The organism is Nonomuraea sp. NPDC052116 (assembly GCF_040680035.1).
Lineage (GTDB): Bacteria > Actinomycetota > Actinomycetes > Streptosporangiales > Streptosporangiaceae > Nonomuraea > Nonomuraea angiospora_A.
On the sequence record NZ_JBFAWA010000062.1, the window covers coordinates 1 to 45,267 of the forward strand.

The 45,267-nt window shown below is 70.2% G+C and carries 31 protein-coding genes; 11 read left to right on the top strand and 20 right to left on the bottom strand.

Annotation, left to right across the window (positions count from 1 at the left end):
- Nucleotides 1-369 precede the first annotated feature (369 nt).
- Genes AB0L65_RS59530 through AB0L65_RS59540 form a run of 3 tightly spaced genes read left to right on the top strand, consistent with a single transcriptional unit; the run spans nt 370 to nt 4,190 of the window.
- Nucleotides 370-1,221, top strand: coding sequence for an NAD(P)-dependent oxidoreductase (locus tag AB0L65_RS59530; protein ID WP_364265917.1), 852 nt, complete (start codon nt 370-372; stop codon nt 1,219-1,221).
- A complete protein-coding gene (locus AB0L65_RS59535) occupies nt 1,218-2,480 on the top strand; it encodes an enolase C-terminal domain-like protein (RefSeq protein WP_364265919.1) in 1,263 nt (420 codons plus the stop codon). Before AB0L65_RS59530 ends, AB0L65_RS59535 begins: the two co-directional genes overlap by 4 nt.
- Before the next feature lie 48 nt (nt 2,481-2,528).
- Nucleotides 2,529-4,190, top strand: a complete 1,662-nt coding sequence (locus tag AB0L65_RS59540; protein ID WP_364265921.1) for a substrate-binding domain-containing protein — start codon at nt 2,529-2,531, stop codon at nt 4,188-4,190.
- 129 nt (nt 4,191-4,319) lie between these two features.
- On the opposite strand, the gene AB0L65_RS59545 is transcribed toward AB0L65_RS59540, so the two are convergent.
- The 5 genes from AB0L65_RS59545 to AB0L65_RS59565 form a co-directional block, all read right to left on the bottom strand.
- On the bottom strand, nt 4,320-8,243 hold the full coding sequence (locus tag AB0L65_RS59545; protein WP_364265923.1) for a glycosyl hydrolase family 28-related protein: 3,924 nt from the start codon (nt 8,241-8,243) through the stop codon (nt 4,320-4,322).
- A 102-nt stretch (nt 8,244-8,345) separates the two neighbouring features.
- A complete protein-coding gene (locus AB0L65_RS59550) occupies nt 8,346-9,182 on the bottom strand; it encodes an NAD(P)-dependent oxidoreductase (RefSeq protein WP_364265925.1) in 837 nt (278 codons plus the stop codon).
- Nucleotides 9,182-10,051 carry a carbohydrate ABC transporter permease gene (locus tag AB0L65_RS59555; protein ID WP_364265927.1) on the bottom strand — a complete coding sequence of 290 codons (870 nt, stop codon included), beginning with the start codon at nt 10,049-10,051 and terminating at the stop codon, nt 9,182-9,184. Before AB0L65_RS59555 ends, AB0L65_RS59550 begins: the two co-directional genes overlap by 1 nt.
- Nucleotides 10,048-11,037, bottom strand: coding sequence for a sugar ABC transporter permease (locus AB0L65_RS59560; protein WP_364265929.1), 990 nt, complete (start codon nt 11,035-11,037; stop codon nt 10,048-10,050). Before AB0L65_RS59560 ends, AB0L65_RS59555 begins: the two co-directional genes overlap by 4 nt.
- On the bottom strand, nt 11,034-12,383 hold the full coding sequence (locus AB0L65_RS59565; protein WP_364265931.1) for an extracellular solute-binding protein: 1,350 nt from the start codon (nt 12,381-12,383) through the stop codon (nt 11,034-11,036). The genes AB0L65_RS59560 and AB0L65_RS59565 overlap by 4 nt, the downstream gene beginning before the upstream one ends.
- Nucleotides 12,384-12,571: 188 nt before the next feature.
- Between AB0L65_RS59565 and AB0L65_RS59570 the strand changes: the two genes are divergently transcribed.
- The 3 genes from AB0L65_RS59570 to AB0L65_RS59580 all read left to right on the top strand — a co-directional run bounded on the left by AB0L65_RS59570 (nt 12,572) and on the right by AB0L65_RS59580 (nt 19,003).
- The gene (locus AB0L65_RS59570; RefSeq protein WP_364265933.1) at nt 12,572-13,366 is read left to right on the top strand and encodes an IclR family transcriptional regulator; all 795 of its coding nucleotides are present in this window, start codon (nt 12,572-12,574) and stop codon (nt 13,364-13,366) included.
- A 314-nt stretch (nt 13,367-13,680) separates the two neighbouring features.
- A complete protein-coding gene (locus tag AB0L65_RS59575; protein ID WP_364265935.1) occupies nt 13,681-16,839 on the top strand; it encodes a glycoside hydrolase family 38 C-terminal domain-containing protein in 3,159 nt (1,052 codons plus the stop codon).
- Complete coding sequence (locus AB0L65_RS59580) at nt 16,832-19,003, top strand: ROK family protein (RefSeq protein ID WP_364265937.1); 2,172 nt, start codon at nt 16,832-16,834, stop codon at nt 19,001-19,003. The genes AB0L65_RS59575 and AB0L65_RS59580 overlap by 8 nt, the downstream gene beginning before the upstream one ends.
- Before the next feature lie 51 nt (nt 19,004-19,054).
- On the opposite strand, the gene AB0L65_RS59585 is transcribed toward AB0L65_RS59580, so the two are convergent.
- Nucleotides 19,055-20,257 (bottom strand): ROK family transcriptional regulator, encoded by a 1,203-nt coding sequence (locus tag AB0L65_RS59585; RefSeq protein ID WP_364265939.1) that lies wholly within the window; start codon nt 20,255-20,257, stop codon nt 19,055-19,057.
- Nucleotides 20,254-22,239 carry a DUF2264 domain-containing protein gene (locus AB0L65_RS59590; protein ID WP_364265941.1) on the bottom strand — a complete coding sequence of 662 codons (1,986 nt, stop codon included), beginning with the start codon at nt 22,237-22,239 and terminating at the stop codon, nt 20,254-20,256. The genes AB0L65_RS59585 and AB0L65_RS59590 overlap by 4 nt, the downstream gene beginning before the upstream one ends.
- Nucleotides 22,240-22,868: 629 nt before the next feature.
- Between AB0L65_RS59590 and AB0L65_RS59595 the strand changes: the two genes are divergently transcribed.
- On the top strand, nt 22,869-23,285 hold the full coding sequence (locus tag AB0L65_RS59595; RefSeq protein ID WP_364265943.1) for a hypothetical protein: 417 nt from the start codon (nt 22,869-22,871) through the stop codon (nt 23,283-23,285).
- 219 nt (nt 23,286-23,504) lie between these two features.
- Here the strand turns inward: AB0L65_RS59595 and AB0L65_RS59600 are convergent, their stop codons facing one another.
- Nucleotides 23,505-24,233 (bottom strand): alpha/beta hydrolase, encoded by a 729-nt coding sequence (locus AB0L65_RS59600; protein ID WP_364265945.1) that lies wholly within the window; start codon nt 24,231-24,233, stop codon nt 23,505-23,507.
- Nucleotides 24,234-24,560: 327 nt separating this feature from the next.
- Between AB0L65_RS59600 and AB0L65_RS59605 the strand changes: the two genes are divergently transcribed.
- A complete protein-coding gene (locus tag AB0L65_RS59605) occupies nt 24,561-25,955 on the top strand; it encodes an NAD(P)/FAD-dependent oxidoreductase (protein WP_364265947.1) in 1,395 nt (464 codons plus the stop codon).
- A gap of 116 nt (nt 25,956-26,071) precedes the next feature.
- Nucleotides 26,072-27,670: a Na+/H+ antiporter gene (locus tag AB0L65_RS59610; RefSeq protein ID WP_364265949.1), complete on the top strand. Its 1,599-nt coding sequence runs from the start codon at nt 26,072-26,074 to the stop codon at nt 27,668-27,670.
- Nucleotides 27,671-27,679: 9 nt separating this feature from the next.
- Here AB0L65_RS59610 and AB0L65_RS59615 read toward each other — a convergent pair whose 3' ends face one another.
- The 6 genes from AB0L65_RS59615 to AB0L65_RS59640 all read right to left on the bottom strand — a co-directional run bounded on the left by AB0L65_RS59615 (nt 27,680) and on the right by AB0L65_RS59640 (nt 35,847).
- Nucleotides 27,680-28,708 carry a cytochrome P450 gene (locus AB0L65_RS59615; protein WP_364265951.1) on the bottom strand — a complete coding sequence of 343 codons (1,029 nt, stop codon included), beginning with the start codon at nt 28,706-28,708 and terminating at the stop codon, nt 27,680-27,682.
- A gap of 402 nt (nt 28,709-29,110) precedes the next feature.
- Nucleotides 29,111-31,864 (bottom strand): AAA family ATPase, encoded by a 2,754-nt coding sequence (locus AB0L65_RS59620; protein WP_364265953.1) that lies wholly within the window; start codon nt 31,862-31,864, stop codon nt 29,111-29,113.
- 180 nt (nt 31,865-32,044) lie between these two features.
- Entirely contained in the window at nt 32,045-32,728 is a 684-nt protein-coding gene (locus AB0L65_RS59625; RefSeq protein ID WP_364265955.1) for a DUF169 domain-containing protein, read from the bottom strand.
- 13 nt (nt 32,729-32,741) lie between these two features.
- Entirely contained in the window at nt 32,742-34,325 is a 1,584-nt protein-coding gene (locus AB0L65_RS59630) for a hypothetical protein (protein ID WP_364265957.1), read from the bottom strand.
- Nucleotides 34,325-34,942 carry a hypothetical protein gene (locus AB0L65_RS59635; protein ID WP_364265959.1) on the bottom strand — a complete coding sequence of 206 codons (618 nt, stop codon included), beginning with the start codon at nt 34,940-34,942 and terminating at the stop codon, nt 34,325-34,327. The genes AB0L65_RS59630 and AB0L65_RS59635 overlap by 1 nt, the downstream gene beginning before the upstream one ends.
- A complete protein-coding gene (locus AB0L65_RS59640; RefSeq protein ID WP_364265961.1) occupies nt 34,942-35,847 on the bottom strand; it encodes an alpha/beta hydrolase in 906 nt (301 codons plus the stop codon). The genes AB0L65_RS59635 and AB0L65_RS59640 overlap by 1 nt, the downstream gene beginning before the upstream one ends.
- Before the next feature lie 309 nt (nt 35,848-36,156).
- Here AB0L65_RS59640 and AB0L65_RS59645 point away from each other — a divergent pair, with 309 nt between their 5' ends.
- Complete coding sequence (locus tag AB0L65_RS59645; RefSeq protein ID WP_364265963.1) at nt 36,157-36,876, top strand: SDR family oxidoreductase; 720 nt, start codon at nt 36,157-36,159, stop codon at nt 36,874-36,876.
- 76 nt (nt 36,877-36,952) lie between these two features.
- Here the strand turns inward: AB0L65_RS59645 and AB0L65_RS59650 are convergent, their stop codons facing one another.
- The 6 genes from AB0L65_RS59650 to AB0L65_RS59675 form a co-directional block, all read right to left on the bottom strand.
- A complete protein-coding gene (locus AB0L65_RS59650; protein WP_364265965.1) occupies nt 36,953-37,846 on the bottom strand; it encodes an alpha/beta hydrolase in 894 nt (297 codons plus the stop codon).
- Nucleotides 37,847-37,885: 39 nt separating this feature from the next.
- Nucleotides 37,886-39,094 carry an alpha/beta hydrolase gene (locus AB0L65_RS59655; RefSeq protein WP_364265967.1) on the bottom strand — a complete coding sequence of 403 codons (1,209 nt, stop codon included), beginning with the start codon at nt 39,092-39,094 and terminating at the stop codon, nt 37,886-37,888.
- A gap of 95 nt (nt 39,095-39,189) precedes the next feature.
- Complete coding sequence (locus tag AB0L65_RS59660; protein WP_364265969.1) at nt 39,190-40,029, bottom strand: MBL fold metallo-hydrolase; 840 nt, start codon at nt 40,027-40,029, stop codon at nt 39,190-39,192.
- An 86-nt stretch (nt 40,030-40,115) separates the two neighbouring features.
- A complete protein-coding gene (locus AB0L65_RS59665) occupies nt 40,116-41,117 on the bottom strand; it encodes a zinc-dependent alcohol dehydrogenase family protein (protein ID WP_364265971.1) in 1,002 nt (333 codons plus the stop codon).
- 207 nt (nt 41,118-41,324) lie between these two features.
- Entirely contained in the window at nt 41,325-42,251 is a 927-nt protein-coding gene (locus AB0L65_RS59670) for an MBL fold metallo-hydrolase (RefSeq protein ID WP_364265977.1), read from the bottom strand.
- 137 nt (nt 42,252-42,388) lie between these two features.
- The gene (locus tag AB0L65_RS59675; protein ID WP_364265973.1) at nt 42,389-42,997 is read right to left on the bottom strand and encodes a TetR/AcrR family transcriptional regulator; all 609 of its coding nucleotides are present in this window, start codon (nt 42,995-42,997) and stop codon (nt 42,389-42,391) included.
- Nucleotides 42,998-43,288: 291 nt separating this feature from the next.
- Between AB0L65_RS59675 and AB0L65_RS59680 the strand changes: the two genes are divergently transcribed.
- Nucleotides 43,289-44,980, top strand: a complete 1,692-nt coding sequence (locus AB0L65_RS59680; protein WP_364265975.1) for an MDR family MFS transporter — start codon at nt 43,289-43,291, stop codon at nt 44,978-44,980.
- The last annotated feature ends 287 nt before the right edge of the window (nt 44,981-45,267 follow it).

Below are 45,267 nucleotides of genomic sequence, written 5' to 3' on the forward strand. Positions count from 1 at the left end.
ACCTGCTGATAGTCGCCGGGAGGGATGTCCATCGCCGCCGCGCTGGTGAGCACCAGCGACGCCGCGACGAGCAGCCTCGACCACGCAGACATGGGGGGTTCCTTTCCTGACCGAGGGACGTCAGGGAGTGGAGGCACCTGATCACATTGCGCTTGACGTTTTGTGCAGACTTATCCCGAGGTAATACGCCTGCCAAGACGCGCTACATTCAGTCAATGAACGGTGACTAGCGACGAAAACCCGCAAGATCTTGACTGACATGCGCAAATTCACTGCGCGTGAAACTTACAGTCGCTATACCCATCTTGACACCGGCGCCACTCCCGGGCATGCTGCGGTTCACAAATCGATTTGCAAGGTGGGGAGTACATGACCGACTTTCCGCGGCGGGTGCTGGTGACGGGAGCGGCAGGAAGCGTTGGCCTGGCCACCCTCGATCTCCTCGCGGGCCATCAGGTGGCGGCGACCGGGCTGGACCTGCGCGACCCCGGCGGCCTGCCCGCCGATCGCATGGTGGTGGGCGGCGCGGGCGATCCGGAGGTGGTCAGGCGGGCGCTGGACGGCGTGGACGCCGTGATCCACCTCGCCGCGCTCCCGGCGCCCGTGCTCGGCACGCCGGAGGAGGTGTTCTGCGGCAACACCAGGGCCACGTTCGTGGTGCTGGAGGAGGCCGGCCGGGCGGGCGTGCGGCGCGCCGCCATCGCCAGCAGCATGTCGGCCCTGGGACTGGCCTGGGCGGACAGAGTGCTTCACCCGGCCTACGTGCCCGTCGACGAGCAGATCCCGCTGCAGATCGAGGACCCGTACGGGCTGTCCAAGCAGGCCGACGAGCTCACGGCGGCGATGATGAACCGCAGGCACGGCATGACCACCGTCGCGCTGCGTTTCCCCCGGCTGGGCGGTCCGGAGGACAAGCTCCAGCACACCGCCGAGGAGTGGGCCGTCGACCGGGCGGCGGGCGCCAGGGAGCTGTGGAGCTACCTGGACGTACGGGACGCCGCGTGGGCCGCCTGGCTGGCGGTCACGCGGCCGATCGAGGGCCACCACGTGGTGACCGTCGCCGCGCCCAACACGCTCATGTCCGATCCGACCGAGGAGCTGCTCGACGTGTTCCACCCCGACACCGAGCGGCGGGCGCCGATGCCCGACCGCACCGTGCCGATCGACCTGCGCGCCGCCGAGCGGGTGCTCGGCTTCGCCGCGAGGTACGTGCTGCCATGACGAGCCCGATGCAGGAGACCCAGGCGCCCTGGCCCGCCCGCGACCGGCTCCGCATCACGCGGGTCCGCCCGATCGTCACCGCGCCCGAGGGGCCGCCGCTGGTCGTGGTGAAGGTCGAGACCAGCGAGCCCGGCCTGTACGGCCTGGGCTGCGCCACCTTCACCCAGCGCTGCCACGCCGTGGCCGCCGCCGTCGAGCAGCACGTGGCGCCCATGCTCGTGGGCCGCCACCCGGCCGACATCGAGGACATCACCCGGATGATCCACCTGTCGTCGTACTGGCGCGACGGGCCGGTCCTGAACAACGCGCTGTCCGGCGTGGACATGGCGCTGTGGGATATCGCCGGCAAGCGCGCGGGCATGCCGGTGTACGAGCTGCTCGGCGGCAGGGTCCGCGCCGCGGCCGACACCTACCTGCACGCGGGCGGGGCCACCGTCGAGGAGACCCTCGAGCACGCCCGGACGATCCTGGCCGCGGGCTACCGCAACGTCCGGCTCCAGACCGGGGCGCCCGGCCTGGGACACTACGGCGCCCCCGGCACGCCGGGCGGCTACCCCGGACAGCCGTACCCGGACGGCTGGGACGTCCAGCGGTACCTGCGTGACACCCCCAAGCTGTTCGAGCGCGCCCGGGAGGAGCTCGGGGAGGAGCCGGGCCTCATGCACGACGTGCACTCCAGGCTCACTCCCAAGCAGGCGATCGGGCTGGCGCGGGCGCTGGAGCCGTACCGGCTGTTCTTCCTGGAGGACCCCATCGCGCCGGAGTTCTACGACCGCCTTCCGGAGGTGCGGCAGGCGGCGCCGATGCCGATCGCGGCGGGCGAGCAGCTCGGCTCCGTCACCGCCGCGGCCCGGGTGATCAAGCTGGGCGGGGTGGACCTGCTCCGCCTGCACGTCTCCTCGATCGGCGGCCTCACCCCGGCGCGCAAGCTGGTGGCGATGTGCGAGCTGACGGGCGTCGGCACGGCGTGGCACGCGCCCGCGGACGTCTCGCCGGTCGGCGCGGCGGCCAACCTCGCGCTCGACGTGACCACGGCGGCCTTCCAGATCCAGGAGGGCCACGTCTACCCCGACGCGGTCCTGGAGACGTTCCCCGGCACGATCAACCCGAGCCAGGGCTTCCTCTACCCGCATGACGCCCCCGGCTGGGGCGTCGACCTGGACGAGAAACAGGCGGCCAAGCACCCGCCGGTCACCCACCAGCACGAGCGGTGGGCCGCCCGGGTGCGCAGGCCCGACGGGGGGCTGGAGGCGCCCTGACGTAAAGATTCAGCGACTGAAAGGATTATGCCGATGTAATATCTCCGCATGCCGACCCAGCAGCCCCCTGCCAGGCGCGAACGCAAGAAGGCCGAGACCCGGCGCGCCATCGCCGACGCGGCCCTGCGCCTATTCGCCCTGCGTGGGTTCGACGCGGTGACGGTCAACGAGGTCGCCGAGGCGGCGGACGTGTCGGCCAAGACCGTGTTCAACTACTTCCCCGTCAAGGAGCAGCTCTTCTTCGAGCACGAGCCGCTGCTGGCGGGCGACCCGGCCGAGATCGTGCGGCAGCGCACGCCGGGCGGGCGGGTGCCGGTCGCGCTGGGCCGGCTCCTGCGTGCCGATCCGGCCGGCGACCTGGCGCTCTTCGGGCGGATCTATCGTGGGAGCGAGACCCTGCGCGCCTACGGCCGGGAGCTGTTCGCGGCGCGCGAGCACGCGCTGGCCGAGGCGTTCGCGGAGAAGACGGGCGGCCTCAGGCCGCGGATCCTGGCGGCCTCCGCGCTCGGGCCCCTGCGGCAGGTGTGGGAGTCGATCCTGCTGGAGGCCGCCGAGCGGGTGCCCCCCGGCGAGGCCGTCGCGCGGGGTGTGCGCACGCTGGAGGAGGCGTACGCCGTGCTGGGCGGCGCGTTCGAGAGCTTCCTGCACTGTCAGCCTCCGGTGCCGCACCACGCTCCCCCGGCCCTCGAGGAACAGCCGCGCGCGCACCGCGGCGAGCGGCCGAGCATCAGACGGGTGGCCGACCTCGCGGGGGTGAGCGCGACGACCGTGTCCCACACGCTCAACGGCCGCCGCCCCGTCGCCGAGGAGACGCGACGGCGCGTGCTGCGGGCCATCGAGGAGCTCGGTTACCGGCCCAACGTCCTGGCCCGCGGCCTGCGCACCAGCCGCAGCCAGACGATCGGGCTGATCATCCCCGACATCACCAACCCGTTCTACCCGGCGCTGGCCCGCGGCCTTCAGGACGTGCTCGGCCCGGCGGGCTACGACCAGATCATCAGCAACACCGACGGCGTCCGGCGCACCGAGCAGGCCGCGATCGAGCACATGATCGCCCGCCAGGTCGACGGGCTGGCCTTCGCCGTGTTCCACACCCACGCCGAGGATCTGCTGCCGGTCATCGAGGCCGGCATCCCGGTGGTCCGGCTGGGCGGCAGGCTGGTCCAGCACGGAGTGGACCTGGTGCACAGCGACGACGAGGGTGGCGCGGCCCAGGCCACTCGCTACCTGCTCGGCTGCGGCTACCGCAGGATCGCCTTCGTGTGCGGCCCGGCCGCCGAGGGCCCGGCCGCCGAGCGCGTGGCCGGCTACCGCGCGGCGCTCGCCGACGCCGGCGTGGCGCCCGACCAGGCCCTCGTGGCGCACACCCACTTCAGCCGCGCGGGCGGCGCGGAGGGCGTGGCACGGCTGCTGGAGCTCGCCGAGCCGCCCGACGCCGTCCTGTGCGCGAACGACGTCATGGCGATCGGGGTCCTGGACGTGGCGGCGCAGCGGGGCCTGCGCGTCCCCGGGGACCTGGCCGTGATGGGCTTCGACGACATCGACGCCGCCGGCATGGTCTCGCCCGGCCTGACCACCATGGCCAACCCGGCGCGCGAGATCGGCCAGGCCACGGCCGTGCGGCTGCTCGAACGGCTGCGCGGCGCCGTGGACGAGCCGTCCACGGAGCTGGTCGTCCCGGCGCGCCTCGTACGCCGCCAATCCGCCTGAGGCCTGAGAGGGAACTTGACACCGCATGCGTTACGTGCGGTTTTCTGGACGCATCTTAACGATTTGCGCGCCAGTGGCCGGGACGACGTGAGTCGCCCCGGCCACGGTGAGCCGTCCCGCCTCGGGGACTCAGTCCTCCTTCGCGAAGCGTGCCGTCACCGTCAGGTCCGAGCTCACTCCAAGCCTGAGCTCGGCCTCACCGCCCGCGTCGGCGCCGTTCACCGTCCAGCCGGTGAGGCGGTATCCGGTCGCGGGGCGCGCGGTGAACGTGACCGTGCTGCCCTTCTCGTACTTCCCCGGCTCGGTCTCGTAGCCGCCGATGGACACGGTGCCGCCCTCCGCCGGTTCCGCGGTGGCGCGGACCGCCTGCTGTGCCATGTTGATCGCCATCACGTTGATCAGCCGTGCCGCCCCGCGCAGCGTGGTGCCGTTGTAGCGCATCACGTTGACCGCGGTGACCTTCGCCGGGTCGCCCGCGTCGACGGTGTAGCCGTCGCCGCCGAGGTTGTCCGTACCGAGGTTGAACGCCGTGACCTCGCCCGAGCGGACGACGAGCCCGTCGTGGAAGCCGTAGCCGAACACGTCCAACAGCGTCAGGCCGCGGGCCCCGTCGACCGTGACGATCCGCGCCTGCTTGCGCATCGGGTCGTCGATCACCTGCGGGAAGATGTTCTTCTCCTGCGCCCAGTCCGGCAGCGCGTAGCCGACGCGGGTGACGGCGTTGCCGTTGGACAGGACGCCCTCGATCCGGCCACCCTTGCTCGCGCCGGCCGTGATGCCGTGGCTGAAGTACGCGCCGGCGAGTTTGCGGACCGTGAAGCCGTCGTTGGCGTGGGTGGCCACGTCGACGGCGTTCCACGCGTTGGGCACACCGATGTCCATCACATACGTGCCCGTCCCCTTGCCGCGGATGGTGTACGGGTAGGGCTTCAGTCCTCCCTCGGCGGCGGGGTTGTTCTCCGGGTAGAAGGCGCGCAGTCCGCGTACGCCGGCCCGGTCTCCGTCGAGGGTGACGAGGGCGGTGGCGGTGTCGGGGTTGGCCGTGCCGCGGCCCTCGTACGCCCAGAGCACCGTGCCGGCGCTGGCGCCGAGCAGGTCCCGGTTGGCCACCGCGGACGCGCCACGCAGCTCGACGCCCTTGGGGACGGTGAGGTGGCCGTCGATCCGGTACCAGCCGGCGGGCAGATAGACGATGCCGCCACCGGCCCGGCCGGACCGGTCCAGCACCCGCTGGATGGCGGCGGTCGCGTCCCGCTGCGGCACGATGCCGTTGGTACGCGGCGCCTGATCCGCGACGTACAGCGCGGCGCGGGCGGGCCGGGGCAGCGGCTTCGGCTCGTAGCGTGGCACCTGGCCGGACAGCCGGTGAACAGTGCCCTCGGTGGCGCCCTTCAGCTCGGTGTCAGTGACCTTGACGTATGCCTGCGACTTGTTCCGTACCGCGGCCAGGCTGCCTTCGAGGGTGCTGGAGGCGAACGACATCCCCCAGCGGGAGTCGAAGTCCTCCGTCTCCAGCGCCACGTCGGTACGGCGGACGTCCGCCTCGATGAAGGCACCGGTGAACTGGGCGCGCTGGCCGGGCACGATGTGGATGCCGGTGCGGTAGTCGGCCAGTCTGATCCGGTGGAACTGGTCCCACTCCAGGTCACCGAGGACCAGACCGGTGCCGTGCGCGCGGGTCCACGCGTCCAGCGCGGCGCGCTGCGGCGGCCGGTAGGCGGCGGGGGCGCCGGCCCAATAGGCGTTGGAGAGGGTGATGTTCTCCCAGGTGCCGACGTCGGCGCCGTTGTAGGCGCGGACGCCCTCGGCCAGCACCGTGCCCTTGACGTTGCGCACCGTCGCCGACTCGTGGACCTGGCCCGAGCTCGCGCTCTCGCCGCGGTCGTTGCGGTAGGTGCTGATGCCGATGCCGCGGTAGGAGTTGAGCATGGTGACGTCGGAGATCGTCGTCATCATGTAGTTCTCGTTGCCGATCCAAGCCCGGCCGGGGATCTGGAAGGTGTGGTTGTACGGCACCGGATCGGTCGCGCTCTGCCGCGGGTAGTACGTGGTGAGCCCGATGACGCCGGCGCTCCCGCCGACGCGGATCAGCGCGGGTCCGTCGTCCCCGGCCGGCAGGTCGGCCGAGATGACGGTGCCGTAGCCGCCCTTGCCCTGGTCGGGGTCACGGCGGTCGCCGCGCAGGGTGCAGAAGGAGTAGACCTCCAGGGTGTCGGTGACCCGGTAGGTGCCCGCGGGCAGCCACACGGTGCCGCCGCCGGCGTCGTAGCAGTCGTACAGCGCCTGCTGGATGGCCTTGGTGGCGTCCCTCTCACCCTTGCGGTCGGCCCCGTAGTCGCGCACGTCGAAGTCGGCCACAACCGGGGACTCGGTCGGATACTCCGTCCTCACCAGCTCCTGCTTGCCCTGCACGGCGCGCTCGTTTCGGATCTCGAAGGCGCCGACGGCGAACCGCTTGGCGCCCTCCGCGTAGCCGGTGAGCGACAGCCGTACATAGCGGGCGGTCGTGGTCTCGAAGCGGGTGCGCATCTCCTTGTCGTCGCCGCCGCCGGACTGGGCGACGGTCCGGAAGTGTTCGCCGTCGGGAGAGACCTGGACGGCATACCGGGAGGCGTAGCGTGAAGCCCAGTGGACGCGCACGTCGTTAACGGACTTGGCCTCGCCGAGGTCGGCCTGCAGCCACTCCCCCGCGCCGCTCTCGCCGCTGGTCCACGTGGTCGTGATGTCCCCGTCGGCGGCCAGCGCCGCGTCGCCGGGGGCGCTGCTCGCGGTGAGCTTGGCGCCGCGGGCGAGGTCGGTGACGACGGCGGAGTCGAGGAACTTCTGAAGCGCGTCGTTCAGCGCGTGCAGAGCCTGCCGCAGCTGCTCCTCGGTGGCGTCCGCCCGTTTCGCGACCTCCTTCGCGTCGGCGATCGCCGCGGTCAGCCCGTCCCTGGCCCCGGCCGGGTACTGGCCGTCGCGGCTGCCCTCCCGAGCCCCGAGCAGCTTCAGCCCGGCCGCGTCGATGAGGTTCTTCAGGCCCTGCGCGGGCTTGAGCACGGCGGGTGCCACCGCGACCCGAACGGCCGCGACCTTCAGCTCCGTGGCGGAGCCCGCGGTGTGGATACGGAAGTCGGAGCCGTTGGAGCGGTTGGTCAGGATCGCGTCGTCGAGGGCGAAGGTGTACGTCTTCCAGGTGCCGGAGTCGCCGTACGAGACGACCTCCGAGTTCTTGAACTTCTGCGGGATCTCCGTGCCCGGCGAGTCGTAGTGCAGCCCGAACGTGCCGTTGCCCTCGTCGAGGTAGTCGACGCTGACGAATACCGTGTCGGAGGTGTCGTAGAGATAGGTGTCCGCGACGTTCATGTAGAAGAAGTTCGCGCCGGGCGCGGGCGCGTTGCGGTTCGTCTGCCAGTAGCCGCGCCCGTCGTGCTCGCCGGTCACGAGGCCGGTGGAGGAGTCGCCGGAGCGCGGCGAGATGCCGCCGGTCTCCGGGGAAGCACCCAGGGCGACGAACGCGCCGACCGAGCCGACGCGGATCGCGGCGATCGTGATGTCCCGCGCCGCGCCGCCGCTGCGGCCGGACAGGCGCAGCACGTCGGCGCCGCCGGCCAGGTCGGCGTCGGTCAGGGCGAAGGCGCCGGTCTTCCACCGGCCGCTGCCGGTGAAGGACAGGGCGGAGTCGGTGCCGTCGGCACCCTGGCGCAGGGTCAGTTCGCCGGCGCCGGTGTCGCGGTAGGTGACGCTGACGACGAGGTCGGCGGCGGCCAGCTGCTTCACGTACTCGTCGTCGAGGTCGAAGGTCAGAAAGGAGGTGCCCGCGGCCGGGTCGGTCTGCCAGTACGACCTGCCGTCCGCCTCACCGGTGCGAAGGCCCTCGGGGTCCTGTCCGGCGGCGGCGCGGACGCCCAGCGTCTTGGGAGTCGCGCCGAGATCGGCGCCGACGCCGCTCGGGTACATCACGGGCGCCGAGGCCGCGGTGGCGTGCGGCGCGGGCGCCCACAGCATCAGCGCGGCCGACAGCAGGACGACGGCGCGGCGTGCGCTGCGCCGTACGGGCGGATGGGGTAACACTTGCGACCTCCTGGTCTCGGGGCGGCGGGGCATGGCGTCCCGACGCCGGTCACACGGGGGTGGCGGTGCTTGCCTGCCTGAGGCACGTCGTCGGGACGTGGGTCAGGTGCGCCGGCTGCGGCTCGGGCGGAAGCCCAGCAGCTTGGCGCAGGCCGAGCTGTCGATCAGCGAGGTGTGGCCGGTGAGCTCGGTGTGCACCGGGGCTTCGGGCAGATACCGGTCGAGCAGCTCCATGGTGGGCAGGGCCGCCGAGGTGTCCGGGGCGGCGACGTTCACCACGTGGCTGCCGCGCAGCGGGGCGGTCAGCGCGTGCCGCACCGTCGTCGCGGCGTCGCGGGTGTCCAGCCATGCCCACAGGTCGTTGCGGTGCGCCTCGGGGTCCGCTGCGACCTCGGCCAACTGGGCCTTCAGCCGGGTGTCGGTGCCGGTGAACGGCATGCGCAGGGAAACGACGTCCGTGCCCCAGCGCCGGTGGGTGGCGTGCGCGATCTCCTCCAGCACGAGCTTCGACAACCCGTACGGGTCCTCCACCAGGATGGGGTGCTCCTCGTCCAGCGGCAGATAGCGGGGCCGGCGTGGATGAGGAGCCCAGGCCAGGCCCACGGCGGCCAGGCTGGAGGCGGCGACGACACGCCGCACCCCGGTCCGGCCGGCCTCGTCCAGCACCTGGTGCGCGGTCAGGCAGTTGGTGGCGAACAGTCCGCTCGGGTCATCCGACACGGGGTGCGGGATGGCGCCCAGATGCACGACCGCGTCGGCGCCGGCCATGGCGGAGCGCACCAGTTCCGGATCCCGCAGATCGCCGACGTGCACCCTGTCGGCCTCGGGGACCTCGACCGGCTCCACATCGGTGGCGGTGATCCGGTGGCCGTGTTCGGCCAGTTCCCGGATCACGTACGGGCCGATATGGCCGGCGGCTCCGGTGACGAGTACGCGCATCAGCCCTTCACCGCACCGACCAGGCCGCTGACGAAGTAGCGCTGCAGGAAGAGGAGGAGCAGGATCACCGGCACGACCACGATGAGCGCGCCCGCCATCAGGTTGTTGTACTGCGGGATGTTCTCCGCGGCGAGCGTCTGCAGGCCGAGCGGCAGCGTGTAGGTATCCTGGTCGTTGAGTGAGACCCGGGTGAGCAGATACTCGTTCCACGTCGGGACCGCGGTCAGCAGCGCGACCGTGACCAGCGCGGGCTTGGCCAGCGGCAGGTAGATGCCGGCGAAGATCCGGAACTCGGAAGCCCCGTCGACCCGTGCGGAGTCCCGCAGCTCACCGGGAATGGCGCTGAACGCCGCGGTCATCAGCAGGATGGACATCGGTGCGCCCCCGTTGACGAAGGGCAGCACCAGCCCCCAGTGGGTGCCGAGCAGACCGAGCTTGTTCTCCAGGATCACGATCGGCAGCATCACCGTCACACCGGGCACGAACAGCAGCCCCACGAACATCCGCGACAGCGCCTTGCGGCCCTTGAAGCGCAGTACGGCGAAGGTGTAGCCGGCAGCCGCGTAGACCGCCAGCGTCAGCACCACCGTGTAGGTGGTGACAAGCACGCTGTTGAGGAAGTAGTCGAAGAAGTGGAGCTTGTTCCAGGTCTCGATGAGCGTGTCGAGGGTCGGGCTCTCGGGGATGAGGTGGCCGCCGCTGACCACTTCGATCTGGTTCTTGAAGGCGGCCGAGACCATCCACAGGAACGGGTACAGGCTGACGAGCGCGTAGCCGATCAGCAGCAGCAGGACGATCGCGCGGGCAACGGTCCGGCCCGCCGCGCGGGTGCCGGCGCGGCGGGGCGCGACCAGCTCGGCGGTGGTCATACGCGGCTCCTCAGCACTCGCAGGTTGATCAGGGCGAGCACCATCGCCACCGCGAACAGGATCCAGCCCAGGGCGCTGGACAGGCCCAGGGTGGGGTTGAGGTTCTCCAGGAAGGCCAGCCGGTAGGCCTCCAGGCCCAGGACGTTGGTGTGGGTGCCGGGTCCGCCGTTGGTCATCACCAGGAAGGTCTGGAAGCCGTGGAGCGACTCGCGCAGGTTGAGCAGCACGTTGATGGCGGTCAGCGGCATCAGCAGGGGCCAGACGACGGACACGTTGGTGCGCCACCAGCCGGCGCCGTCCAGCTGGGCGGCCTCCAGCACGCTGGGGTTGATGCCCTGCAGTCCGGTCAGGTACAGCAGCATCGCGACCGGGACGTTGCCCCAGACGATGACCACGATGAGGGTGCCGAGTGCGGTGTCGGGGTTGCCGAGCCAGCCCTGCGGCTCCTGCAGGGAGCCGAGCCCCAGCTGTCCGAGCAGGAAGTTGACGGCGCCGTCGGGCTGCAGGATGTACCGCCAGGCGAAGTACACGGCGATACCGCTGGTCACGTACGGCACGAAGTAGATCGAGCGCAGCACGCCCTGTAGCCGCTTGACCTGGTTGAGCAGGACGGCCAGGGGGAACGACACGGCGACGGTGAGCAGCGGCACGAAGATCATCACCCAGAGGGTGTTGAGTGCCGCGGCCTGCACCGGGGGCGCGTACACCGGGTCGCGCCAGAGCAGGTCGGCGTAGTTGTCGAGGCCGACCCACTTCCAGTTCGGGGTGAAGCCGTTCCACGTGGCGAAGCTGAGCGCGAAGCCGTAGCCGATGGTGTACAGGCCCATCACGGCGAAGAGGATCACCGCGGGGGCGACGAACAGGTAGCCGGAGACGGCTTCGGTGCGGAAGCGCCGGCGGCGTGCCGGGACCCCGGCCGGGGGCCGGCGGCTCTCGCCGCCGTCCCCGGTGGTTCCCGACAGAGCGGGACGATGCGCGGTGGTCACTGACCGTCCGCCCAGAAGCTGTCGGTGAGCTCGGTGAGCTTCTTGCCGGTCTCCTCCGGCGACGCCTTCTTCAGAGGGCTCATGTCGACGAGGATCGAGCCGGCCTTGTCCTGCTTGTACCCCGGCGGGAAGAACTCCCGGCGGGCCGGGTCGTACGTCGTGTCGGGCGTGCCCTTGAAGCTTTCGAGCAGCGAGGTGAGGGTGGGGCCGACGATGTCGGAGACCTCGGAACCCAGCTCGGTGGCGGGCAGATCGCTGGACGCCTTGGAGAACTTCGCGGCCACCTCCGGCTGGGAGAGGTACTCCATCCACTTCTTGGCGTTCTCAGGCTGCTCGGAGGTGGCCGAGAGGATGAGGCCGGTCAGCGCGAGCGGGCCCAGCGCCAGGTCGGGCACCTGGCCCGCCGCGTCCCCCGGCAGGCCGAACGCGTAGACGTCGTCGGGCTTCATGCCGTTCTGCTCCAGGAAGGACAGCGTGAAGGTGCCGCCCACCAGCCAGGCCGCCTTGCCCTGGGCGAAGGCCTGGTCGGCCTCGTCGATGCCGAGGGTCTGGGTGCCGGGCATCCAGTACGGGGTGACCAGGTCGTACGCCTGGAGCACCTTGACGCCGTTCGGGGAAGACCAGTTGGCGGCCTTGTCCTTGCCGAACAGGGCCTCGTAGCCGCTGCGCCCGAGCATGGAGTAGGCGAGCGGCTGGGCGAGCCAGGTGATGCCGGTGTCCGGGATCTTCAGGCCGAGTGCCAGGCCGCCGTTCTTGGCGTCCTTGGCGTGCGTGGCCTTCAGCCCGTCGACGAACTCGGCCCAGTTGGCCGGCGGCTTGGTGATCCCGGCGTCGGCGAGCATCTTCTTGTTGGCGTAGACGATGCCGAAGGTGCCGATGGTGAACGGGACGCTGTGCCGGGCGCCCTGCTTCACGCCGTGCATCTTGCTGCCCTCGTCCTGGGACTCCTTGAACTTCGCGGCGTTGACATAGCCCGACTCCCGCACGTTCTCCGGGAAGCGGTTCAGCCATTCGCCGTTCACCACGTTCGTGAGCTCGGCGGCGATCCCGCTGGCGCCGAAGCCCAGGTCCTCACCGTCGGAGTGAGTCTCCATCACGTCCGGCAGGTCGCCGGTCTTGGCCGCGCTCTGGATCTTGGTCGCGAAGGCGTCGTCGGGCGTGTACGCCTGCACCTTGACCTTGATCCCGGTGGCCTTCTCGAAATCGGTCGCGGCCTGCTGGAGCCCGGGAACATGGGTCTGCTTGAAGGTCCACATCTCGAGAGCGCCCGAGCCCCCGGAGGCGGGATCCTCAGAACCGCCGCACGCGGTCAGGGTCGACAGGGTCAACGTGGCCGCGACAGCCACCGCCGCCAGTCTGGCAGTCCGGAAATGACGTATGCGCATCGCCCTTACCTCGCTATGCTTCGTTCAGGTAGTCGAACGTTGTTTGGTTACCTGAACATAGAGACGCAGTGATATAAGCGTCAAGAAGTCGGCGAGAATCAGCCCTGGACGAGAGCCAGTCGGCGCCGGCACGGGAAGCGGAGGTTCTGGTGGAATCGGTGGCAGCGGAGGCGGGCGAGCGCAAGCCCGAGGAGGTCAAGTCCGCAGCGCGGGTGCTCGAGGTCCTCGAGCTGCTGGGCGCGGGCGGAGCCAGGCTCTCGCTCGCCGAACTGGCGAGCGCCATGCGGGTGCCGAAGAGCAGCCTGCACGCCGTTCTGCGCACCATGGAGGGGCGCGGCTGGGTGGACGTCGACGCCGCCGGCACCCGCTACAGCCTGGGCCTGAAGGCGTTGATGACCGGCACGGCCTATCTGGAGGGCGACGACGTCGTGAGCCTGGCGGGCCCGGTGCTCGACGCACTGGCGGAGGAGACCGGCGAGGCGGTGCACCTGACCCGGCTGTCCGGCCCGGACGTCATCTACCTCGCCAAGCGCGAGTCGCGGCACGCGCTGCGCATGTACTCGGCCGTGGGCAGCCGGGCGCCCGCCCACGCCACCGCGCCGGGCAAGGCGATGCTCGCGCAGTACGGGCCGGGCGAGGTCGACCGGCGGCTCAACTGGCCGCTGGAGAAGCTCACCCCGGACACCGTCACCGACCCCGCCGAGTTGGCCGCCCAGGTGGCCGAGGCGCGGCTGCGCGGCTGGGCGCTGGACGACGGCGAGAGCTCGCCCGGGGTGCGCTGCGTGGCGGTGGCGCTGGGCGCGGAGCACGGGGGTGGCGACGCCGTGAGTTGCTCGGCGCCCATCAGCCGGATGGACGCCCGGCGCACCGAGGAGATCGCGCTCGCGGTGACCGAGGCGGCGCACTCGCTGCGGACGTTGCTCAAGCGGCTCGGCCAGCACTGAGGGGTGGGGCCGCCGTCAGCCGTTGACAGGGCCGACGGAACTCCATGCGTTCGGATGACCGTACGTCATACGCCTATCCGCACCTTGGAGCTCCCGCGCCGTCAGACCCTACCGGGGTGCGACTCACCCCGCACCGGCCGTAGCGAAGAGCTGCCGGCAATGTCAGGGAATTCTCTGCCATAAACAATGGCGAATGTAAATTAATAAGCCTGACCTTTCACCTGGGCGTTTCCCCCGACCTGCGGTCAAGAGTTGACTTAGTAACACACTTGGTTTTACATGGCCGACACAAGGTGGACAGGAAGGCCTAACCCATGCATGCTCACCAGCAGGTCGGCGAGGAGCGCATAGCCAAGTTCCTCAAAGAGCGGCTGCGTTCCGCGCTGTACCCCCACCGTGTGCCCATGGACATCGCGGCCTGGAGCCTGCCGGGCGAGCCCGTGCCCGTATCGACGGCACTGAAGGGGGAATACCGGTCGTTCCCGATCGGGGGTGAATGGGGCGCGCCGTGGTCCACCACCTGGTTCCGGTTCACGGCGGAGATTCCGCAGCGCTGGGCGGGCCGCCGAGTCGAGGCGATCTTCGACCTCGGTTTCGACCTCACCCGCGGCCCCGGCGGCCAGGCGGAGGGTTTCGTCCACGACAAGCACGGGAAGCCGCTACAGGGCTTGCACCCGTACAACCGCACTCTGCTGCTGAGCCGTTGCGCCACCGTGGGAGAGCCGGTCCATCTGCTGGTGGAGGCCGCCGGTAACCCCCACATTGTGGGCAGTGCGGGCATCAACACCCATTTCGGTGATCCTGTGACGGCGGGAAGCGCGCCCCTGTACCAGTTGCGCCGCGCTGACATCGTTGTCCGGGACGAGGACGTCTGGCACCTCATCCACGACGTGGAGGTGCTGTACGAGCTGATGCTGGCGCTGCCCGGGTCGCTGCCACGCCGGCACGAGATCCGCGTCGCCCTGGAGCGCGCGATCGACGCCATCGACTCGTACGACGTCCCCGGCACCGCGGCCCGCGCCCGCGAGGTCCTCGCGCCCGTCCTGGCCCGCCGCGCCCACGAGTCGGCGCACACCGCCGTCGCCGTGGGCCACGCGCACATCGACTCCGCCTGGCTGTGGCCGCTGCGCGAGACCGTGCGCAAATGCGCCCGTACCTTCTCGAACATGGCCACGATGGCCGAGGAGTACCCGGAGTTCGTCTTCGCCTGCTCCTCCGCCCAGCAATACGCCTGGATGAAGGAGCACCAGCCGGAGGTCTTCGACCGGGTCCGCAAGGCCGTCGCCGCCGGCAACTGGGCGCCGGTGGGCGGCATGTGGGTGGAGGCCGACGGAAACCTTCCCAGTGGTGAGGCCCTTGCCCGGCAGCTGGTCTTCGGCCGCCGATTCTTCCGCAACGAGCTCGGGGTCGAGACCGACGGCGTGTGGCTGCCGGACTCCTTCGGCTACACCGCGGCCTATCCGCAGCTCGCCACGCTCGCCGGGGCCGAGTGGTTCCTCACCCAGAAGCTGTCGTGGAACGAAACCAACCGGCTGCCGCACCACACGTTCTGGTGGGAGGGCATCGACGGAACCCGGATCTTCACGCACTTCCCGCCCGTCGACACCTACAACGCCGAACTGACCGGCGCCGAACTGGCCCACGCCGTCGCCAACTACGCCGACAAGGGCGGCGGCACCCGCTCCCTCGTCCCTTTCGGCTACGGCGACGGCGGGGGCGGCCCCACCGCCGGAATGCTGGAAAAGGCGCGCCGGCTGGCCGACCTGGAGGGATCGGCACGGGTGGAGATCATGGAACCATCGGCCTTCTTCCACCAGGCGCGCGAGGAGTACGAGGACACGGCCCCGGTCTGGCGGGGCGAGCTGTATCTGGAGACCCACCGGGGCGTCTACACCAGCCAGGCCCGCACCAAGCGCGGCAACCGCCGCAGCGAGGCGTTGCTGCGCGAGGCCGAGCTGTGGGCGGCGACCGCCGCCGTGCGGGAGGGTGCCTCGTACCCGTACGAGGAACTGACCGAGACGTGGCAGCAGGTGCTGCTCCACCAGTTCCACGACATCCTGCCCGGCTCCTCCATCGCCTGGGTGCACCAGGAGGCCGAGCAGACCTACGCCCGCATCCACCGCCGGCTGGAACGCCTGGTCGAGCGCGCGACCGGCGCGCAGGGGGACGGCAGCCCGCCGACGGTGCTCAACGCCGCCCCCCACGACCGCCGCGAGGTCGTCGTCCTCGACGACAGCCCCGCCACCGCGCAGGCCCAGCGGCTCGCCGACGGCCGCTGGGCGGTGCTGGCCGAGGCCCCGGCACTCGGCCGAGGCCCGGCCGGCCTGCCGTTGGGGGACACCGCCCCGCTCACCGTCACCGAGGACGACGGTTTCGTCCTCGACAACGGTCTGATCCGGATCCGTATCGACGCCGACGGGCTCGTACGCTCCGCCGTCGACCTCGCCACCTGCCGGGACGCGATCGCGCCCGGGGAGGCGGGCAACCTGCTTCAGCTGCATCCCGACGACCCGGTGCGCTGGAGCGCCTGGAACATCGATCCGACGTACCGCACCGTCCACCGCGACCTCACCGACGCGGTCTCGGTGGAGCTGCGCGACCGCGGCCCGCTGCAGGCGAGCGTGCGGGTCACCCGCTCCACCGGCCGGTCCACCATCGTGCAGGACCTGATCCTGACGGCCGGCAGCCACGCCCTCGTGGTCGACTCCGACATCGACTGGCGCGAGCGGGACATGCTCCTGAAGGCCGCGTGGCCGCTGGACGTACACGCGGAGAACGCGCGCGCCGAGATCCAGTACGGCCACATCGAGCGCCCCACCCACGAGAACACCAGCTGGGACGCGGCCCGCTTCGAGCTCTGGGCGCACCGCTGGATCCACGTCGGCGAGCATCGCTGGGGCGTGGCGCTGGCCACGGACTCCACGTACGGCCACGACGTCGGCCGCAGCACCCGCGCGGGCGGCGGGACCACGACCACCGTGCGGCTGTCGCTGCTGCGTTCCCCGCACAGCCCCGACCCGTACGCCGACCGCGGCGCGCACCGCTTCCGGTACGCGCTGCGTCCCGGCGCCGACGTCGGCGCGGCGATCGAGACGGGCTACGGGCTGAACCTGCCGCTGCGTCCTGCCTCCGGCGCGGATGTGGCCGGCCGGCCCCTGCTGACGGTGGACAACCCGGACGTGGTGGTGGAAGCCGTCAAGCTCGCCGACGACCGGTCGGGCGATGTGATCGTCCGGCTCTACGAGTCCCGAGGCGGCCAGGCCCTCGCCACGCTCGCCGCGCACTTCCCGGTGGCGCATGTGCGGGAGACGGATCTGCTGGAGGACCCGTTCCCCAGCTCGCACGCCCGCGGGGGCAGGGGATATCCCCTCGCCGAACCCACCGACGAGGGCGGCGAAGTCTCCCTGTCGCTGCGCCCGTTCGAGATCGTCACGCTGCGCCTGACCCGTCCGCTGCGGGACGCCGATGTCTGAGCTCCAGCCGGCCGATGAGGCTTCGCTCCGCCAGTGGGCCGCCCAGGACGGGCCTCTCGCCCTGCGTGCCCGGATCGTCCTGCTCGCCGCCGGGGGCATGCGCGACGCCGACATCGCCCGGCAGCTCGGCGTCTCCCGCCAGACCGTCGGCGCATGGCGGCACCGCTGGACGGAGTCGGGTGTGGACGGGATGCGCGACCGGGCCCGGCCCGGCCGTCCCGCGATGGTCGACGAGGCCGACGTCATCGCGCGTACGCTCCTCGGCCCCGGCAGCGGCGCCGCGTCCCGGGCCGTCGCCCGCGAACTCGGCCTGTCGCACGCCACGGTCGCGGCGGTGCGCCGCCGCTGGTCCGCCGGACCGCCCGCGGACCCGCCGCTGCAGAGCCCGGACGTGTGGGTCATCGGCCTGTACGCGGACGCCGAGCGCACCGTGCTGCTCTCCGGGACCCGCCCCGAGTCGGCCGGCGGGCCGCCGGAGGGCAGCGGGGCCGGCGCCGACGTACTGACGGAGCTGGACCGGGCCTGCGCGGCACTCGCCGCCACCGCTCTGCCGAGCGACGCCGAACAGACCGGAGCCCTGGCCGGCTTCCTCACCAGGGCCCGCCGGAGGCATCCGCACGTGCCGCTGCACGCGCTCGTGCTGTGGGGGACGCCTGACGCCGCGAGCGACGAGGCGGATGTCACGTTCCATCGCATCCCGGGCTCCTCCCACTGGCGCAGCTATCTGCTCGCCCTGGTCGCCCTGGACAGCACCCGGCACCCGGAGTCCTCCCGCCGCGTCTACCTCGACCTTGCGGGCGCCATCGGCCGCTACGCGGCGGAGCTGCCCGGCGAGCCGCTGCAGTGGCTGCGCGAGAGCATCGCGAGCCATGTGCCGTCCGGCGAGGAGCCGGACGCGGCGCTGCGCCGCGAGACGTCGGGCGGAGCCAACCACATCGACCTGGGCTCGTTCAACGAGTGCGTCGTCATCGAGGTCGTCCGGCTGTCCGGCACCATCACCCGTGGCGAGATAGCCCACCGCACCGGCCTGACACAGCAGTCGGTGTCCCGGATCTCCCGGTCGCTGCTCGCCCGCGGCATCCTCGTCGAGGACGCCCAGCGGCACGCCACCTCGGGCAAGCCCCGTACCCCGGTGCGGCTGCGCGGCGACGCGGCGCACGCGGTGGGCATCCACATCGACCCGGAGATCATCACGGCCGTCGTCATCGACCTCGACGGCACGCTCATCACCGTACGCACCCAGCCCGTGCGCCGGACCGCCGATCCGGAGGTGCTGGTCAAGCAGGTGGTGCAGCTGGGCGGCGACGTGCTTGCCGATGCCCGCGGTGCTGTGCGCACGGACGGCTTCCTCGGCATCGGCGTCGCGGTCCCGGGGCCGGTGGACATCGCCTCGGGCACCGTTCTCGATCCGCCGCTGATGTCGGTGTGGACCGATCTGCCGCTGCTGTATCTGCTCAAGGACCACTTCCAGTGCCCGCTGATCATGGAGAAGGACGCAGCTGCCGCCGCCGCCGGCGAGCGGTGGATCGGACGTGACCGTCGTGCCCGCGACTTCGCGTACCTCTATCTCGGTACGGGTGTGGGCTCCGGGCTGTATCTGAACGGCGACCTGTACCGGGGTACCAGCGCCAACGCCGGTGAGTTCGGCCAGCTGTGTGCCGTGGCCCTGGGCCGTACGGAGCCCGACGGTCAGCCGGAGATCCTCCCCGAGTGCAATCCGCCGGTCGGCCTGTCGCAGCTGGCGGCCCGGCGCGGCTGCGCCGCCGGCGCGGATCAGCCGGGCAGCACCGCCGCGTACCGTGCGATCACCGAGGCGGCCGCCGGCGGCGATCCGGCCGCGCGCGCTGCCGTACGCGATCTGGCGCGGGCCATCGGGCAGGGCGCCATCGGTCTGGTCGATCTGCTGGACATCGATCTGGTGGTTCTGGGCGGCCCCTTCTTCACCGACGAGGCGGCCCCGCTGTACCTCGACCACATCGGGGCGATGGTCAACGACTTCCCCACCGCGCGGCGGCTGCGGCATGTCGAGGTCGAGGCGTCGGTGCTGGGCCCGGAGGCGGCGGCGGTCGGCGCGGCCTCCACCATCTTCCACGCGACGTTCACCCCGCGGCTGGGCAGCAACGCCCTGTGGCGGTCCTCGCAGGCCTCCGGCCGGTTCGTCTGACAGCCGTCGCCGCCCCGCGCTCCCCCACAGGGCGGCCCTGGCCTTACGGGGTCAGACGAGCAGCAGCGACCAGGGCTGGGCGGACAGCGCCTGGTCGAGGACCAGGGAGGCCGCGCCGACGGCGGCGACGTTCTCGCCGAGGGTGGTGGAGACGACCACCGTCGGATGCGTGGCCTTCACGAACGGCGACCCGGCGACCATCGGCTCGATGACGGCGAGAAGCCGGTCGGCGAGCAACTGCCAGGTCGGCCCGCCGAAGACGACGGTGTCGACGTCCAGCAGCGTCGCCGCCGCGCACACGCCCCGGGCGATGCGGATCGCCAGCCGCTCGATGATGCCGTCCGCCTGCGCCTGCCCCGCGGCGGCGAGCTCCGCCAGCCGCCGCAATCCGCCCTGCGCCGCGGCCGGATCCGTCACCGTGTACTCGCTGCCGAGCACGCCCAGCGCGATGGCCTCCTCCACGAGCGCCCGCGTCGAGCAGGCCGCGCCGATCCCACCCACCTCGCCGGCGTTGCCGGACACGCCGCGCAGCACGGTGTCCTCCACCACCAGGCCCATTCCGGAGCCGGTGCCGAGGTAGAAGAAGAGGAGGTTGCGGCTGTCGGTGGCGGCCCCGGTCCAGCGTTCGGCGACGACGGCGGCCGTGACGTCCTTGTCGAGGAGGGCGGGAAGGCCGGTCGCCGCGCTGAGCCGGTCGCGCAGCGGATAGCGGCCCCAGCCGGGCAGTTCGGGCGGGTCCACGACCCAGCCGGCGGTGACGTCGATCGGTCCGGGCGCGGCGATCCCGAGGCCCAGGATCCGCTTGCGGTCCGCGCCGGACTCCGCCACGAGCGCGGACACGGAGCTCGCCATGTCGGCGGCGATCCCGTCGGTGTCGCCGCCTCGCGGAGTACGCCGGCTGCGCTGCGCCACGACGGTGCCGAGCAGGTCCACCAGGACGCAGGTGATGACGGCCGGGTCGAGGTGCACGCCCACCGCGTAACGCGCCGCCGGGACGATCTCAAGGAGGGTGCGGGGCTTGCCGTTGCCGCTGCTGCGCTTGCCCGACTCGCGCGCCAGGCCCTGGTCGAGCAGCCGACGGGTGATGTTGGAGACGGTCTGCGGGGACAGCCTCGTGGCCTGGGCGAGTTCGACGCGGCTCAGCCCGGTGGTGTGCCGCCGAATGGCGTCCAGGATCACGGACTCGTTGAAGTCGCCGACGCGCGGCAGGTTGGTACCACGCCGGATGGCGGGCATGCCCGCGCTCGCCGTCACGCTCGTCGACGTCGCTCCTCCCAAGTGCGGTACGCGGCCTCGGGCGCAGGCAGCCGGATCGTGTCCCGTACGCCGTCGGGCCACGTCACGTCCGCGAGCAGGGTGGTGCCTTCCGCGCGGGTGGCGACCAGCGGCAGCGCGGCGGGGTCGGTGCCGCCGAGGTGGACGAGCGCGATGTGCACCGTACCGTGGGCGACGGGTCCGTTGCTCTCCACGACGGGGGTGGCGGACGCGGCGCCGAGCGCGTTGCTGTCCGAGCCGGACACCACGGCCGCCCTGGGCAGTTCCCGCGCCCCGACGACGACGGAGACCAGCCCCGCCGCGTCCTCGACCCGTGCGGTGGCGCCGTCGGCGCGGCCGGGTGGCGACTGCGGATCGACGGCCAGCGCCCAGCCGCCGACGCGCAGGATTTGTGCCGTTGTCTCGGCGCCCGGTACCGGGTCGATGCGTACGGCCCGTACCTCGACCGATCCGCGCAGCGCGGAGCCGACCGTGATCCAGGGGCCGAGAGCGTACCGGGTGTCGGGCCCGCCGAACGGATCCCAGGTCGCGTCCTCGGGCCAGTGCGCCCGCGAGCGGGAGACCGCCGTGACGCCGTCCACGGAGACCCTGGTCGCCGGACGCCGGTGCGAGGCGCGTCCAGCGGCGTCCAGCAGCACGACCGCGTTGTCCAGCGGGTCAGCGACCGCGCAGGCGCCGGGGCCCGCAGTGGGGTCGCCCTGGGTTTCGGGTGCCGTGTGCGTGGAGTAGGCGAAACGCGCGTAGCAGGGGTCGTCGGCGTGCGGGCGGGCCGGGTCGGCGTGGTCGCCGCCGTGGTTGACCACCCGTACGACACCGTCGGCGGCGGTGCCGGAGACGAGCCAGCCGGGGGCTTGGAGGGTCCGCGTGAAGTCGCCCCGTTCGACGGCGAGCGGGCTCTCCTCCTCGGTCCACACCGGATGGTCCGGCGGCAGGGCGAGGCCGATGAAGCCCTTGCTGGCCCAGTACGGCGAGGCGGGCCCCGAGTACACCTGCAGGACTCCCCGGTAGGGCCGGTGCCAGCCGAGCGTCAGCAGCCCCTCGTCGTCGGTGGCCCCGTGCTCCGTGAAGTGGTCGAGCATCCGGCTCGCGATCGCCCGGGTCTCCCCGGGCGCCAGCGGCGTGGCGTCGAACAGCGCGCCCGTCCACAGCGGGGCCAGCGCGGCGTGCCGGTAGGTGAGCGAGCGGCCCTGGATCAGCGGTGAGCCGTTGGCGCCGACCAACAGCCGCTGGTCTTCGAGGAAGCGGCGCAGCCGGGCCCGGTAGCGGTCGAGGAGCCCGCCGGGCGCCGCATCGCCCAGGATGCGGCAGAACCACAGCGGGTACAGGTGCATCGCCCAGCCGTTGTAGTGGTCGAAGTTGCGCCGCTCGCCGCCCGTGAGCCCGTCGGAGTACCAGCCGTCTCCCGCGTACCAGCCGTCGGTCAGCGCGATGATCCGGTCGAGGTCCTGCTGGCGCCACTGGCCTCCGGCGGTGCGGGCGAACGCCTCGGTGACGCCCTGGAACCAGATCCAGTTGTTGCCGGGCATCGGATCGCCGACCATCGGAGCGAGCCAGTCCAGTACCCGCTGTCTGACCTGGTCGTCGAGGCGGTCCCAGATCAGTGGCCGCGTCTCGTGCAGCGCGAGCACGATCGACGCGGCCTCGACCTTGGCCTGGTTGCACTCGGCGAACGTGGGCCAGCGCTCCGGATTGTCCGGGTCGGTGCCGGCGGCCAGCCCGGCCGCGTACCACCCGGCGAAGTCGTGCGGGTCCTTGCCCTCCGCGCCAGCCAGACGGAAGCCCGCCAGCAGGAAGGTGCGGGCGAAGCCCTCAAGCCCGTCGCTGAGTACACCGCTGACGCTCGGCGGACCGGGCAGCTGGATCAGTGAATGCCCGCCGGTGGCGTACGGGCGTACGGCGAGCAGCAGCTGGTCCGCCGTCCGCTCCCAGTGGGCGCGGTCCTCGGCGGGGATGCGGTTCATGAGCGGCGGATCTCCCATGCCTGTTCGTGGTCGGCGCGAGTATGCGAATCCAAGAGGTCGGGTGTCGGTCACGCCAGGTGCGGTAGCGCTTGGCGGGTGACTTCGCCGGCTCGCCCGCCACCCACCGCGCCACCTCCGCGACCGCGTACTGTCCCAGCCGCTGCAAAAGTTAGTCAATATGATAGACGAACTACCCAGTTATGAGCAGGCGCATTGACGCCTTCTGCCTCAGCAGCCTGCTCGTCCTCGTCACAGATCGCGCGGCGCGACCCCATCGACTAACTCCAGACGATGGATTTACATCACGGCCGCTCGGGCGCCGCCACCCTCTTCGCGACGGTCGAGGCCGAAGCCGGGCAGCTCGGCGGCAGGCCCTCGATGACGGGGATCACTCTCACTTCGGCGAGCGCCCTCGCCTCGCCCTACTCGACCGGCCCGCGCACCGGCCCCCCTCCCGGTCTCCTCAGCCGATCTCGGCTTCCCCAATACCGTCCCTACGTACTGGTGCGATGGGACTACGTGGGTCGCGGGATCTCCGCTCCTCCCCAGGACGGGAATGATCGGCGTAAAAGCCTGTCATTCGCAGCCCTACCGACACACTTATCAGAGCGAGGATCCCTCTCATGCCCATGATCGACGTATACACCTCCCGGGGAGTCATCAAGGACCGAAAGGGACTGGCGCAGGAGCTCGCTCAAGCAGTCATGCGCTGGGAGAAGGTTCCCGTCATTCCGTTCTTCACCGACAACACGGCCGCGTTCGTCCACGAGCTGGACGCGGATGCCTTTTCCACCGCGGGTGGCAGTGCCGACCACGTACGTGTCACCGTGACCACCAACGCCGGCGCCCTCGACAGGGAGCAGCAACTCGGACTGGTCAAGGAGATCTCCGAACTGGTGGCCAAGGCATCCGGAGACCCTTCGCTGTCGGAACGGACCTGGGTCACCCTGACCGAGGCGGTCCCCGGGGGCTGGGGCATCGGCGGTCACGCCTACACCAACGACGAAATCGTCCAGCACGTGCGCAGACTCCTCGGCAAGGAGTAAGAACCCTCCTCGCGTCGTCCGGCGATCGCTGTCAGGAGTGGTGCACCTCACTCAGGTCGAGCCTGACCATCACGTGATCGTGGAGGAGACGCCCGCCAAGCACCGCGCAAGTACGCGCGGCGCTTGGTGGGGCACTCGATCCCGCCCGTTTCCGCGATGTCGTGCCATCGCCCGGTCGTGACTCGTTCCGCAGCTCCTTCTCCCCCGGCACTCCTGGGATCACCCGATCTCGCCGAGCGCGCCGAGGATGACCTGTGCCACTTCGTCCGGGTGGGAAAGCGCGATGGCATGGGAGCCGCCCTCGATCTCGGTGACGGTCGCCCCGATCCTCTTGGCCGCGGCACGCTCGGCGTCCGGGTTGATGGCATGGTCCGCGCCGGCGACGATGAACCAGCTCGGGACCTTCTTCCAGCCCGGCTCGACCGCCAGCAGCTCTCCGAACGCGACGTCGGCCGCAGGTCGCTGGCTGATCGCCAGCACGGCTGCCTCGTCGACCGGCAGATCCGCGCAGAACACCGAGTGGAAGTGCTCGGGCTGAATCTGGAATTCCGTTCCGGTCTCCTCGCCGCGTGGGAACGTACGCGGCAGGAGCGCCGCATCCAGCTCGGCGGGCGGGAAGCCCTCGTTCGAACCCAGGGTGGACACGCCCTGGTCGACGCCGAACGAGGCCACGAACACCAGGCCCTTGACGTTCTCGGCCTTCGCCGACGCGTAGGTGATCACCGGGCCGCCGTAGGAGTGACCGACCAGCAGCACGGGTTCCTCGATCTGCCGCACGAGACTCGCGATGTACTCACCGTCGGCGGTCAGCCCCCGCAGCGGGTTGGGTGCCGCGACCGTCGCCACGCCGGCCGCACTCAGGCGGCTTACGACCCGTGACCAGCTCGAAGCGTCCGCGAACGCGCCGTGCACGAGAACCACGGTGGCGGACGATACGGGTGACGTCATGGTCTTTCTCCTCTCGCTTCTCCCGGCGACCGTGGCCCTGCGGCGGTTCACCGGGTCGGGTGTGGGCGGGCACCGCTCGCACCTTGTCGAAGAGACTGCTCCCGCGATCACCCTCTGACGACAGGCATCGTCCGTCATCCCGCGCGGTGCGTAGTCGACGGCCACCTCTACCGCGTGATCCAGGGCGCGTGATCATGTCCTGTCGCCCGCTACGCTCCGCGCGACGAAGGCCCCCTCGCGGGCGAGCGCCGGCGAGGTCGCCGGTCAACGGGCCGCGACGTGCACCGTGCGTGTTGCCACTTGGACGGCGGGTAAGTCCCACCGGGGGTGGGGGCATTGGACGAATTCGACGTGGTCGTGATCGGTGCGGGTCCCGCGGGCGAGACGGTCGCGGGCAGGTGTGCCGACGGTGGGCTGTCGGTGGCGTTGGTGGAACAGCGGCTGGTGGGAGGCGAGTGCCTGTACTACGGATGCATCCCGAGCAAGGCGCTGATCCGGCCGGGAGACGTGCTCGCGGCCACCCGCCGGGTACCGGGGGCGGCGGAGGCGGTCACCGGCGCCCTTGATTCCCGGGAGGCGTTCGCGCGCCGTGATCAACTGGTCGGCAGGTGGGACGACTCGGCGCAGTTGCCCTATTTCGAGGAGAAGGGGGTCACGTTCGTCCGCGGGGCGGGCCGAATCGCCGACGACCGGGTGGTCGACGTCTCGACCGCCGAGGGCCCCACGCGACGGATGGCGGCGCGCCGGGCGGTGGTGCTGGCCACCGGCACCAGTCCGGCCATCCCGCCCATCGACGGCCTACGCCACATCGAGGTGTGGAGCAACCAGGAAGCGACGGCGGCGAAAGACCTGCCCGAACGGCTGCTGGTGATCGGCGGCGGATTCGTCGGCGCGGAGATGACGCAGGCGTTCCGGCGGCTGGGCTGTCCCGAGGTGACGGTGGTGGAGGAGGCCGAGCGGCTGCTGATGGCGGAGGAACCGTTCGCCGGTGAGCAGGTACGCGCGGCGTTCGAGGCCGAGGACATCGATGTCGTGACGGGCGTCCGCGTGACCGCCGTCGCGCGGACGGACTCCGAGGGGCCACTGACCGCGACACTCGGCGACGGCCGCCGGGTCACCGCCGATGCGATCCTCGTCGCGGTCGGCCGCCGGCCGGAGACCGAGGGCCTCGGCCTGGAGGTCATCGGCCTGACAGCCGGCGGATTCGTCGAGGTCGACGGCTGGATGCGGGCCACGGGCGTGCCGGGTGGCTGGCTGTACGCCGTCGGCGACTGCAACGGCCGCGCGCTGCTGACCCACATGGGCAAGTACCAGGGCCGGCTCGCCGCCGATGTGATCATGGGTAAGGACGTGCCCGGGGCGACCGACGTGGTGCCGCGCGTGATCTTCACCGATCCCCAGGTCTGCGCGGTCGGACTGACCGAGAAGCAGGCCCGCGAGCGCGGCCTGGCGGTGCGGACCGTGACCACCGGCACTGGCGACGTCGATGGGGCCCGGGTGCTGGGTGTGGGGATCACCGGCACGAGCAAGCTCGTCGTCGACGCCGACCGCAAGGTGCTGGCCGGTGCCACCTTCACCGGGCCCGGCATGCAGGAGTTGCTGCACTCGGCCACCATCGCGATCGTCGGCGAGACGTCGCTCGACACGCTGTGGCAGGCGGTGCCTCCGTTTCCCACGGTCAGCGAGGTCTGGCTGCGGCTGCTCGAGAAGTACGGCCTCTAGGTCCCGGCGCCACGGGCCACGGCGGCGATAAGCGCTACTCTGACCGCGTCTGACGGCCTCGTCCGGCGTGCTGACACACTGAGACGAGGGAGGCTGAGGAAGGCAGGTCAGGGTACGTGGTGACACTCACGCTGGTCCTCGTGGTGGGCGCCACGGTCGTGTCGGCGCTGGCCAGGCGGCTGGGCGTGCCGTCACCGATCGCGCTGGTGATCGCCGGGATCCTGGTCAGCCTGGTGCCAGGCCTGCCCGACTACCAGCTGGATCCGGAGCTGGTGCTGTTCGGGTTCCTGCCGCCGCTGCTGTACGCCGAGGCGCTCGACACGAGCCTGCGGGACCTGCGGGCCAACATGCGCTCGATCACGCTGCTGTCGGTCGGTCTGGTGCTGGCCAGCACGATCGCGGTCGGGTATCTGGCGCACGCGCTCGTGCCCGGGCTGCCGCTGGCGGCCGGGTTCGTGCTCGGCGCGATCGTCGCGCCGCCGGACGCGCTCGCGGCGGCCGCGATCGCGAACCGGGTGGGGCTGCCGCGCCGGGTGGTCACCGTACTGGAGGGCGAGAGCCTGCTCAACGACGCCACCGCCCTGGTGGCGTACCGCATCGCGATCGCCGCCGTGGTCACCGGTGTGTTCTCCTACGGCGACGCGGTGCTCGGGTTCCTGCTGGTCAGCGTGATCGGTGTCGGGTTCGGGCTGGCCGTGGGATTCCTCGTCGTCCAGGTGCGGCGCCGGATCGAGGACCCGCTGACGGAGAACACCGTGTCGCTGGTCACCCCGTTCGCGGCCTACCTGGGCGCGGAGACGCTGCACGGCTCGGGCGTGCTCGCGGTGGTGGTGACAGGACTGGTGGTGGCGCGGGCGGCGCCACTGATCGTGTCCAGCACCACCCGGCTGCAGGGGCAGGCGGTCTGGGAGATGATCGCGTACCTGCTGCAGGGCGTCGTGTTCGCGCTCATCGGCCTGCAGCTGCGGCAGATCCTGGCGGGGCTGCACGGTTACTCCGCCGTCGAACTCGCGCTGTACGCGGGCGCGGTGACGCTCACGCTGATCGTCGTACGCATCATGTGGGTGTTCCCGACCATTTACCTGCCGCGGCTGCTCTTCCCGAGCATCCGTGCCCGTGATCCGTCTCCGCCGTGGCAGGCGGCTGTCATCGTGTCCTGGGCGGGGCTGCGCGGCGTGGTGTCGCTGGCCGCCGCGTTCGCCATTCCGCTGACCGCGGGCAGCGCCCCGTTCCCCGGGCGGGACCTGATCCTGTTCCTGACCTTCGCGGTGATCGTGGCGACGCTGGTGCTGCAGGGGCTGACCCTGCCGTGGGTCAGCCGCCGTCTGCGCATCGCAGGCAGGGAGGACGACCTGCCCGCGCTGGAGCAGGCGAGCGCGGAGCACACCACGGCCAGACTGGCCCTGATGCGCCTGGACCAGATCGTGGCCGAGGGTGCGCTGCCCGCCGACGTGGAGCTGCGCCTGCGCAGGGACCTGGAGGAGCGGGCCCGCAAGGCGCACGCCGTACTGGGGCCCGGCGCGGACGACGAGCACCTGCCTGAGCTCGTCGAGGGGGCGGTCACCGCTGCGGCGACCTACGCCGAGGCACGCAGAGAGCTGCTGCGGGTGGAGCGCGAGGAGGCGGTGCGCCTGTGGCAGCGCGGCGAGATCGGCGACGAGGCTCTCCAGGCCGTGCAGCGCAGGCTCGACCTGGAGGAGCAGCAGATCCTCTGATGATCAATACTATGCCGGCGCGATGGCATCGACCTCGATCATGAGATGGCGGGGGCAGCGCAGTGTCGGGTTGGGCCGGTACGGTGGCGGATCGGTGACCAGCCGGGGATTGACCAGCCGGCGGGCCAGCGCGGAGAGTGCCACCTGCGTCTCGATCCGGGCCAGCGGCGCGCCGAAGCAGTTGTGGATGCCGTTGCCGAAGCCGAGGTGCGCATTGTCGGCACGGTCGGGGTCGAAACGGTCCGGGTCGGTGAAGCGTTCGGGGTCGCGGCTGCCGGAGGCGAGGACGAGCGCAAGGGGTGCGCCTTTCGGGATGGTGGTGCCGGCGATGTCGATGTCGGCCAGGGTGCTGCGGGCGGTCAGCATGTGCACCGGTGGTTCGTAGCGCAGAAGTTCCTCGACCAGCGGGATGCTCAGGTCGGGTTCGTGGCGCAGCGACTCGAGCACGTCGGGGTGGCGCAGCAGGGTGAGCAGGCCGTTGGCGATGAGGTTGACGGTGGTCTCGTGGCCGGCGACCAGCAGCAGTCCGGCGGTGTTGAGCAGGTCGGTACGGGCCATCGGCCCGTGCGGGCCGGCGTCGGTGAGCAGGCCGGAGATCAGGTCGTCGCCCGGTCGGAGGACGCGGGCGTCGGCGAGCGTGTTGAGGAATTCGCCCAGTTCGCGGGTGATCTCGCTTCTCCTCTTCTGCCGCTCCTCGAACGTTCCGGTGGTCGGGTCGAAGGCCTCGACGGTGGCGTCGGCCCAGTGGTGGAAGCGCGGCTCGTCCTCGCGTGGCACGCCGAGCAGGTGGCAGATCGCGGCCACGGGCAGCGGGTAGGCGAACTCCGCGACGGCGTCGATGCGGTTCTTGCCGGCGAAGCCGTCGATCAGGCCGTCGGTGACCCCGGCGAGCCAGGGGCGGAGGGCGTCGACGCGCCCGGGCGACTCCGGCGGCCCGAACGGGCGCATCGCCAGTTCCCGCAGCCGGTCGTGGTCGGGCGGGTCAAGGTTGATGAAGGGCAGGAGCAGGGCGGGCCCGCCGGCCGTGGCCTCGGTCACGCCGGGGCTCGGTTGGCGGGGTCGAGGATCTGCTGGTAGAGGCTGGCCTGTGCCATGACGATGCCTTTCGTGAACTCCACGAGCGCACAGCGCGTCCGGAGCGGCCCGGTGGACGGTCGGATCAGCGGCGATGGACGAGCCCGGCGCGGCGCTCGCCGGGATCGTGGCCGGTCACGACAACGGTGGCGTACAGATCACGGACCCGCTGGTCACCGGCCGGGCGGCTGACTTTGTAGCGCTTCAGTTACGCGACGTAGCCGGACGAGGCGCGGCCGAGCAACATGGCGCGCTCCCAACCGTGCCATTACGACCTCTGATCACGGGCGATCTCGGCAGCGGACCCCTTGCGGGTCGTCCCGCGCTGAAGGTGTTTCAACCACAGCACCTGGACACGCGTTCGCCTTACACCGAGGCGATGCGATCTCGCCGGTCGGCCAGCTGACGCCGGGAATGGACGTCGAGTTTCCTGAACACCTTTCGCAGGTGGTAGTCCACGGTGTGCACGCTGAGGTAAAGCTGGGTCGCGATCTCCGCGTTCGTGGCCCCGCCGGCCGCCAGGCGGGCGACCCGCGCTTCCTGGGTGGTCAGGTCGCTGCCACGGCTGTGTGCGTCCCCGCCGTGCTGCACCGGATCGCCGGCCGCGGAAAGCTCCTGTGCCGTTCTGGCCGCGTAGCCTTGAGCGCCCATGGCGTCGAAGAGCTCGTAGGCGAGCCGCAGTTCGTACCGCGCATCCTTGGTTCTGCGCTCACGGCGCAGCCACTCCCCGTAGAGCTGATGGCTCCGCGCCCTGCGCAACGGGCCCCGGGTGTTCTCATGATGCTGTATGGCCCGCAGATACAGCTCTTCCGCCGCCGAGGCGTCGGCTGCCGTCAGCGCCTGCGCGCGGGCAAGGTCACCGAGCAGGCCTGGAACGGGGGTCGTGCCGGCGAGCCGGGACAGGCGTTCCAGCAGCTCGGCCGCGTCGTCGGCCTTGCCGCAGCGGGTCGCCGCCTCCACCATGTCGACGAGGGCGAACTTGAGCTGGCTGGTGTCCCCGATCTTGTCTTCCAGGCTCAGGAATGCCTCGTGATACCGGCCCTGGCTCAGCTCGATCACGCTGCGAGCGTAGTCACAGAAGACCAGCTGGTACCCCTGGCCGGTGCGGATGGTGTGCTCCTGGACGGCTTCAGCCAGCGTACGTGCCTCCTCGAATCGGCCGCGCCACGCGGCGACGAGCAGGGCACCGAGGTAGAGCTGCGAGCCTCGCGCCTCTTCCAGCGCCGCATGCTGGTCGAACAGGCGCTCCGACTCCGCGAGGCGTCCGGCGATCAGCTCGGACAGCGCCGTGTGGCTGAGCGCCAGGGCCATCGGGATGACGGCCCTCTGCCGCCGGGCTTCCGTCTTCAGGCGCCAGGCGAGTTCGTGCAGTGCGATGTCGTCGCCGAGGATGGTCGCGTGCGAGCAGGCCGCGGCCAGCCACTGGAAGAGTTCGGGCGCCGTCGATTCCTCGTGCCGTACCGCCTCGATGGCCTGCCGCAGCCTCGGGCCTGCGCTCCCGAGTCCTTCGAGATGTACCGCCGTGTCGGCTTCGAGGACCACGTCGCCCGTTGTGACCGGCATCCCGGCGGGCAGCGGGAGAGAGCGGGCCGTCTCTACCACGCCGAGCCGCGATGCCCCCTGCGGCGCGAGCGAGCCGCTGATCTGCGCCTGGACGAGCGCTTCCACGAGGATGTCGCGGGCAAGACGGATGTCGACGGGGCCCAGCTCCCGAGCCGCCGTCAACAGGGCATGGGTCGCCGCCGCCGGCGCGCCGGTAAGACGGTGGATCCGCGCTTGAACGCGTTGTACCAGGCTGTTGTAACGCCGGTCCGCGCGGTAGGCGGCCGCTTCGTCGAGCAGGGCCTGGGCCCGTCCGGGTGAGCCGCCCACGGCGCCGGTCTCCGCCGCCCCCAGGAGGCGACGCGAGCGGGTGGGCAGGTCCGACGACAAGGACGCGGCTCGTGCCAGCAGCGTCGAACTGCCGGACCAGCCACCGCGGTCGCGGGCGCGCTCTGCGGCGCGCTCGAGTTCGGTGGCCACGTTGTCGTCCGGGCCGGTGGCCGCAGCCGCCAGGTGCCAGGCGCGCAGGTCGATCTCGCCGAGGTCTCCCGCGACATCGGCCAGGGCGGCGTGAACCCTCGCGCGCTGCGCCAGCGGGGCGCCGTAGTAGACGGCCGAACGGATCAATGGGTGGCGGAACCTGACCGTCTCCCGGATCGACAGGAGCTCGCGCTCCTCAGCGGCCGCCGCGGCACTCGCGTCGAAGCCGAGCTCTGGACCGGCCCGCCACAGGACGTTCGGATCACTGGTGGGATCGGCCGCGGAGGCGAGTAGCAAAGTCCGCGTCTGCGGTGGCAGCGCCACCGCTTCGCGTAGGTAGGCCTTTTCGAGGGCGCGGCCGAGCGGAACGGGCTCGGGCAGCGGCGCCTGACCGCTGAGCTGATCGGTACTCAGTTCCCGGGCCGCCTCGATCAAGGCGAGGGGGTTGCCCCCGGTGGAGGCGACAACTCGGCCGCGGACGTCCGGATCGAGGACCCCGGAGACCACCGATTCCAGCAGCCGCCCGGCCGGTTCGGTGGCCAGGCCGGTTACGGGCAGCTCAGGCAGCCCAGCCAGGTGGTCGACGCGGTCCGTCCGGTCCCGGACGGCGAACACCATCGCGACGGAGTCCGCGTACAGCCGGCGGGCCACGAAAGTGAGCACCGCGGCGGACTCCTCGTCGAGCCAGTGGGCGTCATCGACCAGACACAGCAGGGGCCTGTCGTCGGCGCGCACGGCCAGCAACCCGAGCGAGGCGAGCGCGACGAGGAAACGGTCGGGCGGATCGGTCCGTTCCTGAAGTCCGAAGACCTGACAGAGCGCGTCGCGCTGCGGATCGGGCAGCTTGGGCAGTTGCGCCAGATGCGGCCTGAGCAGGTGGTGCAGCGCGGCGAACCCGAGCTCGGCCTCGGATTCCACGGCGTCGAAGCGCATGAGCTCGAAGCCGGCGGCCGTGGACTGAAGGTGATCGAGCAGCGCGCTCTTGCCGGTCCCGGGCCCGCCTCGCAGTACGGCGACCGCGCTCATCCCCTGCCGGGCATCGTCGAGCGCCGCCGCCAGCCGACCGCATTCCTCGTCCCGTCCGAACAGCTCGTCCACTGGTCAACCCTAGGTGCTGAGGAGGGGGCCGGCTTCCGCTTTCCCCTGGCACGGTTGAGCCCGATCATCGGACCCGTGCCGTCCATAGTGGCCAACGCTGAGGCCCTTGTCCAACTACCGCAGTAGCTGCGGGAACGGCCTTTGGACGGCCCTCCGCCGCTGTGCGCGGCCGGTGGCTGATCAGGTGAGCGTGTCGTAGCGTCGGAGTTCGGCGCCGGCATAGTCGACGACTGCCTGATCGGCGGCCACGGCCTGGCGCAAGCGGTCGATGAGCGCAGGAAGGCTTGCGGCGGGCAGCGCGCAGGTCATCTCACTCGCGGGCAGACCAGTGCGGACCCGGCTGATCGCGCATCCCGGGCTGACCGCGATCTGGCCGCTGTAGGCGAGTGGAATGATCTGGCATTGCGGCCTGGTGGCGAACCGCAGGTCTGGGCATGCGCCCTGGAGTGTCATGAGCGAGGACGGCGAGAGCCGGACGAGCACGACATCCGGGCTGGTGGCCGCCGCGAGTGGCTCGTAGCGGATCGACGCCGGCCGGATCGGCAGGTGCGCGACGGCCGCGAGGTCTTCCGGGGTGATCCATCCGCTGCTGATCAGGGCTGCGGTGTCAGGCCCGGACACCGCGGCGGCCAGGTCGATGAGGCCGTGTGTGTAGCTTCCGGTGCTGCAATTGGCGTGGTCCGCAGGGCGCGTGTCGAGGGGGCGCCGCTGGGCCGGTTCCCAGAAGCAGCAGCCTGCGGGCTGTGCGGCGAGCCCCTCGCCGCCGGCGGTGGCGGGCTCTGTGCCGAACGTGATCGCGACCGGCGGATGAGTCAGGCCGAGGAGTTCGATGAGCGAGGCCGCCAGAGCGGGCATCTGCGTCATGGTGCGGCACCTTTCATGCGCGGGACTCGCGTTCTCCGGAGCCGTCGCCCGGAAAGGCGATGCGGATCTGGTGCTCGCCGATGTCCAGGTCGAGCTGGATGGAGTTGCCGCTGGTGACGTGCCAGCCGGACCAGTCGTGGCCGTCGACGGTGATCGATACCTCAGCCGGGCCGGGCAGTCGGTCGATGGTGAAGCTGGTGGGATCTCCTCGCCGGGAGGGTGTGGCGGCCGTGGTCTCGATGGTGAGCACGTGCCGGGCCATGTCGTTCTGGGCCCGGCGGACGCCGATGCTCGGGTAGTCGATACCGCGGAGAACCGGTTCCGAGGCCGAGGCGGGTTGGGGCTCGTTGAAGACCCGCCACCAGGCTCCCGGGCCGGCGCACTCGGTCAGCATCATCGTGGCGTTGAGCTGTCCGCGGGGCCAGGTGGAGTCGTAGCCGAACCAGAAGGCGAAACGGTCGTTCTCTTCGCCGAAGAACCGGGGCTGGAAGTCACGTTCGGCGATGGCCCGGATGCGGTCCTCGGTGCCGGTGTCCCCGACCTCGCGTGCCATCCACAAGGCCGTGCACAGCTGGTGCGGGTCGAGGTCGAGCTTGCTCAGGGGTTCATCCGGGTCGTTCCAGCCGAGTCTGCGCATCGACAGCTCGTACAGCCAGGCGGCGAACTCGCGGTCCTGCGGGTACAGGTACAACAGGCAAGGAAGCGCGTCGTAGGCCACCAAGGGCCCAGGCAGCGACATGCGGCGTTGTTCCACCGGATCGTAGTAGAACGCGAACGTGTCCAGCTCGCCGGTGCGCGTCAGGCTAATGTAGTGTCGGCGGGCGTAGTCGACCCAACGTGGGAACGGCTCGTGCAGGGTGGTTCCGAACAGCGCGTCGTAGAGCTTCAGCCCGAGCCCGGCGGCGCTGACGCAGAATGGCCAGATCTTGGTGTTCTCGCAGTGCGGGCCCTGCGGACGGGTCCGGAACTGGGCGGAGATGAACTCCGCCATGCGCTTGTGGGTCCAGGTGAACTGGCGGTTCTGGTACCCGGTGATGTCGAGTGGCCGGCCCTCGCCGGGCTCATCGGATACGTAGCGGCGTATTCCGAGCAACAGGTTCAGCCAGCCCCGGTAGAACAGGTTGCCGTCGGCGCCGACCGGATCCGGCTGCAGTCCCCACGGCTCGACCCCGTTTCCGGTCCATCCCGGCATCGCGTAGCGGCCGCGAAGCGGCTCGGGGATATTGGCCAGCCACTCGGGCGGGTAGCGGTCCACGCCGGGATCGGGCCCGATCAGCGTGCACCAGTCAACTGCGCCCCAGAACGAGACATAGCGGCGGATGAGCTCGTCCGCGATCCGGGTGTAAGCCTCCCGCCACGCCGGGGTCGCTTCGAGCATCAGCGGAAGGACGTACCCCATATATGCGACGTCGAACCGGGGGAAGGCGCACATCGGTGGCACGCTGTAGCGATCCCACCACGCGTGAGGTTCGCCCAGGTCGCTCCAGTCGTCATCAGTCGTCGCCTTGTCCCACATGAACCGCAGCCACCCCAGCGTACGGTCGTTCAGGCCGGCCGCCGGCTTTCCGGCCACGAGCGTCTCGGCACGCCTGCTCATCACGGCTCCCGCAGCGGTTCGCCGTTGGCTCCGCGTACGATCCACAGCTTGGCGCGCGAGTTCCAGGCACCGGTCCAGCGCGGATCCAGTTGCCGCACCGCCGGCTCAATCGTGATCTTCTCGGCGCCGTTCGAGGCTGGGTCGTGTGCCAGGTACGCGCCCGGCAGAGCCCGCCGACGAGGACCCGTCCGGCCGACGGCCACCAGCTTCCGGGTCAGGCCATGGAACCACACCAGGATCATCGCGCTGCCCTCGATGCGGACGGCTCCGTGCATCAGGTCGCCCATGATGCGGTCGATCGCACGTGGCGAGGTCAGGGCACGAAGCGCCTGGCCGCTGCTGGTGAACCGGACGGCGAGGTCGGGAGCCTCGGCCCGTCCGGGCCTCACGGACACGAGGCGCCGCCGGCTGTCGAAAACCCAGTGCCTCGCGACACCGTCGTCGGTGGAGATCTCGACCGTGAGGCTGCGCGTGATCTGCGACCGGACCGCGGCACTGAACCGGGACGCCAGCGCGAGCCCATGTCCGAGCCACCACAGCAGCACCCGTAGCCCGGCCACGAGCGCCGGACCAGACCCTCGTGGTCGCGCGTGCAGCAGCCGGTGGGCGATGTCCATCACGCGGCTCTTTCCTCGCCGGCCCCGGACAGGAAGCTGTGTACCAGCTCGGCGAATTGCTCGGGCCACTGGAACAAGAAGCCGTGGCCGGAGTCGGGGTAGATCCGGACGCGCGCGTTGGGCAGGTGCCTGGCCATCAGCCAGGCGTTCGGGGTCGGGATCATGATGTCGTTGTCACCGGCGGCGATCAGAACCGGCTGGGTGATCCCGGCCAGCCGGCTCAACCTGGACGGGGCGGAGATGCCCCATTCGGTGATGGCGTCGAACTGGGCGTCCCGGGCCTGCAGGCCGGCGGGCTTGTCGCGGCCGTCCTCGCGGGCGGCGCACCGTCGCAGGAACTCCCGGCCTTCCTGCTGGCTGGTCGGGGTGATCTCGAAGAACAGGGGCAGCAGGTCCTCCGGACGGTTGTGCGCGACGTTGGCGAGGGCCGCGACGTCGTTGATCCAGCCGTGCATGAGCTCGCCGCTCTGCGGTCCGGTGCCGGCCAGCACGAGCCGGCGGACCAGCTGGGGGCGGAGCAGGGTCAGTTCCTGGGCGATCATCCCGCCGATGGAGAACCCGAGCAGGTCGATCCGGGGCAGCCCGAGCGCGTCGGTGAAGGCGATGATGTCACGGGCCATCTCGGTGATGGTGCGCGGCACCGTCCCCGAGGACAGGCCGATCCCGGCGTTGTCCACCGTGATGACCTCGCGGTCGGACGCGAGGGCGCCCAGCAGCAGCGGATCCCAGTCGTCCAGGTTGCCGCGGAAGTGCTGCAGCATCACCAGCGGGAGTACGCCGGAGGGCGAAGTGCCGAACCGCCGGTAGGCGTAGCTGACCCCGTTGTCTGCCTCAACCGACTGGTTCGGGGCAGTCAGCGCGATATCGCAGGTCGCCATGATCATCTCTTCGGTTTTCGTCGACATGACCATCTCTTCTCTTCAAGACCTTCTCAAATGTCGGCAACGAGCTGGCCGGCGTTTCCCGCTTCCCAGGGATGTCACCCGAAATGACGGGCCGAGACCGACCCCGGCCCGGACAGAAGGTCCTTATTTGGCACCCTTCTAGGCGGACTACCCGCTGGTGGTGACGTCATACATGCGATCGTCCGCGCGCGCCCCAGCGGGAGCCGAACCTCGCAGAACAGGTATGATCAGCACAAAAGCCGCAAAAGGTCAGAAATGCCCAGTGGCTGCCGCTTCGCTCTTCCAAGCCGACACGAGGAGGAAGACGCTGTGGACATCAAGAACTCGACCGCGCTCGTGACCGGCGCCAACCGCGGCTTCGGCCGGCATCTCGCCGCACAACTGCTCGTCCGTGGAGCCGCCAAGGTGTATGCCACCGCCCGCGATCCATCCACCGTGGACCTGCCTGGCGTCGTACCGCTGCGGCTGGACATCACGGATCAAGCTTCCGTAGCCGAGGCTGCACGGGCTGCTCCCGATGTCACGCTGTTGATCAATAACGCGGGCATCAGTACCCGCGTGGGCCTGGTCAAAGGCGACCTCGCGGACATCAAGCGGGAGATGGACACACACTTCTTCGGCACCCTGGCGGTAACCCGCGCGTTCGCCCCGATACTGGCCAGGAACGGCGGCGGTGCGATCCTCAACGTGCTCTCCGTGCTCTCCTGGATCCACCACCCCGACTACGGCGGGTACTGCGCGGCCAAGGCCGCCGAATGGGCGATGACGAACGTGATCCGGCAGGAGCTGTCACCCGCCGGCATCGAGGTGACTGCACTCCATGTCGGCTACATGGACACGGACATGGCCGAAGACGTCGCCCCTGCCGGCAAGCTCGACCCCGCGGCGGTGGCCGCGGCCGCGCTCGACGGTGTCCAGGCACGCGCGCCCGAGGTCCTCGTCGGCGACAGAACCCGCCAGGTCAAGGCTGCCCTGTCCGGCGGACTTGACCTGCTGTATCCCGATGTTGCGGTAGCGAGCCCCCGCTGAGCAGACCTGGGCACAGGTCCTGCCGCACGCGGTTGACGACGCCTGCTTCCGCCGTGGGCCGTCTGGCGGCGTGGCGTCAGGACAGGTGCCTGCGGAACCAGTCGCGCGCCGCCGCGCTGGACTCCTGGAACCTGGACAGATAGGGATCGAAGTGGCCGCCTGGCAGCAACGCCAGCTGCTTCGGCTCAAGCGCGCGCTCGTAGGCCGCGAGCGCCAGGTCCGTGAGGGTGATGGTGTCGTGGTCGGCGACCACGAGCAGCAGCGGGGTGGGCGAGACCCGGCTGATCCAGGCGCCGGGCTCGTACATGCGGGCGGCGCGCGTGGAGCGCAGGGTCACCTGGTTCTCCCAGGCACCCGGGGGCAGCGGCTGGAGGTAGAGGTCGATCGCCTCCTTGCCCCGGTACGCCGCCGCCACGGCGGGGTCGTCGCTGACGACCGCCTGCGTGCTGGGCGGCTCGCCGCGGAACTGAGCCCGCTCGTCCTCGGCGAACGCCTCCTCCAGGCCGGCGACGGCATCCGGCGGGACGCGGCGCAGGCCCTGCTCGTATCCGCTGATCGTGGGCACCTGCGCGACCACGCACCGCAGGCGCCGATCCGTGGCGCCGAGGACGATGGCGTGGCCGCCGGCGTAGCTGGTGCCCCACAGGCCGATCCGGTCGGCGTCGACCTCGGGCCGGCTCTCCAGGAAGGAGATGGCGCGGCGCCAGTCGGCGATCTGCTGCCAAGGGTCCACATCCTGGCGGGGCAGCCCCTCGCTGGCTCCGAACGTGCGGTGGTCGTGAAGGAGCACCACGAAGCCGTCCCCGGCGATGGCCTCGGCGAAGCGCTCCAGCCCGTGCTCCTTCACCCCGGCGAAACCGTGGGCCATGGTGACCGCCGGGTGCGGCCCGGGGCCGTCCGGAGCGAACAGCCAGCCGCGCAGCGTGACGCGGCCCTCCGCGCTGAATGCGATGTCGGTGCGTTGCGTCATGCGCCTTCCCTCTCGTAAGGCCTCAGCCTGCGGCGCCGGCTATCGGTCGTCGGCAAGGAAGTTCGCCGGGTCGATGCGACCGCGCAGGCGCTCCCGCAGCTCGGCGGAGAAGCGGAGTACGGCGCCGAGCGGGCGATGGTGGATCGCCGCGCGAACAATCCGGCCGCGCTCGTTCTTGGTCAGGATGGTCACGCCCCGGATCTGCGTCCCGCCGAATGCCGTGGCCTCCCACTCCAGGAAGGTGTGCGGCCCGCTGGAGCCCTCGCGGGTGAACACCAGCGAGTCGTAGATGTCGCTGGCCGCTTCCATCACCTGCTCGACCTGCCCACGGCCCTCGATCGGCCGCGTGAGCGCGCTACCCTCCAGTACGACGTCCTCGGCGAAAGCTTTCGCGAAAGAGGCAGCGGACTTCTCGGCGAAGGCCGAGATCCACTGCTGAGGCCGCACACTGCGCGTCCTGTCGCCCACGGGATGTGCCTTGGCCAGGAGCGCGTCCAGCAGAGCAGCGACGGCAGCCGGCCGCTCGATGTGCACCCAGTGCCCGGCCCTGTCGACCGTGACCTTCTCGCCTGTGCCGAACCGCTTCAACACCCTGTCGGCGACCATGTCCTCGGTGACGAATCCGTCGTCGGCGCCGCGGATCGCCAGCACGGGACCCAGGTAGCGGCTCGGCCGCTCCCCGTCCGGGTGGCCGGCGTTCCAGCAGTCCACCAGCGCGCGCACCACCTCGGGCCGCACCCGGCCGCCGATCACGGCGAGCCTGTCCAGATCTGCCTCGCCGAGGCCGGTGGACAGCTGCTGCCGGAGCGCTCGCTGCGCCTGAGGGTCGCCGCCCAGCCTGCGGAAGGGCTCGACCGCCTCATCGGGCAACCGTGTGCCGGCGAGCGGAACGGGCGACACCAGTACCAGGCCGAGGGTGCGCTCGGGACGGGCGGCGGCCACCAGTTCCACGACCGGCGCGGCCATGCTCTGCCCGATGAGCACCGCCGGCGTGCCGAGGACATCGACCACGGCCCCGACCTCCGAGGCGAACCGGTCCAGCGTGAACGGGCCGCTCGCATCCGTGCGCTCACCCATACCGGCCAGGTCGAGATGCACCGTCTCGACACCCTCGCTCCCGAGCTCCGCGATTACCGCGTCCCAGACATACTGGTCGTCGAGGAATCCGTGGACGAAGACCAGTGCCCGATCACCCGCGCCGTTCCGCTGGAACCTGATGTCTGTGTCAGCGATGCGATCGATCCGCATGGGGTTCACTCCTTCGCACGACGCTCGCCGAGTCCGGTCTCCACGAACGCCGGCGCCACGTCATCGAGCCTGGCGCGGTGGCCGTGGAGCTCCTCTCATGACAGGAGTGCCAACGCGCTGTACCAGAGCGGGCTCACGTTGAGCCGATCCGGATAGAGCTGCAGCATCTGGTCGTAAAACTCTCGCGGGCTTGGTTTTGCCGCCAGTAGGCGCCGCGCGTCAAGCAGGTAGGCGCGGGTCTGCTCCAGGATCGAAGGGTCGTCGGGTAGATCTCTGTTCTTGTGGCCGGCGACGACTGCGCGCGGGCGCAGGGCGGCAACGGTGTCAAGTGCGGCGAGCCACTTCTCGAACCCGCCGCCGGCGCTTTCCAGCAGGTACTGGTGAACTCCGTTGTATGCGACGTCACCGGCCACGACGAGGCCGATCGACGGCACGTGCAGGACAGTGGTGTCGTCGGTGTCGGTGTGGCCGGTCTCCACCGCCAGCAGGCGGTGGCCCTCCAGCTCGAACCCTCCTGCGGGAATCACCTGGTACACCACGGGACTGTCGGGAATGAGCCCGGGAAAGTCCACGTCCCACATTTGTTCGCGTCCTTCGGTCGCCTGCTTGCGCATCAGGCGGATCGTGCCCTCGGTCGCATACGGCACGGCGCCGGGGAACCTTTTCAGCAGCAGATCGGTACCGAACCAGTGGTCGCCGTGCCCGTGGGTGGCGTAGACATAGGCCAGCCGTTTGCCCCACTGCTCGATCCAGTCGCCGACCGCCTGCACCTGCTCGCGCGTGAAGGGCGGGTCGACCAGGACAGCGTCCGTCTGGCCCAGGATCAGGGTGGATGCCAGTGGCGAGGACACGATCGGACCTCCGTCGGGCAATCGCATGGATCGTTGACGGGGCACCCCGTCGGCGACCAGAACGTCGTAGCGCAGCTCCGTCACGTCACACCTCCGGGCTCTGTGACCGCTCGCCACGAGTAGAGGCGGGCGATGATCTGCTGCTTCGGGAGCCGCAAGCCCGATCCTCGCTACATCTTTCCGGGGACAAGGAACACCTTTCCCTGCCTGCCCTTCTGCTCGGCCTGGGCTACGGCGTCTTCGATCTCGTCGAGCGAGTATTTACGCCCGAGGGAGGTTTCAATGGTTCCCTCGCGCATCAGCGAAACGATGTCTTCCCCCAGCTGCCGTCGTTCTGCGTCGGTGAGTCTCGGGAGCCAGTAGCCGAGCCAGAAGACCTCGAGAGTACGGCGGCCCGCCAGGATGTAGCGCGGATCCTGACCGACCCGGATCGGCTCCCCCGTAAGGGATCCGTAGACCAGCATGCGGCCATCCTCATGGAGCGCCTGGAAAATCTGGGTGCCGGTTTCTCCGACCACGGGATCGATGGCGTACTTGACGCCTTCCGGCCCGACGATACTCCGGACCTGTTCGTCGATCGGCCCCTCGGTGGACACGATGACGGCGTCGGCTCCCAGGCGTTCCAGTTCGGCCGCCGCTTCGCGTCTGCGGACGACATTCACGGTACGGATGCCGTCGCGCTTGGCCAACCTGATGACCATGCGTCCCAGTTCGGAGCCTGCCGCGGACTGGAGGAGCCACTCACCTCTGGGGACCGCCAGCACTCGGCGGACCATGAGGATCGCGGAGGCCGGATTGATGACGAAGGAGGCCACCTGCTCATCGGGGATCTCATCGGGTACCGGGAACAGGTCACCCGCGGGGACGACCGCATATTCCGCCCAGTTTCCCCCTTGGCCATTGACAACCGACAGCCGCTGTCCGACAGCGAGGTTCTTCACGCCGGGCCCGACAGCGTCCACGATGCCGACGCCTTCAAATCCGACCGGCGCTGGAAACCGAGCTTCGACGCCTGCGTAGTATCCCCGTACATACAGGAGATCGGACGGGTTCACCGGGGTCGCCAGAATACGAACCCTTACTTGCCCGTTCCCCGGCTCCGGGAAAGGCACGTCCTCGGTTTCGAGAACCTTGGACGGCTCACCATGTTGAGCGATTCGGATGGCTTTCATCTCTCAGCCCCCCGATCGCCGGAGTCGTAGCCGTCGACGGCGCGCCTCGCATATCCCGGCCGCCCGGTCGACTCACGGATCGGACACCTCTTCAGGTCCGGCGCCGTATATGAAAGATCGCTTACAGTAGTCGACGTTGCGCCGCCGACACGCTCGATCACGGACATCACCACTTCCCCCCGAAGAAGCGAATGGCCCTACGGGCCACTACTCCCCAAAAGACCCCTCCTTACTCGCGAGGTGAGGAACCCGAGCCGGGCGCCGGTCAGCCTTTGGCAGATCTGGCCGAGCCCCAGAGCGCTCCCGGGTTGACTCGGGTCGGGTGCAGTTCCAGCATGCCGCGGTAGAGGTCGAGGGTGGTCGTGGTGCGCTCGGCGAGCGTCTCGAAGTCGTGGATGTACTTCGGATGTTCCTCGGGTCGTCGGGGCGGTCGGGGCGCTTGTGTCCTGCGACGACCGCCTGAGGGTCCAGCGCGGCGATGATGTCAAGTGCCCGTAGCCAGGCCCGGCGGCCTTCGGCGGGCGATTCGGCGAGGTAGAGGTGGACATCGTTGTAGACGGCGTCGCCGGCCACGACCAACCCGATGGACCGCGCGTACAGGCACGTGGTGTCGTCGGTGTCGGTGTGCCCGAGCCCCACGACGACGAGTTCGTCGCCTTCCAGCTCCAGCCGGTCGCCGGCCAGCGGCTCGGCCGCGACGAGCTTGTCGGGGATCTGGCCGGGGAAGCGGGTGTTCCAGAACGACGCGACGAACTCCGGCGCCATCTGCTTCTTCATCTGTGCCACCACGGCCGGTGTGGCGACGGCGCGGGCACGCGGGAAGCGGTCGAGGAGGACACCCAGCCCGAACCAGTGATCACCGTGCCCATGGGTGACGAAGACCGTGGTGAGATTTTTGCCGCTCGCGGCGACCCAGTCCGCCAACCGGCCGGCCTGCTCGTCGGTCATCAGCGCGTCGACCAGCACCGCGTCCCGCTCGCCTGTGATCAGTGTCGCCGTGATCGGCGACCACATGCGTCTGGGCAGGTCGGGCGGCAGGTCTGAGATCTCCGTCGGGATCGACGGTGCCGTGTGAACGCTCCAGCTCAGCGGTGCGCCAGACATGATCATTTCCTCGGATTCCTCGTTGGCCATCACGTAACTGCCGGTAAGGCCTCTATGCCCTCGACTGCCGAAGCCCTATTCGGCGCCCGTGGCCCTGTCACGCGCGCCGCGGAGGCGGCCATGCTCGGCATGCCGGTGTCTACCTGCCTGACGCGGCTCAACGACCTTCATGGGGAATCGCCGGTTCGGCCGTTCAGGTACTGGCGCGCGGCGTCGAGAATGTCCCGGGAGAGAGCAGCGTCGTCGCTGGCTCGGGCGAGGAGGAGGGCGCCGACGAGAGTGGACAGTTCGGCGAGCGCAAGACTCCTGTTCGTGTCGGCATCGTCGTTGTCGTCGAGCCGCTGGAAGTCGTCGAAGAGGTTACGCAGGCCGGCGGTGAAGGCAGTGCGTACCGGGGCGCCGGGCTCGGCACGAGCGGCATCGACGACAAGACCGGCGGCGGCGCAGCCTTTGGCGGGATGGTCGCGGTGGAGCTCGGACAGGTAGGTCGCCAGGTACGTGGTCCGGGCCGACCGTTCGGCCGAGTGTGCACCGGCGGCCTGAACCTGGTCGACGAGCTGCTCCATGGCCCGGCTGCGCTCGGCGAACGCCGCCGTGATCGCTTGGGCGATCAGGTCGTCCTTGGAGGAGAAGTGGCGGTAGAAGCCGCCGTGGGTCAGCCCGGCGGCGGCCATCGCCTGGGGGACGCTGACCTGGTCAGCGCCCCTTTCACGGATCAGCCTGGAGGTGTTGTCGATCACCTGCCGCTTGTGCTCCTCGGCCGCGGCTCGTGACATGCGGGGCATGGATGCCTTCCCTTTCTTCGGCTTGCAAGGACCACCAGGCCGGTGACGCCGGGGTGCCCCCACTTTCCCACTTCGTTTAGATGATGATAATAATCTAAACGGCAGGTGGGCCTCCCACGGCCGAGGGCCCTTGCCGGCTCACCTGACTTCCGAAGCATTTCAAACATGACGGCCTGTGGATCGCAGGCACCAGCCCGGGCGCCGAGCAAACCCCCGATGGGCGGCGCATTAAGGAGAACAACCCCCATGACTCCATCCGCAGTTCCCGGAGGAGCCGCAGGCATGGCCGTCCCCGTGCCGTCTGCCAAACTGACGCACCGACAGATTCTGACCATCCTCAGCGGCCTGTTGCTGGGGGTGTTCCTCGCGGCGCTCGATCAGACCATCGTGAGCACCTCGATCCGGACGATCTCCGACGATCTGCATGGACTCAGCCATCAGGCGTGGGTCACCACCGCATACCTGATCACGTCGACGATCACCACGCCGTTGTACGGGAAGCTGTCCGACATCTACGGGCGCAAACCGTTCTTCCTGGCCGCCATCAGCATCTTCATCGTCGGCTCGGCCGCGTGCACACTCTCCGCGTCCATGACCGAGTTGGCAGGGTTCCGCGCCTTCCAGGGCATCGGCGCGGGCGGCCTGACGTCGCTGGCGATGGCGATCATCGGCGATATGGTCTCGCCGCGCGAGCGCGCCCGGTACCAGGGCTACATCCTTGCGACGTTCGGCTGCTCGAGCGTGCTCGGCCCGCTGATCGGGGGCTTCCTGGCGGGACAGGGACACATTCTCGCCATCACAGGCTGGCGGTGGGTCTTCCTCGTCAACGTCCCGGTCGGCCTCGTCGCCCTCTACGTGGTCGCAAGGGTGCTGGACCTTCCGCACGCCCGACGCGAGCACCGCATCGACTGGTGGGGCGCCGCCACCTTCGCCGTCGGCGTCGTGCCGCTGCTGCTCGTCGCCGAGCAGGGCCAGAGCTGGGGCTGGACCTCGGCCCAATCGATCGTCTGCTACACGGTTGCCGCGATCGGCCTGGTGGTGTGGGTCTGCGTCGAACGGGCGATGGGTGACGAGGCGCTCCTGCCGATGCGACTCTTCGGCAGCGCCATGTTCAGCAAAATGAGCCTGCTCTCCGTGCTTGTCGGGATGGGCATGTTCGGTGGAATGATCACGATCCCGCTGTACCTGCAGATCGTGAGGGGTGTCACCCCCACCCAGTCGGGGCTGCTGATGCTGCCACTTTCGGTCGGCATGCTCCTCTCCATCCTGGTAGCGGGTCGCATTATCCGTAAGACCGGCAAGTACAAGATCTTCCCCGTCGTCGGCTCCGCGCTGATGGCCACGGCGATGGTGCTCCTGCACTACCGGGTGCAGTGGGACACCGCACTGCCGGAGACCGTGGGCTACATGGTCCTGTTCGGCGCCGGACTGGGCGGCTGCTTTCAGGTCCTCATGCTGGCCATGCAGAACGCCGTCGGGCCCAAGGACATGGGGGTCGCGACCGCATCAGCCACCTTCTTCCGGCAGATGGGCGGCACCGCCGCCGCGGCGATCTTCCTCTCCGTGCTGTTCAGCACCGTCGGCGACAAGATCAGCTCGGCCTTCCGGGCGGCGTACCAGAGGGGTGGGGTGAGCGAAGCGCTCCACGACCCCGCCGTGCTCTCCAACCCGGCGAACGCCCCGGTGCTGGACATGCTCCAGCGCCCCCAGAGCTCCGGCAGGCCAGGCTCGGGAGTGCTGGAGAACTCCTCATTCATCCAGCACCTCGACCCCCGGCTCGCCGAGCCGTTCAAAGTCGGCTTCACGGACTCACTCCACGTCGTCTTCCTGATCGTGGCCGCTGTGATGATCCTCGCCTTCCTGGTGGCGGCATGGACCAAAGAGGTGCCGCTGCGCACGATGTCCGGCCTGGAGGCGCGGGCCGCCGCGGAGAGCAGCGGTCCAGCGTCCGGCACTCGGCTCCCGCAGAGCTGAGGCAACGTCACCGCAAACCTCCGACCACTACAGCCCCTCTATTCGTCGCATATGTCACTACATATCCATAGCCCTTTCCCGAGAATGTCGCTGCCAGCAGGGCTTATGTGATGAATATTGATGGATTTTGTAGGTTTCTTATCCATTAATTAGCTCTTGACTCTCAAAAACATCCAATGTTAACTGCGCGTTACATGCCACTTCCTAACCCCCCAAAAGGTGAGCATGGTGAAGAGGTTGTTACGCTCCCTCCCCCTGGCAGCGCTCCTCAGCGCGTTGCTGTCCGG

Coding starts and splice junctions, on each gene's coding strand:
- AB0L65_RS59530 (WP_364265917.1), top strand. CDS start 370: ATGACCGACTTTCCGCGGCGGGTGCTGGTGACGGGAGCGGCAGGAAGC.
- AB0L65_RS59535 (WP_364265919.1), top strand. CDS start 1,218: ATGACGAGCCCGATGCAGGAGACCCAGGCGCCCTGGCCCGCCCGCGAC.
- AB0L65_RS59540 (WP_364265921.1), top strand. CDS start 2,529: ATGCCGACCCAGCAGCCCCCTGCCAGGCGCGAACGCAAGAAGGCCGAG.
- AB0L65_RS59550 (WP_364265925.1), bottom strand. CDS start 9,182: ATGCGCGTACTCGTCACCGGAGCCGCCGGCCATATCGGCCCGTACGTG.
- AB0L65_RS59555 (WP_364265927.1), bottom strand. CDS start 10,051: ATGACCACCGCCGAGCTGGTCGCGCCCCGCCGCGCCGGCACCCGCGCG.
- AB0L65_RS59575 (WP_364265935.1), top strand. CDS start 13,681: ATGCATGCTCACCAGCAGGTCGGCGAGGAGCGCATAGCCAAGTTCCTC.
- AB0L65_RS59580 (WP_364265937.1), top strand. CDS start 16,832: ATGTCTGAGCTCCAGCCGGCCGATGAGGCTTCGCTCCGCCAGTGGGCC.
- AB0L65_RS59590 (WP_364265941.1), bottom strand. CDS start 22,239: ATGAACCGCATCCCCGCCGAGGACCGCGCCCACTGGGAGCGGACGGCG.
- AB0L65_RS59595 (WP_364265943.1), top strand. CDS start 22,869: ATGATCGACGTATACACCTCCCGGGGAGTCATCAAGGACCGAAAGGGA.
- AB0L65_RS59600 (WP_364265945.1), bottom strand. CDS start 24,233: ATGACGTCACCCGTATCGTCCGCCACCGTGGTTCTCGTGCACGGCGCG.
- AB0L65_RS59625 (WP_364265955.1), bottom strand. CDS start 32,728: ATGACGCAGATGCCCGCTCTGGCGGCCTCGCTCATCGAACTCCTCGGC.
- AB0L65_RS59630 (WP_364265957.1), bottom strand. CDS start 34,325: ATGAGCAGGCGTGCCGAGACGCTCGTGGCCGGAAAGCCGGCGGCCGGC.
- AB0L65_RS59635 (WP_364265959.1), bottom strand. CDS start 34,942: ATGGACATCGCCCACCGGCTGCTGCACGCGCGACCACGAGGGTCTGGT.
- AB0L65_RS59640 (WP_364265961.1), bottom strand. CDS start 35,847: ATGTCGACGAAAACCGAAGAGATGATCATGGCGACCTGCGATATCGCG.
- AB0L65_RS59650 (WP_364265965.1), bottom strand. CDS start 37,846: ATGACGCAACGCACCGACATCGCATTCAGCGCGGAGGGCCGCGTCACG.
- AB0L65_RS59655 (WP_364265967.1), bottom strand. CDS start 39,094: ATGCGGATCGATCGCATCGCTGACACAGACATCAGGTTCCAGCGGAAC.
- AB0L65_RS59665 (WP_364265971.1), bottom strand. CDS start 41,117: ATGAAAGCCATCCGAATCGCTCAACATGGTGAGCCGTCCAAGGTTCTC.
- AB0L65_RS59670 (WP_364265977.1), bottom strand. CDS start 42,251: ATGGCCAACGAGGAATCCGAGGAAATGATCATGTCTGGCGCACCGCTG.
- AB0L65_RS59675 (WP_364265973.1), bottom strand. CDS start 42,997: ATGTCACGAGCCGCGGCCGAGGAGCACAAGCGGCAGGTGATCGACAAC.
- AB0L65_RS59680 (WP_364265975.1), top strand. CDS start 43,289: ATGGCCGTCCCCGTGCCGTCTGCCAAACTGACGCACCGACAGATTCTG.